A 57,671-nucleotide genomic window follows, 5' to 3' on the forward strand; every position below is an offset into this window, starting at 1 on the left:
AGACAATCTACTACACGATTTTTATCGATTATGGGGATTATTTTCCTTGGTGTAATGGTCTTTGTTGGTTTGAAAGCTACTGGACCAGATATGATTAAAACCGCGAATAATTATTACCAGAAAGAGCAGCTTCCAGATGCGCGAATAATTTCTACAATGGGACTGGAAAAGAAAGATTTAACAACACTACAGTCTTTAAAAGATGTCGAAACAGTTGTGCCGCGGTATACAATAGATGCCACGATTGGGCCGCAAAATAATGCAGTAAAATTGTTTGGCTATCGAAAAAATCAAGCAGGATCGGTTAACTATCAAGTAGTTGACGGTCGGTTACCTAAACAAACAAATGAAATTGCATTAGATACATTAGCGAAAACTAGATATGACTATAAAATGGGTGATAAAATCACTTTAAACGATGCAGCGATTAAAGAAAAAGGACTGACGCAAACTCATTTTACTGTTGTTGGATTTATCAATTCAGCAGAATATATTGATAATACATCCAGGGGAACCACAACGGTCGGGTCTGGAACGTTAAACTTTTTTGGCGTGGTTTCGGAAAAAGCTTTTGACAGTCAACGGTATCCAGAATTGCTAATCTCATTTCGTTCATTAAAACATCAAAATACGTATTCCTCTGATTATGAAAAGAAAAGAGAGCAGGCCTTAAATCAAGTAAAAGAGGCACTGAAAAATCGGCCAGAAGAACAGGTTGCGGCTCTGCGTGATTCGGCTCAGCCGGACATTAACCAAGGTCGGCAAGCGCTGGAAACGGGAAAACAAGCGCTTGCGCAGTTGGAGCAACAACCAGGAATTCCAGCTGAGATGCTTGAAAAGCAAAAAGACGAATTGGCTAAACAGGAACAACTGTTGGCTGAAAAAGAAACAGAGCTAGCCAATTTGAAAGCCCCAACGTATTATTATTTTACTAGGGAAGACAATCCAGGATTTTCTGAATATCAAGATAACGCTGATCGGATTTCTTCTTTAGCCACGCTATTCCCGTTGTTCTTTTTCCTAATTGCGGCATTAGTCAGCTTAACTACCATGACACGTATGGTGGAAGAAAAAAGAATGGAAATTGGTAGTTTGAAAGCTTTAGGTTATCGTAATCGTGAAATTGCTTCGATTTTTATTACCTATGCAACGGTTGCCAGCCTAACAGGTGCATTATTAGGATTGGCAGTTGGCTATTATCTATTCCCTAAAATAATTTTTGATGCCTACGGTCAAATGTACAATATTCCTGATTTAGTTACACCGTGGTACTTAAATTACAGTTTATGGGGCATCATTGTAGCCTTAGCTTGTACTGTGGGAGCGGCCTTAGTGACATTAAGAATCGATTTATTAAGTACCCCAGCTACCTTGCTAAGACCCAAAGCGCCGAAAGCAGGTCAACGGATTTTACTAGAACGAATCCGCCCTTTATGGCAACGCATGAGCTTTATTCAAAAAGTGACCGCTAGAAATCTGTTCCGCTATAAACGACGGATGCTGATGACCGTTATCGGAATAGCTGGTTGTATGGGGCTGTTAATTGTTGGTTTTGGTTTACGCGATTCAATTGTGGATGTCGCTACAATTCAATTTAATAAAATCTGGCATTACCAAGCAGTCGTGACTTTTAAAGAGCAAACAACAGCTGAAGAGACAAAAGAGTATCAAGAAACGTTGCGCAAACTGGATGGTTTGAATAAAACAATTCCGTTATATTCAGAAATCTTTAAAACGAAGGGCAAAGGCGCACCAACTCAAAATATTACTCTTTATGTGCCACAAGATCCTTCGAAAATGGCTGAGTTTCAATTATTTAATGATCGAGTCACTGGAGAAAAATATTCCCTCAACGATGACGGTGTAATGATTAATGAAAAATTAGCTAAATTATTTGGCTATAAAGTCGGAGATCAATTAAATTTAGAAAATAGTGATAATCAAACCTATCACGTGAAAATTGCCGCGATTGCAGAAAACTACACGGGTCATTTTGTCTATATGACGCCGAAACTCTACCAGACGATGACGAAACAGAAGCCGGAGTATAATACAGAATTCCTACTTTTTGACAAAAAGTTATCCTCAAAACAAGAAACCTCAATCGGGGAGGCGTTGACAAAACAGCCGAAAGTGTTGAACATTACGTTTTTAACTGCGATGAAAGGTTCGTTTGATGATATGCTAAAAAGCCTTGATATTGTCATTTGGGTACTAATTGCTGTTTCTGGTTCTTTAGCGTTAATTGTGTTATATAATTTAACCAACATTAATGTTTCTGAACGGATTCGAGAACTTTCCACGATTAAGGTTTTAGGGTTTTACGATCGTGAAGGCACCACCTATGTTTACCGTGAAAACATTATTTTAACGTTCATTGGTATTATTGTTGGCTGCTTCTTTGGGAAAATTTTGCATCAGTATATTTTAGCAACCGTTGAAGTTGATTTAATTATGTTTTCGCCAATTATTCATTGGCCAAGTTATCTGTATTCCGCAGTCATCACCATGTGTTTCACGTTGTTTGTGATGGTCATTATGCATCGGAAATTGAAGAAAATCAATATGATTGAAGCGTTAAAATCAAATGAATAGCACATTTTAAAAAACGAGGAGTCCGTAGAAGTTCGATAATTCTAGGGCTGCTCGTTTATTGTTGCTTCTTTTATTAAGAAAAAATAGGTCTTAAGATGTATCTTTTGAGATTTATTTGGAAATTGCTACTCTTTTTATTTAAAAATTGGTACACTATTACTAGGTTATAGCACAGAAAGGAGTGTGGGAAAAGTGTTAGAAGGTCTACCATTGGAAACGGTTTATTTTTATGCATTAGTGGGGAGCGCGGTCCTCGCTTTTTTACTAATTATTTTTGGGGATGTTTTTAATTTTGATGGACCGGTGGACCCAATGCTGATTATTCCATGGATTGCTTTTACCTCGCTGTTTGGGTACCTTGGGGAAGAATTAACAGCGGTGAATAGTTGGCTTATTTTAATTGTCAGTGGTATTCTTTCAACCATTATTGTTTTCTTCCTAAATTTTTATGTGTTGGTCCCTTTGAAAAATTCGGAGGCCACAATTTCTATTTCGGAAAAAGACATGGAGGGTCGTGTTGCTACTGTGATTACCCCAATTCCTGTCCGGGGAATGGGCGAGATTCAATTGAAGAGTGTCACAGGTTCGTTAAGTCGACCAGCAGCATTTTATGTGCCACAAGAAGTGGCTGCGCCAAGAGGTAGTGAGGTATTGATTATTGAATTGAAAGAACGGGTTTGTTATGTCATTCCTTACGAAGGCAGTCTAAAAATATAGAGTAGGAGAGAAGAAAATGGGGATTTTGTTACCGATTATTATTGCAGTTTTAGTATTATTAATGTTATTAATTGTGTTTGTTTCTAAATATCAGACAGCCAAACCTGATGAAGCGTTAATTATCAGCGGGAGCTATCTAGGGTCTAAAAATGTTCATGTAGACGAAGGTGGCAACAAAATTAAAATCGTCCGTGGCGGTGGTGCGTTTGTCTTACCAGTGTTCCAACGTTCAAATCGAATTAGTTTGCTTTCAAGCAAATTAGATGTTTCTACACCAGAAGTGTACACAGAACAAGGGGTTCCTGTGATGTGTGATGGGACATCAATCATTAAAATTGGTTCGTCAGTTGAAGAAATTGCGACAGCAGCGGAACAATTTTTAGGAAAAACAACGGAAGAATTAGAAAATGAAGCACGTGAAGTATTAGAAGGACATTTACGTTCGATTTTAGGCTCAATGACAGTGGAAGAAATTTACCAAAACCGTGATAAATTTAGCCAAAGTGTACAAGAAGTTGCTAGTGTTGACTTAGCTAAAATGGGCTTAGTTATTGTGTCGTTCACAATTAAAGAAGTTCGTGATAAAAATGGATACTTGGATTCATTAGGGAAACCAAGAATCGCTCAAGTTAAACGTGATGCAGATATTGCTGAAGCAGAAGCCTTGAAAGAAACTCGTATCAAAAAAGCGGAAGCTGAAAAAGAATCACAACAAGCGGAATTGCAACGTCAAACAGAAATTGCAGAAGCTTCAAAAGAAAAAGAATTGAAATTAGCGTTATACAAACAAGAACAAGACATTGCCAAAGCCAAAGCAGACCAAGCCTATAACTTGGAAAGCGCGCGTGCACAACAACACGTGGTGGAACAAGAAATGGAAGTCAAAGTCGTTGAACGTCAAAAACAAATTGAGTTAGAAGAAAAAGAAATTACGCGTCGTGAAAAACAATACGACTCAGAAGTGAAGAAAAAAGCCGATGCAGATCGTTATGCACGCGAACAAGAAGCTCTTGCTCAAAAAGCACGCGAAGTGGCAGAAGCCGAAGCAGAACGTTTCAAAGTTGAAGCATTAGCCGAAGCGGAAGCCAATAAAACGCGTTTAACAGGTCAAGCGCAAGCCGAAGCTATTTTAGCTCGTGGTGCAGCGGAAGCCGAAGCCAAACAAAAGATTGCTGATGCCTTCAAAGAATATGGTGAAGCAGCTGTGTTAAGTATGGTGATGGAAATGTTACCACAATTAATGAAAGAAGCAGCACAACCATTGGGCAACATCGACAAGATTTCAGTGGTAGATACAGGCGCAGGTGGCGAAAATTCTGGCGCCAACCGTATTACCAATTATGCAACAAACTTGTTGGCTGGTACACAAGAAACACTAAAAGAAACAACGGGCCTCGACGTGAAAGAGCTAATTGAAAACTTTTCTAAAAAAGGTACCTCAAATAGCGTGAACTATCATGCAACAGAAGGTTCAGAAAAAGAATAGAAATCAGCCTTTAAGGAGTAGCGAATCGCATTTCGTTACTCCTTAATGCTGCATTGAAACGTTAAACGAATAATCTGATAGAGAAATAGCGAGTGCTTGTTTTGTTTCAAAGATTCTGATAACATAGAGTTCTTGGAGGGATAGAGATGTCAAAAAAGAATAAAGATATTGAAGTACGTGTTGAAGAAGAAAAAGCCCAATACAATGGAGCGAACGTTTTAATGAACAAATTATTTATTGGTAAAAAAGAAATCGGTCGTGTCATTCCGCAAAATGATAAAAAATTCATCATTGAAATTGATGGCAAGCAAGAAGGTACAGCAAAAAATCTGGACGAAGCCTTTGAAACAATTATTCGTCAATGGAATTTAAGTGAATAAAAAATAAATAACAATTTTTTTTAAAAAAGGGTTGCTTTTTTCTGGAAAAGATTGTATTATAACTAAGTCAGGTCGTTACAGCGACAATGACTTTTTGGAGGAATAGCGAAGTGGCTAAACGCGACGGACTGTAAATCCGTTCCTTAGGGTTCAGTGGTTCGAATCCACTTTCCTCCATTTTCTTTTTTGGGGTATAGCCAAGCGGTAAGGCAACGGACTTTGACTCCGTCATGCGTTGGTTCGAATCCAGCTACCCCAGTTTTCAGAACATTTCTGGTAGAGAGATGTTCTTTTTTTGTATAATTATATAACAAAAATGAGGTAAGATTTTCCTCATGTACAGGCTAGAAAAGTTTTCATTTATATAAGAATATGCTAAAGTATTAAGAAAGAATAGTCTGGAGTTGATAAGAATGAACTTTAAAGAAAAAATTACAGAAATGGTTGAAAATGTTTACGATTTAGCACGCGATGGTAAGTATGATGTCAAAGTTGACTTAATTCCTCGTAAAAAAGGCAACATCAAAAGTGGTGTTAAAGTCACTTCTTCAAGAAATACAGCCCACAATATCAAATGGCGTTCAAAAAACTAACTCGTCTTTAACAGAAATACCGGAGCAGACAACATTATTGTCTACTCCGGTGTTTTTATTTTTCTAATTCGATGCCTAAGACAGTTAAATGCCCATTACCAACTAATTTGATAACTAATTGGGCTAAGTGGTTGGGTGTCATATCCGTCTCGCTAGTAATCCACCAATGAAGGGTACCGATGAAGATAGAGGTCATGTATTCAATAACAAAATCTATCGGTACATCAATATCATTTTCGGTAATACGCAACTGCGAAAAAATCGTCGCATATTTTTCTTCGATAATTTCAGCTAAGCGTTTTCGAAAGTGTTCGTTGAAATTATTGTCCATGATAGTTAAGAAGAAAGATTTGTTCTCTTGAATGTTGATGTAGAGTTGCGTCAGAAGTTCTTCAATGTGCTTCACGCGGACACGGTTGCCATTAACCAGTTGTTGCGAATCAAGAATAGCGGTAAAAGCACTAAGCGTAAAGGTGAAGATTGCATCATATAAATGCTGTTTGTCTTTAAAATGAGCATAAAAAGTCGCACGATTAATCATAGCTTCATCAGCAATATCCTGAATCGTCACCGCTTCGTAGCCTTTCGTTTCTACAAGTTTAAAAAAAGCTTCAATAATCATTTTTCTGGTTCGTTGTACTCTAAGGTCTGTTTTCTTTGCCATCATAAATTCCTTTCGAGATAGTCAACATTCGCGGAAACTTTGTTGTTTATCTCACAAAATAGGGTAAATTGCTTGTTGCAAATCATTTAGAACCTTTCTAAAATAGGTATATCTATTATAACAAACAGTTTGTATAATAATCAACAAACTGTTGGGAAATGAAGGGGTATTTTAATTGATGGTTATGAGAGCAGGGATTGATGTTGGGTCAACGACAGTAAAATTAGTATTTTTAAATAAACAAAATCAGCCTATTTTTACAAAATATGAACGCCATTTTTCAGATGTCAAAGCAGCAACGGAACGCATTTTAAAAGAAGGACTATCAAGGATCGGTGCAGACCAACCTTTGACAATGAGCATAACTGGCTCTGGTGGTATGGGGCTGGCTGAGGTATTAGGGATTCCCTTTGTTCAAGAGGTTATCGCGTGTACACGAACTGTTGAAACAATAATCCCAGAAACGGATGTTGCTATTGAACTTGGCGGAGAAGATGCAAAAATCACTTTTTTTGATGGTGCTTTAGAGCAACGAATGAATGGTAGTTGTGCAGGTGGGACAGGCGCCTTCATCGATCAAATGGCTGTTTTACTTAAAACGGATGCCAATGGAGTGAATGAATTGGCGAAGAATTATCAAACTATTTATCCGATTGCTTCCCGCTGTGGGGTTTTTGCCAAAACGGATGTTCAACCTTTAATCAATGAAGGAGCAGCGAAAGAAGATATCGCGGCGAGTATTTTTCAAGCGGTAGTTAATCAAACAATCGCCGGGTTAGCTGCTGGTCGCAAAATTAAAGGTAAAGTAGCATTTTTAGGGGGACCTTTATTTTTCATGTCAGAATTGAGAAAACGGTTTGTTGAAACCTTAGCAATTCAGCCAGAAGATGTTATTTTTCCAGAACAACCGCAACTGTTTGTAGCAATGGGAGCAGCACTTTATTCAGAAGATTCAGCCGAATGTACATTGGAAGAATTAATTCAGCGCTTAGTGAACAGCCAGGCTACTGATTTACAGCCGAGCGACACGTTACCACCGTTATTTAACAGCGCAGAAGATTTAGCAGATTTTCGAGAAAGACACGCGCAAGCCCAAGCAACGGAGAAACCTTTATCTCAACATACTGGCGTGGCCTTTTTAGGGATTGATGCAGGCTCAACAACGACAAAAGTCACATTGATTGATGAAGATGGTCATTTGTTGTTTTCTTTTTATGGTAATAACCAAGGGCAACCTTTAGAAACCACCATGACAGTACTGAAATCACTTTATCAACAACTGCCTGAAGAAGTTTTTATCGGAAAAGCGGCTGTTACAGGATATGGAGAACAGCTAATAAAAAATGCGTTAAAAGTCGATATTGGTGAAGTTGAAACGATGGCCCATTACAAAGCAGCCAACCATTTTCAGCCAGGTGTGGATTTTATTTTGGATATCGGAGGACAAGATATGAAAGCGATGACCATTAAAAATGGCGTGCTTTCCTCCATTCAATTAAATGAGGCTTGTTCTTCTGGGTGCGGTTCTTTTATTGAAACCTTTGCGCAATCCTTAAACTATAACGTGAAGGATTTTGCTTTGGCGGCTTTAGAATCGCAAGCGCCGGTTGATTTAGGTTCTCGGTGTACTGTTTTTATGAACTCAAAAGTGAAACAGGTTCAAAAAGAAGGGGCCTCTGTCGGCGATATTTCTGCTGGACTATCTTATTCAGTCATCAAAAATGCCATTTATAAAGTTATTAAGGTTCGCCGACCTGAAGAGTTGGGAGAAAAGATTGTCTGCCAGGGAGGAACATTTTACAATGAAGCGGTCTTGAGAGCTTTTGAAAAAATTAGCGGTCGTGAAGTGGTTCGTCCTTCTATTGCTGGTTTGATGGGGGCCTATGGGGCAGCGCTGATTGCTTTGGACGCTTATGAAATTGGGGAAGAAACCACGCTTCTTTCTTTAGAAGAGTTAGCGGCATTTACCTCTGAAAAGGAATTTACTCATTGCGGCTTGTGTGAAAACAATTGTCAATTAACGGTCACAGTGTTTTCAGATGGGCGCCAATTTATTACGGGAAATCGCTGTGAACGTGGTGCACGAATTAAAATTAAACGAGAAGAACGCAAAGTGAATTTGGTTGATTATAAGTACCGCAAGTTATTTAAGTACCGACCTTTGCGGGAAAATAAAGCGTTTCGTGGGCGCGTGGGTATCCCTAGAGTCCTAAACATGTATGAAAATTATCCTTTGTGGCATACATTTTTTACTGACTTAGGCTTTCGGGTCGAATTATCGCCACGTTCTAATAAACAAATCTATGAACAAGGCCTTGAAACGATTCCCAGTGATACAGTTTGTTACCCAGCGAAAATGGCGCATGGACATATTCAAGCATTAATTGATGCGCAAGTGCCAATCATCTTTTATCCTGGTGTCGTTTTTGAACAGCAAGAAACAGTGGAAGCTGATAATCATTTTAATTGTCCAATTGTGCAAAGCTACCCAGATGTTATTCGAAATAATGTGGATGCCATCAGAGAGGGCCAAGTGGATTATCGAAATCCCTATCTTAATTTAGCGAATGAAGCTGCAGTTGCCAAAGTTTTAGCTGAAAATTTTGCTGATTTAGGGATTTCCCTAGAAGAAATTCAAACAGCGCTGCATCATGGTTATCAAGAATTAGCAGCTTTTAAAAAAGAAATTCAAGAAAAAGGCGAAGAAACGTTAGCCATGTTAACCGAAAAAGGCCAGAGAGGAATTGTCTTATCGGGACGACCGTATCACTTGGATCCAGAAATTAATCACGGCATTGCCGAAGTCATTACACAGGAAGGATTCCATGTCTTGACAGAAGACAGTATCTCGCATCTTGGAGACGTGCAGAATTTACGTGTGGTGAATCAATGGGTCTATCATTCTCGCTTATATGCGGCGGCTAAAGTAGTGGCTAAGACGAAAAATTTAGAACTTGTCCAACTGAATTCCTTTGGTTGCGGCTTAGATGCTGTGACAACCGATCAAGTAGAAGAAATCATGGATCGGTCTGGCAAAATTTATACAGTCCTCAAAATCGATGAAGGCGCGAATTTGGGCGCAATTCGTATTCGGTTGCGCTCCTTGAAAGCGGCTGTCAATGAGCGGGAGAAGCAACAGTTTGTTCCGCATATGCAAATGGAAGAGCCAGAGAAAATAGTGTTTACAAAACAAATGAAAAAAACACATACTTTACTGTTACCAATGCTTAGCCCGATTCATCAATCTGGATTAGTCGATGTAGCATTACAAGCTTCTGGCTATCATGTCGTCTGTTTGCCTGCGCAAGACAAAGAAGCTGTGAATGTCGGGTTAAAATATGTCAATAATGATGCGTGTTACCCAGCAATTATTTCCATCGGACAACTAGTTGAAGCTTTGGAAAGTGGTCAATATGATTTGGATAATGTCAGTGTCTTAATGACGCAAACAGGGGGCGGTTGTCGCGCAACGAATTACATTCCATTATTACGAAAAGCCTTAAATGATGCTGGTTTTTCTCAAGTTCCTGTAGTTTCAGTTTCGATGGGCAATAAAGGAGTCGAATCCAATCCAGGATTTAAATTTACGTTGCCAATGATCAAACGCTTAGTAGTTGCCTTTTTATATGGTGACTTATTCGAACGAGTAGTTTATCGAACAAGACCTTATGAAACAGAAAAAGGAATGGTGGATCAACTGCACCAAGATTGGCTAAAAAGAGTGGAAGCCAATGTCCGGAATGGTTCGCTGACACAATTTAATCACTTCATGAAAAAAATTATTCGGACGTTTGATGAAATTCCTTTACAGGAGATAAAAAAACCAAAAGTCGGTGTGGTCGGGGAAATTTTAGTGAAATATTCGCCGACAGCGAATAATGATATTGTGCGTTTGCTAGAAGAAGAAGGTGCTGAAGCAGTTGTGCCAGATATTGTTGGCTTTATGAACTATTCTTTGTACAATCAAATTTGGAAATACGAAAATATGGGCATGTCAAAACAAAGCAAACGTTTAGCAGAATTTGCGATAAAAATCATTGAATTGGTAGAAAAACCAATGGATAAGGCATTGAGAAAATCTGTCCGTTTTGATGGTATTCATTCCATTTATGATATGGCAGCAGAAGCAAGTAAAATTTTATCAATTGGTAATCATACAGGTGAAGGTTGGTTTTTAACAGCTGAAATGATTGAGCTCTTAAAACATGAGGTGAATAACATCGTTTGTATGCAGCCGTTTGGGTGTTTACCAAACCATATTGTTGGAAAAGGGGTCGTGAAAGAGCTACGACGTCAATATCCGCAAGCAAACATTGCGGCGGTGGATTATGATCCAGGGGTATCTTTGGTTAATCAGTTGAACCGAATCCGTTTGATGATGGCCACAGCGAACAAGTTGTTGAAAGAAGAAAATGTAAAAAGATAATAACTAATAGCAATTCGTTTAAAAACATTTGGCTTGGTCACTTTTTACTGACTAAGCCAAATGTTTTTGTTATAAAAAGAAAGCATGCAACTAGACCAACTTTGATAAAAATTCCAATTCCTCTTTTATTTATCATTTTTTTGGTTGTTTACACGGTCTATACCAGTTATAATAGAAGAGGAGATGAACGAAGAGGAGGAAGCGTAAATGGTTCAAAATATACCAATTTATATTCAAATTCACGATAAAATCAAAGAAGATATTGAAAAAGGTGTCTGGAGTATCGGGGATCGTTTGCCCTCTGAGCGAGAATTAGCCTTGAAATTTGATGTTAGTCGAATGACCTTACGCCAAGCCATTCAGACTTTAGCAGACGAAGGGATTTTAGAACGAAAAATTGGTTCAGGAACGTATGTAGCACGTAAGAAAGTTCAAGAAACAATGACAGGTACCACTAGTTTTACAGAAATTACCTTGTCTCAAAATCGCGTCCCTTCTAGTCGGACGGTGTCTTATTTTGTAGCGAAACCTAGTTCTAGTGAGATGGAAAAATTACAACTAGGTCCAGAAGATTCAATTTTACGAATGGAAAGAATTCGTTTTGCGGATGACATTCCGATTTGTTTTGAGGTGGCGAGCATTCCTTATTCATTGGTCTCGCAATATGGCAAATCTGAAATCACGAACTCTTTTTATAAAACACTTGAAGCCAAATCTGGCCACAAAATTGGCCATTCTAACCAAACAATCTCTGCTGTTCAAGCATCGGAACAGATCGCAGAATATTTAGAGATTAAACGAGGCGATGCGATTCTGCGTGTGCGCCAAGTATCCTATTTTGAAAACGGACTACCTTTTGAATATGTTCGTACGCAGTATGCAGGAAGTCGATTTGAGTTTTATTTAGAGAAGTAGAGAAAAAGAATTAATAAAAGATAGGAAAACTTATCAATGTGATAAGTTTTCCTATCTTTTAATTTTTTTTGCTAAAGAAATAAATTGTTTTTTTAATAAAATGCATATTTACTTATTAATTTATCTGACATTAAAAAATAACGATTTAATGGAATTTATTTATTTTTTAAAATTTTATTTAAATATTTTTTGAATAATTTTTGTTTATCAGTTGTTTTTGTTTTTATTTTGATAAATATTGATTTTTATGGGTTTTTAATGTTGTTTTTAAGAGTTTTTATTTGTTTGTTTTATTGTTATATTTATTTTTATGCGAATACTTATATTTTAAAATAGTTGTTGACTATATTTTTTATATATAGTTATAATATTTGTACCGGGTAATAAAACTATAAAAAATGTGGAGGGATTACTTATGGCAGGATCAATTGCTGTAACACCAGAACAACTGAAATCACAAGCGAAAGTATATTCGCAAGCATCGTCTCAAATTCAAGATGCAATTCGTAAAGTGAATTCAATGAACCAACAAATTTCACAACAATGGAAAGGGCAAGCATTTCAAGCGTATCTGGAACAGTACAATCAATTGGAAGGTAATGTCAAACAGATGGAAGAATTATTGATTAGTATTAATCAACAATTAAACAAATATGCAGATACTGTCGCAGAACGTGACCGTCAAGATGCAGGATCATTTGGCTTTTAATTGATCAAAGATTGAAGCGCTAGCGCAATGAATTGCACTAGCGCTTTTTCTAAAGGAGAGAAGATAATGGAAGGGAAAATAAAAAAAGGTATCCCTTTTGCCTTAGCAATTGGAGCAACTTTCTTGTTATTACTTTTTTTCATTCATTTAGGGTTTAAAGATGAGAACGTGACTCGAAGTAGCAAAGATCAGACAACAAAGATGCAGTACGCATTAGTTAATGAAGATAAAGGCGCAAGTTTTGAAGGAAAACGTTATGCATTAGGTTCTGATTTTGTCACATTAATTAACAAAGATACAGCTAATCGATGGGAAACAACGACTCGGAATATCGCAACATCTGGGGTTGAAAATGGACAATTCGATGCCCAAATTATTATTCCGCAAGATTTTTCGGAGAAATTATTGTCACTACAAGCTGTTAGTCCAGAGCAGGCTTCTGTTGAATACCAAGTGCGAGACGGACAAAATGAATTGACCAATCAAGCAATTCAAGACAAAGTAAATACTATTTTGAAAGATTTTAACCAACGCGTAATTCAGATGTATTTTTCCAGTATTGTTGGAAATTTAGTTATCGCACAACAAAACGTTAACCAAATTACTGATACGCAGTTGCTATATCAAAATCAATTAGAAGAAACAATTCAGCAACCATTTAAAGAAATTCCCATGAATTATACGACAGTATTAAGTACGGCTAGTATTTTAGATGAGGACAATAAATTATTTACAACCGAGCAAGAAGCGTTTGTAAAATCAGTACAAACCTTACTAGAAAGCAATAATCAGAGCTTAGAATCAACTAGTAAGACAACGGAAGATACGAAAAAATCAGTGGGCGAGTATTCGAAAGAAGCAAATGAAAAAATAAAAAAATCGATTGCACAATTTAATGAACAGTTTGAGAGACAAAAACAAGAATTAACTAATCAATGGGAAAGTGACACGACAGTATACAAACAACAATTCGATCAACTAAATGGAACGGTAATCAATCAGTTTAGCTCCTTCTACACACCAAGTGAACAAGGAAGCTCAGGGATTTATGCTGACTTTTTATCAGAATCTAAATTATTTCAAGAAACACAAAGCAATCGCATTGGCGAACTACAAAAAGAAATCGCAGAACTACATATGCAAGTAGAACAATTAACTGCGTTAAAAAAGCAAATTGCGGCTACATATTATAATGATCTTGAAGCAACACCTGAGATAGCAACAGACACTCAAATTAAGCAAGCGATTATTCAGTTAATTACGAACGAAAAAGAAAATATACCTAACTTAGATAAAAATTATCAGGAAAGATTGGAAGAATCACTAAGTGAAATTTCTTTTGTAAGTTTAGAAAGACTCGTTAGTGAATTAGAAATGAATAATAGGATTTCAGTTGAACAAGGCAATCTTTTCCGTGATGAGTTACAAATTATTCAGCGATATGCAGAACAACATGAACTTGATTTCACCAATTCAAGCCGCTTTATGTATTTGGAACCTAAACAACTTCATGAAGATACTATAGCGATTCCACAAGAAAAAGTAACTTTTTCACTAGCGACAAATCAAGAGTCAGTTATTTCATTACGACAAACCAATACACAAAATGGCGAATTGTCATTTCTTTTAGATGATTCAAAAGTTCAAACAATTAAAACATCTTTGAATCAGCAGTTAGCAGGTGCAGGTTACAGCATTGATATTTCAGCAATTACCCCAACACAGCTAACAATTACCAAACCAGTCAAAATACAAGCTGAGATTCCTGAGAATGATGAAGTGGACGAAGAAAATACGCAAGAAGAGTTGGCAGAAGAATCCGAAGATGAATCTGAAAAAGTAACTGAGCCAGTAAATGATTTGCTCTCACTTCCAGAAAAACTTTCCTTAACGATTGACTTACCAATGGCTTGGCAACTGACACCAGAACAACAAAAAACAGCATTTAATCAGATTGATTATTCTTGGTGGGTAAATAATGAGCTTCAAAATGCACGTTCGTTTGCTGTGTATATTGCAATGGACCAACCATTAGTAACCGATATTTCTGAAATCATGAAGCAATTTCAACTTTTAGATACTGTATCACAACAAATTGTAACTTTATATGGTACGCCTAATCAAAGTCTATCTATTCAAGAGTATGCAGCAATGTTAACCGCTCCTGAAAATCAGGATAAAACAATTGAAGAGTTAGCAGGTGAGACATCCATTTACTGGATGTACGACAATATCACTGAAAACGAGCAAACCATGATGATTACAGATAAATTATTAGACGAATATAAAAAAACAGGAAATCAATTATATCGAGAAACAGATGAACAAATTAATCAATTAAAACAATTAATTGGTACTGAGACAGATCAAAATACAGACGGACGACCTACAACACTTTACGGAACATTAAATTTAATGACGGTCCCTGAAAAATTATTACGAGAAGCAGAGAAATTAAATACATGGTTTGATGAAGCAACAAAACAAGTCAATGCGACATATGCTACTTGGCAAGAAGCTGGAAAAGTGGGAGCTACTTCTGTAATTGATGAAAGAAATCCACATCCAGAAGAAAATCAAACCAGCACTTTAGATGTAGAAACAGAAAATTTAGTTAAAATGATGCAAACGTTAATGCAAACAACGAAAGAAACTAGTCTAACAACAGCTGATTCAGCAGCCAAAGTCAAAGATGTTGCCCCGATTATCAAAGAGTTGAAAGACTCAACAACCAAAGTTCAAGATCATGCGCAAAATATCTTAGCAAACTTAAATGATTCAATTGATGAGTCAAAGAAAACAACCAAAGAAAATGAAGAGTATGCCAAAACATTTGAAAAAGTATTGGCTAATACAAGAGACGGCGGTGCTGATAATCCACGGGTGTTTAATTTTCTTGCGAGCCCAATTCAAGGAGAAGGAATCTTTGGCGAAACACGACAAGTCTCTTTAATTCCCTATTACGCTACCCTGATTATTAGTATTCTAACATTCGTTATTGCACTAACTTTCCAAGGCTTTATGAAGAAAAGAATAGTTACTGTAGCGGATGCGTTGGTTGAACCAACCAGAGTTTGGCAAAATATACCAAATCTATTATTACTCTTGATTACGGTTATTTTGTTTGGGAGTGTCTTTTCACTTCTACTGGTGTTCAATGTATCTCAAATAAATCGATTCGCTTGGTTTAGCTATAGTTTCTTAGTATTTGCTAGCGGTGCACTTTTGGTTTGTGCTTGTTTGCGCCAATTTAAAAAACTTACTTTATATGTTTATGGAGCTATGCTGGGGTTATTTTTCATGTTGACACCTTTATTAGGCATTGCAACAAAGGTAGGCTCATTAAGCAATTGGCTCTATCGTTTATCGCCGCTTCAAAATATCCAAAATGGCTTTACTGCTTTAGTAAATGGCGTACAAATTAGTTGGGTTAGTTACCTTATTTTAATCGTTTTACTTGTTTTAGGTGTTGTCCTTAATTTGTTTGTACGACCGGAGGAATAGCCATGAGAAAATTAATAAAAATAGTGATTGTTTTAAGTGTTAATATGCTCTATTTGTCATTGTCATCAACAAAAACAAAAGCAGAAGAAGTAGGCACTTTAAAAATAAATAATCAAGTGATCTACCAAGACAATCAGCAGAAAAAAAACGTAGAAGTGAATTTCATTATTCCAGATTTGTTTTTGCCGATAAAAGCAGAGAGAGAAAAAGAAGTCAATCAAAGTAAAGCGAGGGTTGTCAACGAAGCAAAAAATGATGTATTTAGGACAGAACAGAATGCAAAAACATTAGCAGTTGATAAAAAGGTAAGGCCTTTTCTGTTCAAAGAGACGGCAACGGTCACTTCTCCTGAAAGCGTTGAATCTCTTGAGGTTCACCGAGAAATATCCATAAACTTTTGGTTGTACAGTGGTATTTTTTTAGGAAGTATAGTTATTTTATTCGTTGGTGTTTTTCTAGGAAACCGTTTTTCATATCATCGTGCACAAAGCGGAAATTAAGGAGTGAAAGAAACATGAACAAAAGAACATCGATTGGTATCGGCTTACATGTGTCGAATCAAATTATTGATTTGCAAATCCCTAATCAGGTATCAGTTGCACGTTTAAAAGAATTGTTACTCGAATCGTTTGAGCTGTTGCCAAACCGTTTGCCAGCATCATTTGAATTGGTTGTTTTGAATAAACCAATTCATTTAGCTGATAATCAATTAATTGCAGATTATCCATTAGGGAATGGCGACCAACTAGTAGTAAAAGAAATTATAAAGGAGACACATGGATGAGCGAGTTAAAGGATATTTCAGAGACAATCACGTTAGAAGCAACAAAAGAATATGTTCAAGTGACATTACAAGCAAATCAATATCAGTTAGAAAGACTAGAACAGTTTCAACAATTTTTAAAATCAAGTCGTGGATTTTTATCGGGAAAAATAATACAAGCAACGGAAGAAGCGTTAGTGATTCAATACCATAAGGATCAATATATGCAATCCATTTTACAAGCGATAAAAAAAATGGATCAATATGAGCGATTATTGTTAGCGCAAAGAGTTCATTATTTGGTTGATTTCTTAGGTACGCCGGTCCAACCCTTTATTCATCCAGAAAACATCTATATCTTGGGAGAAGAATTATTAATTGCTCATCGTGGTTTTATGCAGGTCATTGTGCCTTATTCAGCAGATGAAAGAGAATTTTTTAAACAATATCGAGCGCTGATTTTAGCAATCTTACATCCAAAGTATGAGTATGAACAATTGATTCAAGGGAATGGCACCCTGAAAGATACGCTATCTAAACAATTACAAGAGGCGAAAACAATCAATGAAATTGAGCAAATCATTGGTGAACAAATCATTCGTCAAAAAGCCAAGCGTGAAGCAGAAACCAAATTAGTGAGTAAAAAAAGTTATTTAACCTTTAAATGGGCCAGCTTAGTGTTATTGGCTTTAACGCTACTTTTTGCAACTACAACAGGGATTTATGTCTTAAAAAAATTACCAGCCCAAGAGCGAGTGAGTTTGGCAGAAGCGCAGTATATTTCTAATGACTATGCAAGTGTTACGAAAACATTAAAAGAAGATACACCAGAAGAATTACCGATAGGAGCTAAGTATGTTGCTGCTGTTAGTTCTGTCCAACTAGATAATTTATCAAATGAACAAAAAACAGCAATTTTAAATAATTTATCTCAAAAATCTAGTGAAAATACCTTACTTTATTGGATTTATATTGGCAAAGGAGACTTTGAAAAATCATTAGATATTGCCCAAAATTTAGGCGATAACCAATATATATTACATGCCTATACAAAATTATATGATGCAACCAAAGCCAATAACAAAATGAACGGCGAGAAAAAACAAGCATTGTTAACAAAATATGAAGAAGCAATTGATAAATACATGAAAATCTTGGGAGGAAAAACGGATGACAACGAAAATCAGTAAAAAATTGGTCTCTGTGAATGATCAAATTCATACATCTAGCATGATTTATTTTGACATTTTTTATTTTGGTCCCCAACTTCTTCACCGTCAAATTACGGCTAAAAACCCAAGTGTTTCAATCAATCAACAATTATTTTTTTACGAAAATGAAGAATTATTCTGTAATGGTGAAACCTTTGATTCTGCTGAAAATTTTTCTGTTTTTCCCCACGAAGAATTGATTACTGTCACCACCAATAAACCGCAGAAAGATTTTTTAATTGCCTCTGCCAAAAATGCTGCGATTTCATTAGAAACAGATGCCATCATCAATATTACACTAACATCAGAAACTGGGGAATATACAGCAACGATTTATCCCGGAGAAGATACGATTTACTACAATCATTATTTAGTTGAAAAAGGAAGCTATGCTTTTGGAGTCGGTGATCAATTAGTTGTCAATGGCTTAATCATTGAAGTTCGGGAAAAACAATTAAAGTTAACAAGTCTAGGAGCTACATATTCCCTGAATCCTTGGCAAATTGTAGAAGAGGAGGCTATTCCAGAATATCCTGTGGATTTCCCGTCATTTCGACGAAGTCCACGGATTCACTTGAAGGAGCCAAAAAAACAAATAGAAATTGCTGCCCCAAAAGCCAAGCAAACAGAAGGGAAAAATGAACTGTTACGGACGATTGTCCCACCTTTAGGAATGGTCGTTTTGAGTGGCGCAACAAGCTTTTTAAGTGGGGGCAATCCAATTATGATGCTTAGTATGGGCGGAGCGAGTTTATTGACGGCTGGTTTTTCAGTCTCTAGTTATTTCACCAATAAAAAAGAAACAAAGCAAAAGAATATCGAACGGACAAATAGTTACGAACAATATTTAATACAAGAGAAAGCTCGTTTAAGTATACTGCAACAAGAACAAAAAGAGGCCTTGGAATATATGAATCCTGCCATGAATGAATTAGCCTTAATGACAAAAGAGTATCATGCGCGGATATATGAACGCATGATGACTAATGAAGATTTTTTGACAGTTCGCTTAGGAGTTGGTGAAATTTCTTCAAGTTTTACGACAAATTATCAGTCAACGGAAGATGATTCACTAAGTCAAGAAGCTGAAGAACAATTAGTATGGCCATATAAGCAATTAGAAAAGGCGCCGATTGTTGTACCACTAATGGGACAAACCTTAGGATTGGCGGGAACACCTGCTGTTTTAAGGACAGCCATTCAAACGTTGTTATTTCAAGTGTCTGTTTTACATTCCTATCGTGACGTAGAGTTTATTACTTTAGTACCAGAGGAAGATTATCAGAAAGATTGGCATTCTTGGCGTTGGTTGCCACACGTCAAAATCCGCAGCCTGAATTTGCGTGGGATTGTTCACGATCCTCAAACAAGGGATATGGTTTTAAATTCTTTCTATCAAATGATTACGAAACGTCGACAACAAGTGCGCGAAGCCGGCAATGAAAAAGTTCACTTTCAACCACAGTACATTCTGTCGATTTTAGAGGAAAGTTGGTTGTCAGGGCATGGCTTAAATGAATTTTTAGCTGAAGATATGAGTCAATATGGTGTGACAGTTATTTGGGGAAAAGATGCTTTAAATATGTTACCAGAAACGACAACTACACTGATTGAGTATCAAAGTAGTGAAGCGGCGACTTTAATCAATCAAAATAATAAATATGTGAACCAAAACTTCGTTCCTAATCATTTACCGAGTGCATATCCGCTTGCTTATGCGATTCAGCGCTTGGCGAATTTGCAGCATGTGGAAGTGGAGAAGAATGCGGTGCCAGAAAGTCTGAGTTTACTTGAGCAATACGAAGTAACAAGGATTGAAGAATTAACTATCGATCAACGTTGGTTGAATGCGCAGCCAAATAAATCAATTCGTTCACTAATTGGCTGGCGTGGTAAATCAGATTATGTCTATTGGGACTTACACGAACGTTTGCATGGGCCTCATGCACTTGTTGGAGGGACCACAGGCTCCGGAAAATCAGAATTTTTAACAACTTATCTAATTGGCTTAGCGATTAATTTTTCTCCTGAAGATATCGGCATGTTGATTATTGATTGGAAAGGTGGCGGAATAGCCAATACATTAGATAAGCTACCGCATTTTATGGGCGCTATTACCAATTTAGACGGAGCCGGAACAGCTAGAGCCTTAGCCAGTATCAAAGCAGAATTGGATAAACGTCAACGAGAATTCGCCAAATATGGTGTGAATAATATCAACGGATATATGAGTTTATACAAACAACGACACGAACCGAAACCTGATATTATCTATCCTACTAAACCATTGCCTCATTTAATTTTGGTTTCTGATGAATTTGCGGAATTAAAAGCGAATGTTCCAGAATTTTTAGATGAGCTAACTTCGGTGGCGCGGATTGGCCGTTCATTGGGTGTTCATTTAATTTTGGCGACACAAAAACCAAGTGGTGTGGTAAATGATCAAATTGAAGCCAATAGTACCAGCAAAATTGCTTTGAAAATGGCTAGTGTCCAAGATTCTAATGAATTATTAAAAACACCAGATGCAGCTCAAATTACCAATCCTGGTCGGGGGTATTTAAAAGTTGGGGAAAATGAAGTTTATGAAATGTTCCAAAGTGGTTATGCGGGGGTTCCTTACGATCCTGACCAAGTGATGGAAGAAGTGGTGGATGAACGGCTATATCGGATCAATGATTTAGGCCAAACTGAATTGCTTTATGATCCAGGTGAAGAAGTGGTTCAAGGAAAAGATAAGAGCGACTTACCAACCCAATTGGAAGCTGTTATTACTACGATTGGTGAAATTTTTGAACAATCAACACTAACGATTCCAGATAAACCGTGGTTACCTAATCTTGAAGAAAAAATAGCAACACCAAATATTGGAAAATCGAATGATCGTAGCCTTAAAGTACCAATAGGCTTACTTGATATTCCTGCAAAGCAAGCTCAAGAAGTCTATGAATATGATTTGGAGAAGTCCAGCCATACAGCAATTTTTGCGAGTCCAGGATATGGGAAATCGACGATTTTACAAACGATAGCAATCAATCTTGCCCATAAGAATACCCCTGAGCAAGTACATTTTAATTTATTAGACTTTGGGAATAACGGGCTGCTTCCGTTGAAAGATTTGCCCCATGTGGCAGACATTGTGACGTTAGAAGAAGACGAAAAATTGCAAAAAATGTTGGATCGAGTTAGCCAATTACTAGCGCAAAGAAAGCAGCTATTTAAAGAAACTGGTGTAGCTAGTCTAATCCAGTATGAAGCGAAAACGCAGCAAAAATTACCAATTATTATTAATTTGCTAGATAGCTATGATGGTTTAAGTTTAGAAGATCAACGGAAAGACGGGATTGACGAGCTACTTTTACAACTCTTAAGAGATGGTGCTAGTCTTGGCGTTTACTTAATTTTTACTGCGAGCCGTTCTGGCAGTATTCGGATGAATATGATGAGTAATATCGCAACTAAAGTCGTTCTTTATTTAAATGACGAAAGTGAAATAGGTAGCTTGTTAGGTAGAGATGCTTTGATGGCTCAAGCAATCAGCGGACGTGGGCAAGTCATGTTGGATACGCCAACGGCGATTCAATTTTACTTGCCAGCAGAGGGTGAAAATAGTGCAGAATTATTAGAAAATTTAGAAACCAAAGTGGCTACGATGAATCATGACTGGGTGGGAATTCGTCCTGAAAGAATTCCAATGGTTCCTGAAAAATTATCACATGAACAATTCCAACAATTTGTACCAGAAAAAGAATTGAATCAGTTATATTTGGGATTAAACAAATTAAGTGCTGAACCAGAAACGTTACCCTTATTCCAAAGAAAAACGCTAGGTATTTTTCCAGAATCTACTAAACAATCCCAGCTAATCTTTCCATGGTTTATGCAGCAAATCAGTGAATTAACTGTCAATTATGAAGTTGTCTTGATTGATGTAGCGGGGAACTTAGAAGAATGGTCTGAAAAAGTATCCCTTTATATTCAACGAACACAAGTAGTACAACAGAACGTGGAATTGAAAGAAGCGTTAGAAGCAATGTTAATTGATGAAACGACACAACGAATTGTGATTATTAATGGCTTGGCAGACTTGGTCGATAAATTATCATTGGATATTGATAGTCTGGCTTATATAACAAATAGTCCTATCGGCAAACTACAGTTAATTTTATTAGATACTTCAGCAAAGCTTACATCTACTTACAGTAGTTTTATTTCGACAATCAAAGAAAATACAGAACAAGTTCTTTTCGGAGGTACATTGCAAAATCAATCATTTGTTGAAAATGTTCCTTATGATCAGCAAAATCTTCCTGTCCCTAAAAATGTGTTACATCGCTTAAAAGAAGAAGTATTAGATAAAATTGTTGTGCCAATGGAGGTGAACAAATGAGTGAAGATTTAACTACCCCTTTTTTACCATTGGGGAGTGTGTTGAAGTTAAAAGATACAACCAATGATACATTATATTATTTCATTGTTGCTCGAGCGATTGCCAAAAATGGTAACGGAGAAATTGTTTCTCGTTATAAAGTTGCACCACATCCTTTTGGGGATATACCAACACAAGAAGTCTTTTCAATTGAAGTAGAGCAAATTATAGAGGTTTTGTTTGAAGGTTTTTCTGATAAAACGGATGAAGAGTTTTTGGAAAATTTACTTTCACAAATGAACGGGAGTGCAGAATCGTTTCCAAAAGATTCTGAACCGGAGGTTGAAAAAAGTAGTGAACTAGAAAAAACGGAAATAGAAACAAATGGAGACCCATTTTATTATTTTAGAAAAGGAGGAGAGGACTAGATGGGAAAGATTGCCTCAAATCAAGGAGCCGCACAAGCGGCGGTTTCAGGGATTAGTAATGTATCGGTGAGTGGAGGCGCTAAATGTCAATTAGGAAAGAGTAATCTTTCTGGTATGAAAAAAGGTGCGCAAGTCAGTAATCAGCTTGTAGCCAACGTATCAAAGATGGTGGAATGTGTAAATAATCAAGCAAGTAAGTTTCCTAAATTAGCCGCAGTCATCGCAGCACGTGATAGCAGGACAAGATTTAAATAAGAGGATTATAAAATGAAAAATAATGAGCAGTTACGAGCGGAATACAATCAAAAAATTATTGAAAAAGAGCAAGAAATATCTTCAATTTCTAGTGTAAAGAGACAAGTTCAAAACTTATTTGACACATTAGAAGGAGATTTAACGCGAAATATACGTAAGTTAGAAAATCTGAATCATGAATTAGCTAAGAATGGTAATCAAGAAGCAAGATGGCTACAAGAAGATTATCTTCAGAAGCAGCAAAAGCAAACCTCTACTTTTCAACAAGTTCATCAGGAATTTTATCAACAATGTGTCAGAAAAAATGAACAATTAAACGAAGAACGTCTTGAATATCAAAAAGAAAGGAATGAATTGCCATGGGATTAATCTATTCAAGTAGTGACAGCGATGCCATCAAAAGTTCATTAGCAACGAATCTTTCTATTGCTCGGACAGCAGTCAGTAATCTAAACTCTGGTAGTCAGCAATTAATCGCAGCGATCGATGGCCAGACACTAGCAGGAGCAGCGTATACCGCAGGGAAAGGGTTATTTTCAGAGTTAGTGATTCCAACAATCAAACGTGTTTCGAGTGCAGTAGATAATGTTCAAAGAGATTTGAATACGTTCTCTTCAGCCGACAGTTTTATTGCCAGTGAAGGTTATTTGGAAGAAGACAACTTAAATGAACAATTAACATTATGTAAAAGTTCAAAGACAGCTTTGGAGAACGCTGAACGTACAGCCAACATGATTGCCAATGCATTGCCAGAGCCCTTACTATCAGAAATGATAAGAGGGATGCAGCGAGATTTCGCGAGGAGAGCGCAAGACTGTCAAAAGGATATTCAACGGATTGAAAAAAAGTTGAATAAGCTAAGAGAATTTAATGGCAAAACAAGTGGGCTGTTTCAAGAAAGTTTAGCTGAATTTAAACTGGCTATGCAAGGCATAATGGTGTTGAATGGAACAACAATTCATGCGGATGGTAGTTATACATTGCCGAGTGGTGTGGATAAAAGTTGGTTTAATCAAATAAAACCTAAAGCTAAGGAGCAAATAGCGACAAATAATAGTAATGCTTTTTTAGAATTATATACACAAGTGAAACAATTGATGAACCCATTAACCAGTGGTAAAACGGATAACATGAAACGAATGGAACAATTGTTGGCTATGTATCCCAAGGCATTAGTAGATAAGCTGATGAAAAATGATGAATTTTGGATGCTTGCCGATAAATTACCGTCAAAAGTCCAAATAAAATTGATTAATGGATTAGCAAAATACGAATCATTTGGACAAGCGGTAGCACATGGGAAATGGATTCCTAAAATAGATACCCTAGGTAAGGGATATCAATGGTTTAGTAAAATGACAAATCCAATAAAAACCTACGTAAGTGAAAGTCTGAAACATTCTAAATTTGTTCAAAGTGCCAAAAGTTGGGGTGTAGCTAAAGGGCTAGGAACAGCTGCTCAAGTGGCAACATATGCACAATTAGGTGTGACATTTGTGTCTAGCACTGTTAATGAATACGGTAAAACAGGTAGTATCGGCAAAGGTGTTATTGGTGGAGCGATAGATACAGTGAAAAGTGTAGGTCCGTTGGAGGGGATGACGATAGGAGGAGCTGTGGCAGGACCACCTGGAGCTATACTAGGTGGAATAGTCGGAGGTGCAAATAAAGTTGCACAATTTATATGGCCGAATGCGTATGATGATATTAAGGATGGGGCTTACAAGCTATATGATAAATCAACTAAAATTATAAATGGTGTATCTAAGAAAGTGGGGAAAGCAGCAGAACAGAGTTTTAACACAGTAAAACAGGTATACGATGACGTTCAGGAAGTAGGAAAAACAATTGGAAAGGCACTATCTTCGGTTGAAATACCTAAGATTAGTTTTAGTTGGTGATGAGTGTGAAAAAAATATTCAATGCTACCTTTGAACAAAGTTTAAACTTATTAGATGATCAACTAGTTATGTATATGATAAAGGATACTGAAAAGAGATCGTTATATAATGGAAAAAGAAAATTCTTATTAGTAGTCATAGCTATCATTTTGGTAGCCGTTCAATATGGATTTGTATTAGCGACTGACTATGGAATGAAACATCCGGATAAAGATAGTTTTGTTCCAGCAGCCGAAGTAAATTTGTTGCCAAAAGCTATTTTTTGGATATTTTTATCTGGATACTTGTGTATATGGTTATATACAAGACATAAGAATGACAGAAATATTAGCACAAAAATCTTTGTTACAATGGGTACCTGTAATAACTATTTATTATGGTTTCTATTAGAAGCGAATTTATTCTTCATTACTTTTTTTCTAAAGGCACTAAGTTTAATTGGAATGGGAATTTATTTATTATTAATATGTATAATTGGATATCTAATTATCAGAAGTAAGGTAAATTTTCTAAATAAGAATATGCTTGAAATGAAAGTAAATGAAAAAACTAAAATAGATAACTTTATAGAAACAATTATTCAATTAGTAATGAAATACGGTTGGGTAATAGTTATAGTGGTTATCGTATGGAAATTTTTCTTTCCTAGTGGCGATGGGATAAAATCAGATATATTTGGTTTTATAAGTGTTTTAGGCATGTGGTTTGCATGTAATATAGCATTTATAGCAGCAGAAGCCTACCTATTCTTCCCATATCTTTTACACGGCTATTACAAATATAAATACCCAGAAGAGTATCGAGAATGGGAAGGCAAAACACAATTGGAATGGTATGGAGAAAAATACTTTAATAAGCATATTAAAGGTACGGAGAAAGAAGTGGATGAAGAAAAATAAATTATTCAATGCAACTTTTGAACAAAGTTTAAATTTAGAAGATGATCCTTTTATTATTTTTATGAATAAAGATGTGAATAGATTACCTGATCCAGAAGGTGGAAGAAAAATATTTGCTAGGATAATAGGGATTTTCTTACTTTTCTTTTTAGTAGGACTTAATTTTTTGCTAGCTTTTGTCTCTACAGAAGCTAGTGAAGGGAAATTTTGGGAGAACTCATTTCCTAAACCAGAGATTAATTTTTTACCAATGTGGTTATTCTATTTTCTATTTTTTATATGGGTCGTTTTAGTAATAGTTTTTAGAGATCGAGGTGAATACTACTTTTCAAGAATACGAGGTCAGTTTAATCTAAATCTGTATATAATTTGGTTATTTATAGAAATGAATCTTTTGTTCGCAACAGTGTTTTTTAAAATGCTAACAATAATAGGAATGATTGGTATATCAGGGTTGCTAGGATTATTAGGATATATCATCTTTAGAAGTAAAAAGAAATCGGTAGAAAAAATGCTATATGAAACAGAAGCAAAGAAAGAAAAAATTGATGAAATAGTGGAAAAGATACTAAAGCTAATAATGAAATATGGCTGGATAGTTGTAATTATAGTTATGTTATGGAAACTCATTTTTTCTAGTGGTAATGAGGTACGAACAGATATTGTGGGTTCCATTGGAATAGTAAGTATGTGGATAGCGATAGATGTAGGGTTTATTGTGGTAGAAGCTTATCTATTCTTTCCTTACTTATTACACGGCTACTACAAATATAAATATCCAGAGGAATATCGAAAATGGGAAAGTAAAACGCAATTAGAGTGGTATGGAGAAAAGTATTTTAACAAACATATTAAAGGTACGAAGAAAGAGGAGTGCGGAAATGATTGAAAATAAAGAGCTATTGCCATTGGGAAGTATTGTATTGTTAGAAGAAGGGCTACAGAAATTAGTAGTAGTAGGTCGAGGTGTTGTATACACAGATCAAGCGACGAATAAAGATACGTTTGCAGATTATATGGCGGTACTATATCCAACGGGTTTAAATCCTGAAACAACTATTTTCTTTAATCACGAAAATATTGATAAAGTAATTTTTAAAGGATTTTCAGATGAAGAAGAAACGCGCTTTTTAGAGGTTTACCTTGAATGGAAAAGTGATTTAGATAAATCCAGAAATGAAGAAAATCAAGAAAGCGAGATTTTTGGTTTTTAGTTATTTACAGATAAAAAATAGCAATGATTTTCTAAAAGGAGAAGATTTTTTCTCCTTTTAGAAGTAGATACACAAAAACAAGTAGTTATACATTGCCAGAAGGAACGAGTAAAGAATGGTTTACAAAAATTCAAGGGATTGAAAGCTTAGAAGAAGCAAAGAAAAATCAACAAAATATGGCAAAAATGATTAATGACTTATTTAAGAAGAATCCAGCGGCGGCTATCGAAAAAGTCAAAAAAGATAAACGATTGTTTAACTATATTATTACTGACTTGGATTCAGATAAAGTACCAGAGAAACTGAAAATGGCAGCATTAGAAATATTTATTTTTCAAGAAAATGTGAATGATTGGCCTAAAGAAAAAGCGCTGAAAGTTTTAAGAAGCTCTGAGCTGGCTATTTTAGCAGAAAAGTTGCCGCTAGATAAACAAGCTCAGTTATATGGGGTATTAATTAAATTAAGTGAAAAGGGTTGGGAAGTTTTAGCATCAATGGGCCACTTGACGGGTGTTTTGTCAAAAAGCTCATTAGGTTCACGAATCATTGCAGGTTCCAAAGTAGGTTTAGCTGAGTTTAAAAAATTGAAAGCTGTTTCTGATTTTTTAAAAGCACATCCCGTACTGAAAGAAGGACTATTATATATAGGAGATGGTTTAACCTTCCTTTCCTATGCCTATGAAGAATACACCAATCCCAAAAGTCCGGCCTACGGAGATGAAAGTAAGGCTATTTATGGAGGAATAAACTTATTTTTATGGAATGCAGGACCACTAGAAGGAGCACAATATGGGGGACCTGTTGGAGCTTTGGCTGGGACACTCAATACAGTTTATTTCTATAGCAAATGTAAAATAATTAATAACTTACCTAAATTAGTACCTGGAGGGAGTGAAACTTTTGGTTGGAATTCTAATGCTGAAAAACGTAGCTGGTTAGATAAGCAATATGAAAGTTATGGTAATCCAACGGCTCGAACAACAGACAAAAATTACAGACATGGTGTGCAACCAGAAAGTGGTAGTAAAAGCTTTAATCCAGATATAAACTATAATAATGATTGAAATTATAAAAATTATTGGAGAAATAAAATGAATGAATTTTTTGTTAAAAGATATGAAAATGAAATAAATAATATTAGTTACGAAAAAGCAAAACAAGGGATTAATGTAAAACAAGTATTTAGCAACAGATTGATTGTTGTTAAATACTGTATTTTCATTATTGTTATATTGCTAGAGATAGCAATGTTTACAAGTTTTTTAAGTAAAGATTTATTTAATCCTGTGTTTGCGTTAATAGAAACTAGTATTGTGTTAATTACTATAATCTACTTTTTTAGATTAAATTTTAAAAGCTTCTCAAAAAGTTATTTAATTAGATATTATTCATGCTGTTCAATCGTTTTTAGTATTGCTTCTTTTATAGTATGTTGTAGCATTTGGTTGTTGTTATTAACTTATTCTGGAAAAATGACTAGTGAGTTTTATTTACAGATGTTAGTACAAACTGTATTTTCTATAGCAGGGTGTTATTTTATATTATTAATAATATATAACTATATGAAATATAGAATAAAACAAGAGCTGTCTTTGTTTGTAAAAGATATAAAGGTTCCTAAAGTGGGTAAAGTCATCGAAAAGACTACTTCGTATGGAATTATTGTAATAATAGGAGTTATGCAATTTTATAGAATGAATAAATTCTGGATAGAAAGTAATGAATCTAATGCAATCAATGCAATAATTGCATTAGGGCAATTAATCGTTGGGATTCTATGTTTTTTGATATTAATTATTTTACCTATCCGAATGTTTTATCCAAATTTTATTTCGTCAATGTTGTTAAAAAAATATTCAGAGGAATTTCGCCTTGATTATGGATTTTCAAAAAAGGAATGGTACGAAGGATAAAAGGAAAGAGGGAATGAAAACGAATGAAATCTTAAAATAGCGTACCTGTTGGGGCTGTTGCTGGAACGATGAATTATTGGGCACAAGGAGGCGGAATGGCTAACTTATTTGCAAAATTACCTTATTGATGTAGGACTTTTCAGACAAATGGAAAGTGAGGTTATTTATAATTATCAAATAAAATTTAGTGATGGTGATAGACACACTTTTGATTTAAGAGGGAATTATCCAACGATAGCATTCAAAGAAAAAATTGAAGAATTCTGGTTTAAATACAATAGCTAAATTAATCTTCCTTCCCCCTCCTAGAAAACACAAAACCGTGGTACAATAACTTACGTAATAGACACACCTACTCCGAATGTCAAAAAAGGGCAGAAAAGTAGACAAGAAATTGTTTAAGGAGTAAAGTAAACTTACTTAAAATTTTGGGGGAAATAAAATGTATGATGTAATTATCATTGGTGCCGGTCCTGCTGGGATGACGGCAGCACTTTATGCATCACGGTCTAATCTTTCTGTATTGATGATTGAACGCGGTGCGCCTGGTGGGCAAATGAACAACACTGCTGAGGTAGAGAATTACCCAGGCTTTGATTCTATTATGGGTCCAGAATTGGCCTATAAAATGTATGAAAATGTAGAAAAATTTGGTACGGAAAATGCGTATGGCATTGTGATGGGCATCGAAGACCACGGATCCTATAAAGAAGTGATTTGTGATGACAAATCTTATGAAGCTAAAGCGGTAATTATTGCAACAGGCTGTGAACACCGAAAATTGGGTGTAAAAGGCGAAGAAGAATTTGCTGGCCGTGGTGTTTCCTATTGTGCCGTTTGTGACGGTGCCTTCTTTAAAAATAAACGCTTAGTAGTTGTTGGTGGCGGCGATTCTGCAGTTGAAGAAGCAATCTATTTAACACAATTTGCTTCTGAAGTAGTGATTGTTCACCGTCGTGATGAATTGCGTGCGCAAAAAATCATTCAAGATCGTGCCTTTGCAAATGAAAAGATTTCCTTTGTTTGGGATACAGTTGTCGAAGAAATTGTTGGCAATGAAATGGTCGTGACAGGTGTGAAAGCCCGGAATGTCAAAACAGATGAAGTTTCTGAAATTGAAGCAAACGGCGTGTTCATTTACGTGGGGCTAGATCCATTAACAGAACCATTTAAGAAATCTGGTATTACGAATGAGGCTGGTTGGATTGAAACAGACCAAGAAATGAGAACAAAAATTCCTGGTGTTTATGCCATTGGTGATGTCCGTGAAAAAACATTGCGTCAAATCACGACAGCGGTCGGTGAAGGCGGTATTGCTGGACAACAAGTATTTAACTATATTGAAGAATTGAAATAAAAAAATGCTTTTGCCTTTAATAATAAGGGCAAAAGCATTTTTTTAATAGGTTCCTTTAATGACAAAATAAGAGCCGCGAATGGTTCCAGCTAATTTTGATTTTTGACGAGCAAATTTGAATTTTCCTTCAAATTCTGCAGGGATTGCCATACCATCTGAAAGTTTAAACCCAACGGCGCGTTTGCCTTCCTCAGCTAATGTGTACATCACGTTAACTGCTAAGCCGTTTTCATAAAATACATAGGCCATTTTTATGCCATCTAAAGTGAAAGAAGAAATTTCAAGTGGCTTGTAAGGGAAATGTAATTCTCGTTCTAATAAAATTTTTTCAATCCAGGCCAATGTTTCTGGAGCTTCAGAGGCAGGGACGGTCGTAAAGCGATGTTTGTATTTATTCCAAAAATAGCGAGCTTCATTCGCTCTTAGTCCAGCAAGGGCAGGTGCCACTGGTGAACTTTCTAAACCAATAGTGGCTACTTCTTTAAAATCAACTGTATAAACCATGAATTGATACTCCCATCTTTTCTTTTAAACTAAGTATAACGGTAGCAGGGGTAACGAACAATTATTATTACTTAAAAGAATGAAATTGGGACAGAACGATTGGCTTCGGAAAATGTTAAGATTTCCGAAAGCGTAGGTTCTGTCCCGAAGAGTATTTTAAGATTTGGTTATTTCGTGATAAGTTATACGCTTGTACTTATTTATTGGCATCTAAGGTAACTTTTTCATCTGCCGTAGTTGTTTTAACATCTACTGTATAAACAAGTTTGTTGTTATTTTTGGTTAACTTCCAAGTCAAAATACGTGGAGAAAGTCCTCCAACTTCTTTTTTTGCTTTGGCTAAGACGTCGTTAACAGCGCCTAATTCTTTGACTTCAGCAGCTGAAAAGGCTGTCTCGTTTTCGCCAAGTTGATTTGCTTCAGTATTTTTGGTGACTTTTCCTGTTTCAGGATTCACGTAAAGTGTTTCTGTATCGTTGGTAAAGATATAGCTGTAGTCACTTTCTGGTTTTGTATCAAATTGGACATTTACTAATGGTTTGCTGTTGCCGGCTTCTTTTTCGTAGATTTCAGCAGCTTGCTGCAAACTAACTTTGTACTTAGTATCTGTGACAGCATCTTTTCCTATGCCACAACTAGCTAAAATAAAAATAGCTCCTAAAAGTGAAAAAAATAGTAAAAATGGTTTTTTTAACATGGAATTACCTCGTTTCCTTTTATTAAGTATTCACAATCACTTAGTATACGGAGGTTTTATAAGAAATACAAATAAAAAACAATCCTTTAAGAGAAATTAAAGGATTGTTTTTTTGTTATTTATTCTGCACGTAAAGCAACTGCCGCATCTTTTTTCGCTGCCATTCGGGCAGGAATATGGCCACCAATCATGGTTAAGATTGTGCTAATTACAATCAAAATAATCCCGTGAATTGGATTTAAGGTGGCAACATTTTCTAAATCAGTCAGGTTATAGAGTACTGCGTTAATCGGAAATGTTGCGAGAAAAGCAATCACAACACCAAGAATGCCAGAGGCAACACCTAAAATAGCAGTTTCGGCATCGAACACCCGGGTAATATCTTTTTTACGAGCTCCTAACGCTTTCAGAATACCGATTTCTTTGGTCCGCTCAATGACAGAAGTATAGGTGATAATCCCAATCATAATCATACTTGTAACAAGGGAAATCCCAGCAAATGCAATCAGCACATAGGTGATGGCATCCATTAAACCACCTGTTAAGCGGGTCATTGTTCCAGCTAAATCAGAATAGATGATTTGGTCTTTTTTATCTTTTCCTTTGTTATAAGCATCTAAATAATCAAGAATTTTATCTTTTGATTTGAAGTCGTTTGGATAAATCATAATACTTGAAGGGATTTCGTTCGCTCCTAAGTAAGACAACAGGTTTTCTTTCGCGGAAGTATCTAATGTTTCGTTAGTCATAACGTTAGTATTGCTGGCTTCTTGCGCTTTAACAATGTCAGAGGTTTTGTTTTTGGCAATCATATTAGTTGAGAGTGCATCACTATAAGCAATTCCAGGTGCTAAAAGATTCATTGTTGAAGAATCTTTAATTCGCAAAATCCCTGAAATTGTTAATTCAGTATTTTCTGGGTTATCGTAAACAGCTTGCAAATCTTGGTTAGGAATGAAGTTGCCTGTCGGTAATTTGGTGTAAAATGCATTATTATTGGCTAATTTCATTTTTGTGCCAACAATGTCTGAAAAGGCAATCTTTTGATTATCTTTCACGTCAAAGCCAAGATTTTTTAAAGCATTAATATTGGTGGTATTGTTACTATCAACGATTAAAACGACATCGGTTTCTTTTTCTGGATAATTTCCTTCAAGCAACGAGTAATTGTCTTTTAAGAAATTGTTTTTTCCATTTTCTAGTTGTTTAGGAAAAGCAGAAACGCCGACGCCAGTTTGGGCAGCCATCATAGAAGCCATCGCGTTTGATTGGCCGTCGGGTGCATCGTTTGAAAATTTGACAGCTTGTGCTTTCCCGTTGATTTCTCTTAATAAGTTCATATTGACTAGACGAGTATAGCCGATATTATTACTTAATTCAGGATCAATGTGATTGACATAGTCAATAAATTTTTGATCAATTAAATTCGTGTGTTGCGCACGGTCCGCATCGCTAATTTTAGCAGTCACTTCTTTTTCTTTCGGGAAGGTGCCTTTTTTGTCCTGATTATTGAAACTTTCTGGATCTTGATCGGTCGCTATTTTAGAAATGGTAATCGGAAATTGCGCTAACGTTTCCGACTGAGTTTTATCAATTTGTTTCTGGAATCCTGTTGAAAGAGAAAGGACAATCGCGATACTGATAATTCCGATACTTGAAGCAAAGGCGGTTAAAAAAGTTCGCCCTTTTTTAGTGCGGATATTATTAAAAGACAAACGCAGCGCAGTCGTGAATTTCATTTTGGTGCGTTTCAATTCGAAAGGTTCTTTTTTTTCATGTTCAATATGAGGACGCGAGTCATGACGAATTTGGCCATCTGAAAATTCAATAATTCGATCAGCGTATTCATGAGCTAATTCAGGGTTGTGGGTCACCATAATAACTAATTTTTCTTTCGAAAGTTCTTGGATAAGTGCCATAATTTGCAGACTGGTTTCTGAATCCAATGCACCAGTTGGTTCGTCACAAAGTAAAATATCGGGATCATTAGCTAAAGCACGAGCAATGGCAACCCGTTGCATTTGACCGCCAGATAATTGGGAAGGTTTTTTATGGATATGGTCCTTCAAACCGACACGGATGAGTGCATCTTCGGCTTTTTGGCGTCTTTCTGCTTTTGAAATACCACTCAGTGTCATACCAAGCTCGACATTATCCAAAATCCCTTGATGACTAATTAAGTTGTAACTTTGAAAAATAAAACCAATTGAGTTATTCCGATAAGCATCCCAATCGGCTTCTTTAAAATTTTTTGTTGATTTGCCGTTAATGATTAAGTCACCAGAATCGTAATTGTCCAATCCGCCAATCACATTCAACATCGTCGTTTTACCAGAGCCGCTGGGACCCAGAATGGCTACAAATTCTTGTTTTCGAAAAGCGACAGAGACGCCATCTAAAGCTTTAGTGGTCGTTCCGCCGACAGTATAATATTTTTTTATCTCTTTGAGTTCTAGCATATTTTTCGCATCCTTCTTCCAATTTATCAACAACACAACCTTAAGTTAGTGTATAACGTAACATAATAGTTAACAAAAATCAATCATTACCATTTGATAATCAAGTGAATTTAGTATACACTAGGTGGGAAACGAGGGAGAACATATGGATAAAGAGAAGCATTCATCAAATTTAGATATTAGTGTCTTTACTGAAATTTTTTCATATATGAGCCAATTGCTTTTTAAAGACCTAGACTTGGAGGATCTAAAATTAACAAAGTTAGACATGTTAATTTTATTAATTGTGGCAACGAATGAAGGAATCAGTATGACAGAGTTAGCCAACCAAGTAGGAACGTCGAAAGTTCAAGTGAGTCGCTCTATTGCGGGGTTAGAAGAACGAGCGATTGTTCAACGTCGCCATAATCAAGAAAATCGCCGCGTGGTTAATGTTTATACGACAAAAGAAGGCGAGAAGCTCTTTAAGCAAAAAGAAAATCAAGTAAAACAGCAACTATCTGAAACACTTAGTGTTCTTTCGTTAGAGGATTATCAAGAAGTCAATCAACACTTTTTGGCGGTCATGAAAATTTTGTCCAATTATCAAGCGCTACGAAGAAAAACGTGTAAGGAAAACAACGCCAAAAAATAAAAAACATCGTTTGGCTATAAACCAAACGATGTTTTTTCTAGCCTTTGACAGAGCCAGAAGTCACGCCTTCTACATAGAAACGTTGCATTACTATAAATAAAATAGTAATTGGAATGGCAATTAGCACACATCCAGCTGTAAAAGCCATGAATAGTGAATTGGCTGTTGATTTGGTCATCATCGAAAAGAGACCAATCGCAACGGTGTAATTTTCAACTTTATCACCCATAATAACTTTTGCGAAAATAAAATCCATCCAAGGGCCCATGAAGGCGGTTAAAGAAGTATAGACAATAATTGGTTTCGACAATGGCAACGTAATTTTTGTGAAAATTTGCCACTTGTTGGCACCGTCAATCATAGCCGATTCGTCTAAAGCCATCGGAATGGTATCGAAGAACCCTTTGGCGATGTAAAAACCTAGCGCCGAGCCTGCAGAGTAAACCAGAATTAAAGCGAATAAACTTTCAGTTAAATTTAAGGCTTTTAAAATATAGTAAACGGCAATCATACTCATAAAACCAGGGAACATATTTAAAACGAGCGCCACTTTTAAAAATGGTTTTCTTAAGCGGAAACGCAACCGTGACAGCGCATAAGCCATTGCGATTGTAATAAAAGTTGATAACAGACAGCTTGCGATGGAGACGAACAAGGTGTTCAAAAACCAACGGACAAAGGGGAAGTTGCCAGTCTGATTTGTTAATAATACTTTATAGTTTTCTAAAGTGAATGTTTTGGGAATGATATAGGGAACAAATGCACCGCCTTCGCCACGAAAACTTGTTAAGATAATCCACACAATGGGGAACATCCAAAAAACTGCTAAAATGGTTAGAATGATGTAAACGCTGGTAAGTGCAGTGCGTTGTTTTTTCTGGTAACTTTTTGCTTTAGCCATAAGTTACGCCTCCTTAAATGAATTCGTCCGTGTATAGGCAATTAAACTGAAGACTGCGGAGAGAATGAAGATTAAAATACCAATCACAGAGGCTAAATTGTAATCCATTGTATCGACAGTCAATTTGTATAGCCAGGTAACTAAAAGGTCAGTTGAGCCTGCACCGTAGAAGTTAGAATTGGCTGGACCACCGCCTGTTAATAGATAAATGACATTGAAATTATTGATGTTGCCAATAAACTGTTGAATCAGCGCCGGGGTCATCACAAATAGAATTTGTGGAAACGTAATACTTTTAAAAATTTGCCATTTATTGGCGCCGTCAATTCTAGCAGCTTCAATTTGATCTTCAGGGAGATTTTGGATAATCCCTGTAGAGATTAACATCGTAGCAGGAATACCAATCCACATATTGACAACAATAATGGTTAATTTTGCCCAATTCGGATCTGTTAAGAAGGGGATAGAAGAATCGATTAAGCCCCAGTTTAACAACAGAGCATTGATAGGTCCGGAACCATTTAAGAGGTTTCGCATAATTAAAAGTGAAACAAACGGAGGTACGGCCATCGTGATGACAAAAATAGTCCGCCAAAACGCTTTATATTTTAAGCCTTTTGTATTGATAAGCAAGGCTAAAATGATTCCAAAAAAGAAACAAGTTGCGGTTGCGAAAACAGCCCAAATCAAGGTCCAGCCAAGTACTGGAAAGAACGTTGAAGCCATATCGCCTGTGATTACATTGCCTAGATTTGCCAATCCAACCCAAGTAAAAAGGTTTTTCGGTGGCAAATGGTTATGGTCGTAGTTGGTAAAGGCAATGGAAATCATATATAACAACGGCAAGATGGTAAAGAAAAGAACGCCTAGTAAGGGAATCGTCATTAAAGTTGCATGGAAACGTTCGTTTAACAAGCTACGTAAATCATCCATAGTTGTTGGAATTTTTTTGCCGGCTGTCTTTAATTCATATAGGTGACGGGCGCTTTTTAAATTGATTACATATAAAATGATTAGCGATAAACAGACTAAAATTGCTGCAATTCCGAATAATAATAAGAGCATTGAATTATCGCCTTCTTTTAGAACTTCAATCCCTAAAGAATCATCATATACTAATCCTTGCTGTTGGGTCCCTAGTGTTCCTAGCATCATTAATGCGTGGAAACCATTACGGATTAACCAATAGATAAAGCCAATTTCAGCTGTTAAAAAGATGATTCCCTTTAACCACTGCTTGTTGGCGAAGTTTGCAGCACCCATAACTAAAAAAGATAGTTTTGTAGCGAAGTCGCCTTTTTTAAAGACCTCTCGAAATGACGTCTGGGCTTTCTTTTTCTTGAACATCTTCGTTCACTCACTTTCTACTTAAATAAAAAAGATAGAGGAAATGGGACAGCAGATTGAAGCTCGTCCCATTTCTTTACTCTTTTTATTCTTTTGCTTCTTTTGATGTGTCTTGGACTAATTTATCTAATTTTGCTTGATAATCTGCAGGTTTGATATTGCCTTTGTACGTATCATTGATCACTGCATCCATCGCAGGCCAGAATGAAACGATTTCTGGGATTTTTGGCATTACCACAGAGTGGGTTGGTTGCGCCATTTCTAAGATAGCTTTTGCAACAGTATCTTGTGTAATTTCTTCGTTTGTTTGTAATTTTTTGTTTGAAGGGACAAAACCGATTTCTTTGAAGTAAGTCATTTGTGCTTTTTCACTTGTTAAATAGTTTGCTAATGTCATTGCGGCCAATGGTGCTTGTGTTTGTTGGTTGACAGCAAAACTACGAACGCCCAAGAAAGCTTTCATTTGTTTTTCTCCATTGCCAAAATCAATGGTTGGGTAGGCAGCGGCCCCCATTTTGTCGCCAAGAGCTTTTTCTACATCGTTTTTAGACCAAGGACCAGAAAGGAAGGCATCCGTTTTGCCAGAACCTAGATTAGACAATGCTTCTGTATTTGATTGGATCACACCAGGATTATTTTTTTGATCGGCAATCCATTGTAATACTTCTATACCTTGTTGGTTGTTAAAGTTGGTACCTTTCGGATCTTCGCCATTTTCACCATATAAGTAATCGCCGTTACTCATAAATAGAGGACCGAAGATATAATTTGCGCCATCTTCGCCAAAATTGGTACCGATTTTGCCTTTTTCAGTTAAAGACTTCCAAGTTTTGATTTCCTCTGGAGAATACGTATCTTTGTTATAATAAAGAACTTGTGACTCTACGGCATAAGGGTAGGCATAGACTTTGTCTTTCCAAGTGACTCCTGCGACTGCCGAGTCGATATTGTTTTCTTTGACTTCTTTTTCATATTTTGTGTTAGGGTAAATCAGACCAGCTTCTGCCATTTGACCAATTTGATCATGTGGCATCATGAAAACATCTGCGGCAGCTTTAGGATCTTTTGCAATGTCTTTTTTAGCATCTGCCGAATTTCCAGCAGTTAAGTTAACTTTAATATCGGGGTTTTCTTTTTCAAAATCGGCGACAACTTTTTTAAAGACGCCCATATATTCAGTATCAACCCATAATTTTACGTCACCAGCTGCTTTATTTGCTGAACCGCTTTCATTTTCAGCTTTCGTTTTTTCTGCGCCACCACAGGCAGTAAGTAAAACCGCGGAAGCACTTAAAAGGATACCGCCCATTAAAATCTTTTTCCAATTCGCTTTCATTTTTGAACCCTCCAAAAATTATTTTTTACAAGTCTTATTATGCAACCGATTGCGGAAATAATCAAGTGTTTTTCATCGAGAAAGTTAAAAAAGTTTTTTTGTTATAAATAACATACTGTTTATTTAAAGTGGTGTATACCACTAATTAAGCATTTTAAATAAAAAAATAAAAAAAGGTATACAAATGCAATCGTTTGCGCTAAAATGTGTTCGAGTATTAGAAAATACACGAAAAGCGACAATTAAAGGAGAGAATTAAATGAACACTGCTGCAATCTACCATCGTCCAGAAAGTGAATTTGCTTATCTTTATACAGAAGAAACCATGCATATTCGTTTGCGTACGGCAAAAGGCGACATTGCCTCTGTCCAATTAGTGCAAGGAGATCCTTATCTTTTAGGAAAAGAAAAGTGGTACCAACAGTCGTTAACCATGGAGAAGTTAGTATCTACGGAGTTATATGATTACTGGTTTATTGCATTAAGTGCAAAATTTAAACGCCTTTCATATGCTTTTACTTTAGTAGGGACGGATGGTTTGACGGCGTTTTATGGCGAACACGGCATTTATCCTTTAGAAGAAAAGTATTTAGAGATGGCGAATAATTATTTTCGTATGCCGTATTTTCATGAAGTCGATCGTTTTAAAGCACCTGAATGGGTCAAAGAAACGGTTTGGTATCAAATATTTCCAGAGCGTTTTGCAAATGGTGATCCCGCCAATGATCCTGAAGGGACGTTGCCGTGGGGATCTAAAAGACCAGATCGACAAGATTTTTTTGGTGGGGATTTGCAAGGGGTGCTAGATCATCTTGATTACATTGAAGATTTAGGTGTTAACGGCTTATATTTTTGCCCAATTTTTGAAGCGTTTTCTAATCACAAATATGATACGATTGATTATTTAAAAATTGACCCAGCTTTTGGTGATGGCGCTACCTTTAAGCGTTTAGTCGAAGAGTGTCATCGACGGGGCATTAAGATTATGTTGGACGCCGTTTTTAATCATATGGGGGACACTTCGCCTCAATGGCAAGATGTGTTAAAAAATAGCCAGGACTCAATTTATGCCGATTGGTTCCACGTAAATGAGTTTCCAGCTAGCTATGAAGAAAGTGCTGATTTTGAAGAAGCAAGCAACATTACCTATGATACTTTTGCATTCACTCCGCATATGCCTAAATTAAATACAGCAAATCCAGAGGTGCAAGCCTATCTTTTAGAAATTGCTCGTTATTGGATTGAGGAATATGATATTGACGCCTGGCGTTTAGATGTGGCAAACGAAGTGGATCATGCGTTCTGGAAAAAATTCCGGCAAACATGTGATGACGCAAAAAAAGATTTTTATATTTTAGGAGAAATTTGGCACTCGTCGCAAAGCTGGCTCCAAGGAGACGAATTTCATGCAGTGATGAATTATGCATACACAGATGCGATTATGGGCTACTTTGTTAAGCAAGAACTGTCCTTGGAAAAGATGCTTTCTGAAATGAACAACCAGTTAATGCTCTATCGACAACAAACGAATCAAATGCAGTTTAATGTTTTAGATTCCCACGATACACCACGCTTATTGCATGAAACGAAAGAGGATAAAGAGTTGATGCGCCAAGTATTAGCGTTTACGTATATTCAACCAGGCGTCCCTTGTCTTTACTATGGTGATGAAATTGGTATGACAGGTGATATGGATCCTGATTGTCGTCGTTGTATGGTTTGGGAGGAAAATCAGCAAGATTTGGATTTGAAGGAATTTGTAAAATCATTGATTGCCCTTCGCAAAAAGTATGCGGCTGTTTTTTCTGGTGGAACAATCGATTGGGCAGGAACTTCTTTTGAAACGGGGTTGATTAGACTCGCTTGTCGTTTGGAGGAACAAACGATCTATGGGATTTTTAATACTGGCCAAGAGACACAATTTGTTGATAGAACTGATCGAGAAGTTTTGCTAAGTTCTTCTATCGAAATTGCTTCAGAACAGATAATGGTTTTACCAAAAGGTTTTCTTTTATATCAAGCATAATAATTAAGCAAAGGAATGTGAAGAAGAATGGAAAAACATTGGTGGCAAGAAGTCGTGGTTTATCAGATTTATCCTCGCAGTTTTAAGGATAGCAATGGAGATGGCATTGGAGATTTACCAGGAATTATTGAAAAATTGGATTATTTGGAAACGTTAGGCATTGGGGCTATTTGGTTATCACCAGTTTATCAATCACCCAATGATGACAATGGTTATGACATTTCTGATTATGAAGCGATTATGACAGAGTTTGGGACGATGGCGGATATGGATCGTCTAATTGAGGAAGCGAAAAAGCGAAAGATTGAAATTATTATGGATTTAGTTGTTAACCATACGTCAGATGAACATCGTTGGTTTATTGAAGCGAAAAAAAGCAAGGAGAACCCCTACCGAGACTATTATGTATGGGCTGATCCTGCTTCAGATGGCGGTGTGCCTAACCGATTGAAATCTGCCTTTTCGGGTTCGGCGTGGACGTTTGATGAAGCGAGTGGGCAATACTATTTGCATTTGTTTAGTAAAAAACAACCAGATTTAAATTGGGAAAACCAACAAATGCGTCAGTCGGTTTACGAGATGATGAATTTTTGGATTGATAAAGGAATTGGCGGTTTCCGTTTAGATGTAATTGACTTAGTGGGTAAAATTCCAGGAGAAGAGATCACCGCGAATGGACCTCATTTACATCGTTATTTACAAGAAATGAACGCCGCGACATTTGGTGGCAAAGAGCTGTTAACTGTAGGTGAAACATGGGGGGCCACACCTGAAATTGCAAAAATGTACTCTAGTCCAGAGCGTCATGAATTATCCATGATTTTTCAGTTTGAACATATGAGCTTGGATCAACAACCAGGTAAAGAAAAATGGGACCTTCAGCCAATGGAAGTTGCCAAGTTGAAACAGGTTTTTGCAAAATGGCAAACAGAATTAGGAAATGATGGCTGGAATTCTTTATTTTGGAATAACCATGATTTACCGAGAATGATTTCACGTTGGGGAAATGACCAGGAACATTGGTTGGAAAGTAGTAAGTTATTCGCTATTTTACTGCACATGATGAAAGGCACACCTTATATTTATCAAGGGGAAGAAATTGGTATGACCAATACGCCGATTACAGATATTCGTGAAGCGCGGGACATCGAAACGATTAACATGTACCATGAGTATCTAGAAAAAGGATATTCTAAAGAAGAAATTTTGCTGAAAATTAATACTAAAGGTCGCGACAATGCACGCCGGCCTATGCAGTGGACCGCTGAAAAAAATGCTGGCTTTACGACTGGTACACCTTGGATTGATGTTAATCCCAATTATCAAACGATTAACGTCGCTGCTGCTTTGGCAGATAAAAATTCACTATTCTATACGTACCAAGAAATGATTCGTTTGAGAAAAGAACATCCTTTAATTGTTTGGGGCGACTTTGAATTGCTGGAAACAGTGGACGAAGTGATCAGTTTTTATCGTACCTATGGTGAGGAACGCTGGCTTGTTGTAACGAACTTTTCTGACAAAGTTCAGCCATTTTCTGCAGACGTTCATGTAGAACAAGTAATGATTGAAAATATGCCGACAGATGTCACTGCTTTAGCAGACTATTCGTTAGCGCCTTGGCAAGCATTTGTTGTGAAAGTGAGTCAATAAGATGGAACAATGGTGGAAAAATGCTGTCGGTTATCAAATTTATCCTCGGAGTTTTAAAGATAGCAACGGGGATGGCATTGGTGATTTGCAGGGAATTATTGAGAAATTACCGTATTTAAAAGAACTAGGGGTCGATTTTTTATGGTTAAATCCGATTTACACTTCGCCGAACGTTGACAATGGTTATGATATTGCGGATTATCAAGGGATTCAGCCAGAATTTGGTACGATGGAAGATTTTCAAGAACTTTTGGATCAAGCGCATCAATTAGGTTTGAAGATTATTCTTGATCTGGTAGTCAATCATACAAGTGATCAACATCCGTGGTTTGTTGAAGCAAAAAAAAGTTTAGATAATCCGTATCGTGAGTATTATTTATGGGCCGATGCGACACCAGATCGTATGCCGAATGAATGGCAAAGCTTTTTTGGTGGCTCGACTTGGACGTATGACGAGGGTACAAAGCAAGCATATTTTCATGTGTTTGCAAAAGAGCAACCTGATTTGAACTGGAAAAATCCTAAAGTTCGTGAAGAGATTTATGCGATGATTCGCTGGTGGTTAGATTTGGGAATTGATGGTTTCCGATTGGATGCGATTAGTCATATCCAAAAAGAACCTTGGGATTTTAAAATTACCACGAATCCGTGGGCTCCATTTATGAATGTAAAAGGCATTGAAGACTATATGCTAGATTTGAAAGCTATTTTTGCTGAGTATGACATCATGACAGTGGGGGAAGCTAGTGGCGTTTCAAGTAAAAAAGCGGTGGAATGGACCAATGATGCGGGCTATCTGAATATGATTTTTGAATTGGAGCACAATGTTCGAGAAGGAAAGCCAGGAGAAGAACGGTTAAATATTTTAGGCTATAAAAAAGTAATGGCTCGCTGGCAAAAGCATTTAGGGACAGAAGGCTGGAATGCATTATATGTAGAAAATCATGATAATCCCAGAATCAATTCAATTTTAGGCAATGAAACCTCTCATTCTGCTAAGGCGATTGGAACAATCGCCTTGCTCTTGCGAGGAACGCCGTTTATTTATCAAGGACAGGAAATCGGCATGGTTAATTATCCGTTTCAACAGATTGACGAGTTAGATGCTAAAGATTCCCATAACCATTATCGTTTGCTTATAGAAAATGGCTACGATGCGAAACAAGCATTAAAAGAAGTGGCGCATTGGACGCGGGACCATTCGCGTACGCCTATGCAGTGGACGAATCAAGAGGCAAGTTCATTCACCTCGGGGCATCCGTGGTTAGCAATTCATCCCAATTTCAAAGAAATAAATGTGGCTGACCAAGAAACGGATGCGCAATCCGTGTTGAATTATTATAAAAAGTTAATTGCGTTGCGGAAAGAAAATCCAGTCTTTACAGATGGACAGTTTGAACTATTAGCGCCCAATCATCCGTCTGTTTTTGCTTTTTTAAGAAAAACAACTGAGGCAACAGCGTTAGTGATTGTCAATTTAAGTGGAGAAAAGTGCCAATTTGACTTGCCGAATAAATTACTGGGCAGAAAGTGGCAACAATTGTTAGGGAATCAAGGTTTTACGGTGAAGAAACGGATGCAGTTAGCACCTTATCAGGCAGGGGTCTTCCAATAACTAATTTGTTCTATAATGAGTGTAAGAGGCTTACTTTTAAGTAGGACTCTTGCACTCATTTTTAGGAACTTCAACAAACGAGAGACTTCATAAATAATTGAATTTTTACAGAAATGCGTTATACTTACTTTGGGTAAGTTATTTAATTTTATGAAAGTAGGGGGAAATGATGCCGAAAACACGTGTAGAAGCATTTACAGATGCAGTCATTGCGATTATTTTAACGTTATTAATTTTAGAATTAAAAATTCCTGAAAAAGCAGATTGGTCTGCTCTGACTCAATCTGGACACAAAATCATTATTTATTTAATTAGTTTTGTTACTTTATTGATTTATTGGAACAATCATCATCATTTATTTCAAAGTGTCCGTAAAATTGATGGACGTGTCCTTTGGATGAATAATTTTTTAATTTTGACGTTGACGTTTTTCCCGTTTGTTACTGGTTGGGTAGGTGAACATCCATTTTCTTGGCCGCCACAAGCTTTGTATGGCTTAGTAGTATTAGGAGCTGATGTTGCTTATTATCTAGTGGTGCGGGCATTGATTCAGGCAAATGGGCCCAAATCCGAAGTACAACGTTTGTTTGGCCACTATCCAAAATTAACGCTTTCGATTGTGTTGAATATTATTGCGTTGATTGTGGGTAAACTGGTAGCGCCAATCGCTGTTCTGATTATTGATACGATTGTTTTAGTTATGTGGTTTATTCCTGAGCGAAAAGCAGAAATAAAGGAAATTTTAAAGTAGTCATTTTTTATTTATAACAAAAAAGTCATAAATCTTTTGACAAGAATGTCAAACTCCTCTATTATAAGAAGTGGATAAAAACTGAATAATTGTTAGGTGAGGCTCCTATTTGGACAAATGCTGCTGCCGCGAAAGGATCGAGAGACCCTTAGTTGGTTGAACAGGAATAATCGTGAAGGTTATTCATAATGTAGCTGATACATGTTATCTACGCCCTATAGTGCTAAAGCTCAACGATAGAGAATCTTATTTAAAGATGGTATTTTGGGACGTACTCTATTGTTGAGTAGGTCCTTTTTTGTGTGTTTGGCAAAAAAGCAATTATTCACTGGAAGTATAAATAAGAAAAAGAAAGGATGACTGTCATGGAAGACCCTGGAAGTGAACAGAGAAACAAAATACAGTCACCAACGAAAGGAGAAGATTTTAGCACTCTTTTCGGCAGGTGACCACAACCTTGGAGGAAAAGAAAATGATGAACAAAAAAACAATGGATATGAGAAAAGCAACCAAAGATCAAGAATTACGTAAATTGGCGTTGCTTTCTGAACGGGAATTAATGATGGAATTACGGACATCTGAAAAAGGACTCTCGAATGAAGATGCCGAAAAAAGATTAGAGGAATTTGGACCAAATGAAGTTTCTGCACAAAAGCCAACCCCAGCAATTATTTTATTTTTAAGTGCATTCAAAGATCCGTTTGTCTATGTCTTAGCCTTATTGATGGTCGTTTCAACTTTAACGAAAGATTTCGAAGCCGCTATCGTGATGGGCGTGATGATTTTAGCCAGTGTCTTGATTGCTTTTATACAAGAATATCGTTCTCAAAAAGCGAGTTTGGATTTAAAAGAATTAATTGAAAACACCGCTGCAGTGACACGGGAAGGAATTACGAAAGAAATTCCAATGGACGAAATTGTTCCAGGAGACATTGTAACTTTAGCTACAGGAGACATGATTCCTGCAGATGCCGTGTTGATTTGGACCAAAGATTTATTCGTTAATCAATCGTCGCTAACAGGCGAATCCATGCCTGTTGAAAAATTTGTGGATGCAGGTGTGGATCGTCAACAAACAGAGGTTTCTGCATTAGATATGCAAGACCTAGTGTTTATGGGCACAGATGTCTTGAGTGGACAAGGAAAAGCGATTATTTTAAAAACTGGGCAACATACATTTTTTGGTGATATTGCTAAAAATGCTACAACACAACGAGGAAAAACTAGTTTTGACTTAGGCTTAGCAAAAGTCAGTAAGTTTTTATTACGAATGGTAATGATTTTGTTTCCAATCGTTTTCTTGATTAATGGTTTAACTAAAGGTGCTTGGGGCGAAGCGTTTTTCTTCGCGATTGCCGTTGCAGTTGGTTTGACACCAGAAATGTTGCCAATGATTGTTACGAGTAACTTAGCCAAGGGTGCATTATCCTTATCGAAACATAAAGTCATTGTTAAAGAGTTAGCGGCTATCCAAAATTTGGGTGGTATGGATGTGCTCTGTACAGATAAAACTGGAACGATTACCGAAGATCGTGTAGTTTTGGTTCAACATTTGAATCCATTAGGTGATTTGAGTGACGAGGTTCTAAATTTAGCCTACTTAAATTCTTCTTATCAAACAGGTTGGAAAAATTTAATGGATATTGCCGTTATTAATTTTTATGAAGAGCATCAATGGAAAACGCCGTTTAAAAATGTCACTAAAATTGATGAAATTCCTTTTGATTTTTCCAGACGCCGCTTAACGGTTGTCGTGAATGCAGATGATCATCAATTGATGATTACGAAAGGCGCCGTGGAAGAAATGGAAGAAGTGTGCACGTATGCGCAAATTAATGGCGAAATTGTACCATTAAGCACTGCTGTACGAGAAGAACTACGCCGAGTGAATGTTCAAATGAACAAACAAGGGATGCGTGTGTTAGCGGTAGCTGTAAAAAAAGATGTCCATAAAGAAGCAGTTTATTCAGTTGAAGATGAAAAAGAGATGACATTGATTGGGTTTATGGGTTTTCTTGATCCAGCAAAAGAGTCAGCTGTCAGCGCTATCCGCTCCTTACATGAACATGGTGTCAACGTGAAAGTGCTAACGGGCGATAATGACATTGTCGCCAAAAAAGTCTGTAAAGATGTAGGCATTGAAGTTTCCCATGTGTTATTAGGTTCTCAAATTGAAGCAATGACAGATGAAGAGTTGCGGGCGCAAGTAGAAGAAACTAATTTATTTGCCAAATTAAATCCGATGCAAAAATCTAAAATCATTGAATTGCTACAAGCGAAAGGTCATACGGTTGGTTTTATGGGGGATGGCATTAACGATGCACCAGCATTGCGAAAAGCTGATGTGGGCATTTCAGTAGATACTGCAGCTGATATTACTAAAGATGCTAGCTCGATTATTTTACTGGAAAAAAGTTTAAATGTACTGGAATCTGGTGTGATTGAAGGACGAAAAGTATTTAGCAATATGATGAAATATATTAAAATTACCATCAGTTCTAATTTTGGGAATGTCTTTTCAATTTTAGTAGCCAGTGCCTTTTTACCATTTCTACCAATGCTTTCCTTACAACTCTTGATTCAAAATTTGATTTATGATGTGGCTCAGTTGACAATTCCTTGGGATAATGTCGATGAAGAAGAGTTATTAAGCCCTGTTCGGTGGGAAACGAACGGACTAGCGAAATTTACGGTATGTATTGGCCCGGTAAGTAGTATTTTCGATATTCTAACGTATCTTGTCATGTGGTTTGTGTTTAGTGCCAATAGTTTGGCAACTCAACATTTATTCCAAACAGGTTGGTTTATGGTGGGACTTGTTAGTCAAACGTTAGTTGTTCATATGGTCCGGACGCGGAAAATACCATTTATTCAAAGTCGTGCGTCAATGCCTGTGATGCTAAGTAGTTTAGGCGCAATCTTACTCGGTTTCTTGATTGTAGCAACGCCCATAAGAGAGGTTTTTGACTTTGTGAAACTTCCGGCTAACTACTGGCCATGGTTCTTTGGAATCATCATTGCGTACATGTTAACTGTTGAAGTAGCTAAACGTTTATATATTAAAATTACCAAGGAATGGATTTAGTAAAATCTACTGAAAGAGAAAAGAATTTGCTAAGCTGTATTACTCGTTTTGCGAAAATTTGGTGATTTTAAGCAATGAATGTTCGTGATAAAACCTAAGGTAAAGTATTTGGCAAAAAAACGAGCCAAAAAAAATAAAAATTAACGAAAAAAACTTTGTTCTCTAAAAAATAAAAAACCGCATGCTGAGTAGGTTACTCGGCTGACGGTTTTTATTTTTTGGTTTTTTCAAGATAATTTTCATGAAAATGCAAAGTTCGGAAATCAGATTACTAGCCAGTTCGGGGATAAGGGGGCTCAAATTAATAGAACTGTTATATAATATTTTTAAAATAGAATATAACAGTTGGGAGAAAAATAGTACAGAAGAAGTGTGGAACAGAAACCGTTTTCTTGTTTGTGAAAATTATCACTAAACCGCAAAAACATGCGGTTTTGCTCTTTTGTGAAAAAATGAAGAAATTAGAGTTTTTTTCTTGCGCTTTTTCGAATTTAGTGATAATTTGTTAAGTGTAGTCGATAAAAAGTAATACAGTTTCGCACTCTGTTTTACTTTTATCGAAATTAAAGAAACGTAATAGAGAGGATTGTGTGACAAAATGGCAAAGGCTAAGAAACAAAAACCTATTGACTTTAAAGAGCTAATGGCTAAAGTCGACGCTGATTTCCCAACTTTCCAAATCTTGGATCAAGATGGAAAAATTGTGAATGAAGATTTAGTACCTGATTTATCGGATGAGGAATTAGTTGAATTAATGACACGCATGGTTTGGTCTCGTGTGCTAGACCAACGTTCTACTGCATTAAACCGTCAAGGACGCTTAGGATTCTTCGCGCCAACAGCTGGACAAGAAGCAAGCCAATTGGCAAGTCAATTTGCAATGGAAAAAGAAGACTACTTATTACCAGGTTACCGTGATGTACCTCAATTAGTACAACATGGTTTACCATTAAGAGAAGCTTTCTTATGGTCTCGTGGTCACGTAGCAGGGAACTACTACGCGGAAGATTTAAATGCATTACCACCACAAATTATCATCGGTGCTCAATACATCCAAGCAGCTGGTGTTGCTTTAGGATTGAAAAAACGTGGAAAAGAAAATGTTGTCTTCACTTATACTGGTGACGGCGGTTCTTCACAAGGGGACTTCTATGAAGCAATTAACTTTGCTGGTGCTTACCAAGCAAACGGTGTCTTCATTATCCAAAACAATGGTTTTGCGATTTCTACACCTCGTGAAAAACAAACAGCGGCTAAAACTTTAGCTCAAAAAGCTGTTGCAGCAGGAATTCCTGGTATTCAAGTTGATGGTATGGATCCATTAGCAGTTTACGCAATTGCAAAAGAAGCACGCGATTGGTCAGCTGCAGGAAACGGTCCAGTTTTAATTGAAACATTAACTTATCGTTATGGTCCACATACTTTATCTGGAGACGATCCAACACGTTACCGTTCAAAAGAAATGGATGACGAATGGGTACAAAAAGATCCATTGACTCGTTTCCGTAAATATCTAACAGATAAAGGCTTATGGTCTGAAGCAAAAGAAGAAGAAATTATTGAAAAAACAAAAGAAGAAATCAAAGTAGCGATTGCAGAAGCGGATAAAGCGCCAAAACAAAAAGTTTCTGATTTCTTGAAAAATATGTTTGAAGTTCAACCTCAAACAATTAAAGAACAAATTGCATTTTATGAAGCGAAGGAGTCGAAATAAAAATGGCACAAAAAACTATGATCCAAGCAATTACAGATGCCTTAGCTCTTGAATTAGAGAAAGACGAAAATGTCTTAATCTTCGGTGAAGACGTTGGTAACAACGGTGGGGTTTTCCGTGCAACTGAAGGTTTACAAGAAAAATTTGGTGAAGACCGCGTCTTCGATACACCTTTAGCTGAATCTGGTATCGGTGGATTGGCTTTCGGTCTTGCCTTGCAAGGTTACCGTCCAGTTCCTGAAATCCAATTCTTTGGTTTCGTTTTTGAAGTATTTGACGAAATCGTTGGTCAAATGGCTCGTACGCGTTACCGTATGGGTGGAACTCGTAATATGCCAATTACTGTTCGTGCCCCATTTGGTGGTGGTGTTCATACACCAGAACTTCACTCAGATAACTTAGAAGGATTAATCGCACAATCACCAGGTGTTCGTGTTGTTATTCCATCAAACCCTTACGATGCAAAAGGGCTATTAATTTCATCTATTCGTAGCAACGATCCAGTTGTCTACTTAGAGCACATGAAATTATACCGTTCATTCCGTGAGGAAGTGCCAGACGAAGCTTATGAAGTGCCTTTAGATAAAGCGGCTGTAACTCGTGAAGGAACAGACGTATCAATCATCACTTACGGCGCTATGGTTCGTGAAGCGATTAAAGCAGCTGATAGCTTAGCGAAAGACAATATTTCAGCAGAAATCATTGACTTACGTACAGTGGCTCCTTTAGATGTGGAAACAATTATTAACTCTGTTGAAAAAACTGGCCGTGTGGTTGTCGTTCAAGAAGCACAAAAACAAGCTGGCGTTGGCGCTATGGTTGTTTCTGAAATTTCTGAACGTGCCGTATTATCATTAGAAGCACCAATCGGACGTGTATCTGCTCCAGATACAATCTTCCCATTCGGACAAGCAGAAAATATCTGGTTACCAAATGCGAAAGATATCGAAGCAAAAGCTAGAGAAATCGTCGAATTTTAATAGTTATTCGAAGTAGATAAACGAAGAATTAAACAGGTGGAATACGGCTATAGGCATGAAATGTTCAGCTACTATAGTCGTTTCCCCGCGTTTTGCTCCTAAGAAAATAGACAGATCCAACGAAGAAGGGAAGACTTAAAAAATGGCTTATCAGTTTAAATTACCGGATATCGGTGAAGGGATTGCCGAAGGCGAAATCGTTAAATGGTTTGTAAAACCTGGCGATACAATCAACGAAGACGATACGTTATTAGAAGTACAAAATGACAAATCAGTGGAAGAAATTCCATCACCAGTAACAGGTACTGTAAAAAATATCGTTGTACCAGAAGGAACAGTTGCAAACGTTGGTGACGTGTTAATCGAAATCGACGCACCTGGTCACGAAGATAACGATGCAGCACCAGCAGCTCCTGCACAAGAACAAACACCAGCACAACCTGCTGCTGTACCAACAACAGAAGCAGCTGGCGGATTTTTCCAATTCAAATTACCAGACATCGGTGAAGGAATTGCCGAAGGCGAAATCGTTAAATGGTTCGTTAAAGCGGGCGACACAATTAATGAAGATGATTCATTATTAGAAGTACAAAATGACAAATCAGTAGAAGAAATTCCATCACCAGTAACAGGTACTGTAAAAAATATCGTTGTACCAGAAGGAACAGTTGCCAATGTTGGTGACGTGTTAGTTGAAATTGACGCACCTGGTCATAATTCAGCAGCACCGGCAGCCGCAGCACCAGCTACTGACGCTCCTAAAGCGGAAGCATCAGCTCCAGCCGCTTCAACAGGCGTAGTTGCAGCCGCTGATCCAAACAAACGCGTTTTAGCAATGCCATCTGTTCGTCAGTATGCGCGTGAAAAAGACGTTGATATTACACAAGTAACTGCAACTGGTAAAGGTGGCCGTGTCATTAAAGCGGATATTGATGCCTTTGTCTCTGGTGGCTCTCAAGCAGCACCAGCTACTGAAGCTGCCGCAACAGAAGCAGCACCTAAAGCGGAAGCAGCAGCACCTAAAGCAGCGCCAAAAGCCTTTACTTCTGATTTAGGCGAAATGGAAACACGTGAAAAAATGACACCAACACGTAAAGCAATTGCTAAAGCAATGGTTAACAGCAAACACACTGCTCCTCACGTAACATTACATGATGAAGTAGAAGTTTCTAAATTATGGGATCACCGTAAGAAATTTAAAGATGTTGCTGCTGCAAATGGTACAAAATTAACATTCTTACCATACGTTGTAAAAGCATTGACTTCAACTGTTCAAAAATTCCCAATCTTGAATGCATCAATTGATGACGCAGCACAAGAAATTGTTTACAAAAATTACTTTAACATTGGTATCGCTACTGATACAGATCATGGCTTATATGTACCAAATGTTAAAAATGCTAATACGAAGAGCATGTTTGCTATCGCTGATGAAATCAACGAAAAAGCAGCATTGGCTATCGAAGGTAAATTAACTGCACAAGATATGCGTGATGGTACAATCACAATTAGTAACATTGGTTCAGTCGGTGGCGGCTGGTTTACACCAGTAATCAACTACCCTGAAGTTGCTATTTTAGGCGTTGGTACAATTGCACAAGAACCAGTTGTTAATGCAGACGGCGAAATCGTTGTGGGACGCATGATGAAATTATCATTAAGCTTTGACCACCGTATCGTTGACGGCGCAACTGCTCAAAAAGCAATGAACAACATTAAACGCTTATTAGCTGATCCAGAATTACTATTAATGGAAGGATGATTAACAAATGGTAGTAGGAGATTTCGCCATTGAACTAGATACAGTCGTAATCGGAGCTGGTCCTGGAGGATACGTTGCCGCAATTCGTGCCGCAGAAATGGGTCAAAAAGTTGCGATTATCGAACGTGAATACATCGGAGGCGTTTGTTTAAACGTTGGATGTATTCCTTCAAAAGCTTTAATTGCTGCTGGACATCATTACCAAGAAGCACAAGATTCTTCAACTTTTGGTGTAACAGCTAAAGGAGTCGAATTAGACTTTGCAAAAACACAAGACTGGAAAGATAACACAGTTGTAAAATCATTAACAGGCGGCGTTGGCATGTTATTGAAAAAACACAAAGTAGAAATTATTGAAGGCGAAGCATTCTTCGTTGACGAAAATACATTGCGTGTTATTCACCCAGACTCAGCACAAACTTACTCATTCAATAATGCTATTGTAGCAACAGGTTCTCGTCCAATTGAAATCCCAGGATTCAAATTTGGCGGACGCGTGTTAGATTCTACAGGCGGTTTAAACTTAAAAGAAGTTCCTAAAAAATTCGTTATTATCGGTGGCGGTGTCATCGGTGCTGAATTAGGTGGCGCTTATGCTAACTTAGGTTCAGAAGTAACAATTTTAGAAGGTAGCCCATCAATTTTACCAACTTATGAAAAAGATATGGTTAAAGTTGTCACAGACGACTTCAAGAAGAAAAACGTAACAATCGTGACTTCTGCAATGGCTAAAGAAGCTGTTGACAATGGCGATAGCGTCACTGTTAAATATGAAGTTAACGGAAAAGAAGAAAGTGTTGAAGCAGATTACGTAATGGTCACTGTTGGACGTCGTCCAAACACAGACGACTTAGGCTTAGAACAAGCGGGCGTTGAAATTGGCGAACGTGGTTTAATCCCAGTTGACAACCAAGGACGTACTAACGTGAAAAACATCTTCGCAATCGGCGACATCGTACCAGGTGCTGCGTTAGCGCATAAAGCAAGCTACGAAGCAAAAATTGCTGCTGAAGCAATTTCTGGTAAGAAAGTTGCAGTTGATTACAAAGCAATGCCAGCTGTTGCCTTTACTGATCCAGAATTGGCAAGCGTTGGTATGACTGTTGCAGAAGCAAAAGAAGCGGGAATCGAAGCAAAAGGCTACAAATTCCCATTTGCTGGTAACGGCCGTGCAATCTCTTTAGATAAAACTGAAGGATTCATGCGTTTAGTTACAACTGTAGAAGACAATGTCATCATCGGTGCACAAATTGCCGGTGTCGGTGCAAGTGACATGATTTCTGAATTAGCTTTAGCTATTGAATCTGGCATGAATGCAGAAGACATTGCTTTAACAATCCACCCACACCCATCATTGGGCGAAATCACTATGGATACAGCTGAATTGGCTTTAGGTTTACCAATTCATATTTAATAGTATCACTTTGTCGCACGACAGATATAATGCGCCTTTTGCACTTGTTGCATTAGCCACAGCAAGAGCAAAAGGTGTAAAAAAACAACGACTTCTAGGAGTCGTTGTTTTTTTATGCTCTGTTCTTTCTTTTACGGTATTTAAGGGGTGTTTCACCCGTTTCTTGTTTAAAGATCCGGACAAAATAGCTATCTTCAACAAACCCTAAATCTTCACTGATTTGGGCAATTGTTTTATCTGTCTCCAAAAGAAGCTGTTTAGCCCATGTGATTTTTAATTGTCGATAAAATTGACTAAAGGGAATACCAAACTCCTCTTTTAATAAACGACTTAAATACGTCGGTGTCAAATGAACAAGGTCTGCCAGTTCTTGTAAATTTAAACGCAGCGATTTGTTTTCCCAAAGGGCATCTAAAACCGGTTGTAATTGCTTATTTTTAGTTTGATAGGCACTTGAAGGAGTTAATTGAGCAGTTAATAAAGTTTGTTGAATATCTTTTTGGATCATATTCAATGGCTCCAGCTCTTCTTTTCGCGAACTAATCTGTAAGGATTGTTTGTACGTATTGATTAAATAATCTTTTTTGATGGCTTCAGAAATAATATATTGGCTTAGATCAGCGATTAATGTCGCGCTCTTTTCTAAGTCTGCTAGTTCTAAAACAGGGTATTGTTGATACAGCTCTTGGTGTGTTACTAAAAATTCTTGAATGAAGGCATCATTCATGGTTAAAACCTGTTCTAACTCTTCTTGGTGATCTTCGAGCAAAACTTCACCAGCCATAATGGCTCCTACATACTGGTCATCAACAATAATGGGGATGGCCATATCAACGATGTTAAAGTGACAACGGTAGATAAAAGGCTGACCAGTGCGAACAGCTTCCAAGCCACCACGAGCATCACATTTTTCACAAAGTTTCGAGAGCTCAGGGGAGTGACGTACCAGTTGGCAAAAGGGTTGAACTTGACTATGTTTCGTCACAGGTCGACCTTTATAATCGACTAAAATAATGGCTAAACGAGTGCTTAAGGCCAATGATTCTTGCAATTTTTCCCACTTTTCTAAATCTAAAATATTTTTTAATTCTACAGTCATAAGGCAATCCTTCAATCTAAAGTTTAAAAATCATAATATTTTATTATTTCACAAAATAATTCTATCATTTTTTGCAAGAAAACGATACCAAAAGTTCAATGCTTTTTTGATGAAAGCGTTTTATACTATGTATGTAAACAAAATATAGGAGGCTATCAACATGAGAAAAGCATTGATTTTACCAACGAAATATGTTCAAGGGGAAGATGAATTACTAAACTTAGGTTACTTCGTTTCAACTTTTGGAAAAAAAGCGTTACTAATTGCAAATCCTGCTGACGTTGATCGTGTACGTCCACAATTGGAAGAAACAGCGAAAAAGTTTGACATTACATTCGTAGAGGGTGGCTTTAGTGGAGAAGTAACGCGTGAAGAAACAAAGCGCTTGCAAAACGTTGGACAAAAAGAACAAGCAGACTGTATCATTGGTTTAGGTGGCGGTAAAGCAATCGATGCTTCAAAAGTCGTAGCAGAAGGTGAAAACTTAATTATTGTACCAACGATTGCGGCTCAAGATGCACCAACTTCGCATTCAGCTGTACTATATCATGAAGATGGCTCATTTGATGATTATGCTTACTTTAAACAAAGTCCAAGCGTCGTTATGGTTGATACAAAAGTGGTTGCCAAAGCGCCAACTAGATTTTTAGTTGCTGGAATGGGGGATGCCTTATCCACATATTTTGAAGCACGCGCAACACACAATTCATATTCTCGGGTTAATGCTAGTTTGCCAATGGGTTCAAGAGAAGGCTTAACGCCTGCTGCTAGCGGCACATATGCAGCTTTGGCCATGGCGAAACTTTGCTGGGAAAACCTCCAGGAAGATGGGTTAAAAGCGAAATTAGCTTGTGATGCAAATGTGGTTACTGAATCATTGAATAAGATTATCGAAACAAATATCTTACTTTCAGGCTTAGGTTTTGAAAGTGGCGGTTTAGCTGCAGCGCATGCGATTCATAACGGTATGACAGTCTTACCTGGTGCGCACAGTTATTTACATGGTGAAAAAGTAGCCTTTGCAACGATTGCACAACTTGTATTAGAAGATGCAGCAAAAGACGAATTAGAAGCTGTTTTAGACTTTAGCGCTTCTGTAGGTTTACCATTAACGCTTTCAGACATTGGTGTCGATGAAATCACTTATGAAGAAGCATTGGAAGTAGCCAAAATTGCTTGCATTCCAGAAGAATCAATTCATTCAATGCCATTCCCAATTGTCGTTGAAGAAGTAGCGAATGCAATCATTGTTGCAGATAAAGTCGGACAAGAATATAAAACAAGACATAAATTAGATTAAGGAAGTGTCCACATGAAAGCAGATATTTTACTCGTTTCACATAGCAAAATGATTACAGATGGTATTAAAGAGATGATTGAACAGATGAATGCCAGTGAAGAAATTACGATTCATTCACTTGGTGGCACATCAGATGGTTCATTAGGTTCAGATCCAATGAAAATCATTGACACGATTAACGAAGCGGACTCTGACCGAGAATTTTTAATTTTTGCCGATTTAGGCAGTGCCGTTTTAAGTTCAGAATTAGCTTTTGATATGCTAGAAGAAGACCAACAGAAACATTATCATTTAGTCGATGCACCATTGGTTGAAGGTGCCTTTGCGGCAGCAATTACTGCAGGTGTCTCAGATGATTTGACGCAAATTTTAGCAGAAGCTCAAAATGCTGGTAAGAAAGGGTGGAACTAAATGAAAAAAATTATTAATGAACCTGGTAAAATTGTCGAAGAAATGCTCCAAGGAATTGTGAAAAGCTATGGAAACCTTGTTCATCAAGTCGAAGATTCTCGCGTGATTGCTCGCAACGACTCAAACAAACAAGTTGGGTTAGTATCTGGTGGTGGAAGTGGTCATGAGCCTGCACATGCTGGGTTTGTTGGTGATGGAATGTTAAATGCCGCAGTTTTAGGTGATGTCTTTACTTCACCAACACCAGATCAAATTTTAACAGGAATCCAAGCGGCAGACCAAGGGGCCGGTGTTCTGTTAATCGTAAAAAATTATACAGGCGATATTTTGAACTTTGAAATGGCCAAAGATATGGCTGATATGGAAGACATTCATGTAGAAATGGTCGTTGTCGATGACGATATTGCAGTCGAAGATAGCACCTATACCGCTGGAAAACGCGGCGTTGCCGGGACTGTTCTTGTCCATAAAATTTTAGGACATCATGCCCGCCAAGGTGCTTCTTTAGAAGAGCTCGTTTCTTTAGGAGAAAAGATTGTAGCAGCCACGAAAACAATTGGAGTGGCTTTAAAAGCAGCTACTGTGCCTGAAGTTGGCAAACCAGGTTTTACTTTACCAGAAGATGAAATTGAATTTGGCGTAGGGATTCACGGAGAACCAGGCTATCGTCGTGAAAAAATCCAACCATCGAAAGAGTTAGCGAAAGAATTAGTTGAAAAAACATTAAGTAGCTATGAACAACAACCACAAACAGTGGGGGTACTTGTCAATGGCATGGGCGGCACGCCATTAATGGAACAATTTGTATTTATGAACGACGTGCTAACATTATTAGAAGATAAAGGTGTTCAAGTGACCTTCCATAAAGTGGGTAACTATATGACGTCTATTGACATGCAAGGATTATCTTTAACGATGATTGACTTGGCGACAAAAGACTGGCAAACAGCGCTAGAAAGCAATGTAACAACAATTTCTTGGTAAGGGTGATAAAAGATGGAATTAACAGTAAAAGACATTCAAACATGGTTAGACAATTATTCAAAAGTTATTGAAGAAAAAAAAGACTATTTAAGTGAATTAGACACGCCGATTGGTGATGGGGATCATGGTAACAACATGGCTCGTGGTATGGCTGAATACAAAATTGCGTTTGACAAAAAAGTACCAACAACAATCACGGAGACATTTAAAGTCCTATCCATGGCTTTGATTTCAAAAGTTGGCGGAGCTTCTGGTCCTTTATATGGTACTGCATTTATGAATATGACTAAAGCGACAAAAGATTTGGAAACCATCAGTTCGCCAGAGCAATTAAAAGAAATTGTTCAGCAAGGTCTAGCTGGGATTCAGATGCGTGGCAAAGCTGAACCAGGAGATAAAACGATGGTTGATGTCTGGGCACCTGTTGCTGAAGTAATTGGAACGGAACAATTTAATGAAGAAAAAATTGAACAATTTGCTGAAGCAACAAAAGATTGGGTGGCGAAAAAAGGACGTGCCTCTTATTTAGGGGAACGAGCAATTGGTCATATTGATCCAGGAGCAGCATCTAGTGCATTATTATTTGAAGAACTAGTCAAAGTAATCAATCAATAACAGTGAGAAAAAAGTTTAGCAAGTGCCTCTCTTGAAGCGCTTGCTAAACTTTTTTATAAATAATGGTTTCTTTTGTTCATCTATG

The 57,671-nt window shown here is 37.1% G+C and carries 45 protein-coding genes, 2 tRNA genes and 1 riboswitch (1 of these 48 cut by a window edge); of the genes, 39 read left to right on the forward strand and 8 right to left on the reverse strand.

Features of this window, described 5'->3' with window-relative positions; translation table 11 throughout:
- The 7 genes from IGL17_RS05810 to IGL17_RS05840 form a co-directional block, all read left to right on the forward strand.
- Window positions 1–2,595, forward strand: partial view of an FtsX-like permease family protein gene (locus tag IGL17_RS05810; RefSeq protein WP_438839740.1) — the 3' portion only. The gene continues 42 nt to the left of window position 1, outside the view; the window shows 2,595 of its 2,637 coding nt (coding positions 43–2,637); its start codon lies off the left edge, out of view; it ends in the stop codon at window positions 2,593–2,595.
- Window positions 2,596–2,778: 183 nt separating this feature from the next.
- Window positions 2,779–3,312 (forward strand): hypothetical protein, encoded by a 534-nt coding sequence (locus IGL17_RS05815; RefSeq protein WP_002357809.1) that lies wholly within the window; start codon window positions 2,779–2,781, stop codon window positions 3,310–3,312.
- Window positions 3,313–3,328: 16 nt separating this feature from the next.
- Window positions 3,329–4,798 carry a flotillin family protein gene (locus tag IGL17_RS05820; RefSeq protein ID WP_002357808.1) on the forward strand — a complete coding sequence of 490 codons (1,470 nt, stop codon included), beginning with the start codon at window positions 3,329–3,331 and terminating at the stop codon, window positions 4,796–4,798.
- 146 nt (window positions 4,799–4,944) lie between these two features.
- Window positions 4,945–5,178 carry a DUF2969 domain-containing protein gene (locus tag IGL17_RS05825; RefSeq protein WP_002357806.1) on the forward strand — a complete coding sequence of 78 codons (234 nt, stop codon included), beginning with the start codon at window positions 4,945–4,947 and terminating at the stop codon, window positions 5,176–5,178.
- Window positions 5,179–5,274: 96 nt separating this feature from the next.
- Window positions 5,275–5,355, forward strand: a tRNA-Tyr gene (locus IGL17_RS05830).
- 10 nt (window positions 5,356–5,365) lie between these two features.
- Window positions 5,366–5,437 (forward strand) — tRNA-Gln (locus IGL17_RS05835).
- A gap of 154 nt (window positions 5,438–5,591) precedes the next feature.
- Window positions 5,592–5,771, forward strand: a complete 180-nt coding sequence (locus IGL17_RS05840; protein ID WP_002357804.1) for a hypothetical protein — start codon at window positions 5,592–5,594, stop codon at window positions 5,769–5,771.
- Between the two features lie 55 nt (window positions 5,772–5,826).
- Here the strand turns inward: IGL17_RS05840 and IGL17_RS05845 are convergent, their stop codons facing one another.
- Window positions 5,827–6,438, reverse strand: a complete 612-nt coding sequence (locus IGL17_RS05845; RefSeq protein WP_002357803.1) for a TetR/AcrR family transcriptional regulator — start codon at window positions 6,436–6,438, stop codon at window positions 5,827–5,829.
- Window positions 6,439–6,613: 175 nt separating this feature from the next.
- On the opposite strand from IGL17_RS05845, the gene IGL17_RS05850 reads away from it, so the two are divergent.
- The 18 genes from IGL17_RS05850 (at window position 6,614) to trxB (ending at window position 30,299) form a co-directional block, all read left to right on the forward strand.
- Window positions 6,614–10,861 (forward strand): 2-hydroxyacyl-CoA dehydratase, encoded by a 4,248-nt coding sequence (locus tag IGL17_RS05850; protein ID WP_016617911.1) that lies wholly within the window; start codon window positions 6,614–6,616, stop codon window positions 10,859–10,861.
- A 207-nt stretch (window positions 10,862–11,068) separates the two neighbouring features.
- Window positions 11,069–11,776, forward strand: coding sequence for a GntR family transcriptional regulator (locus tag IGL17_RS05855; protein ID WP_002357800.1), 708 nt, complete (start codon window positions 11,069–11,071; stop codon window positions 11,774–11,776).
- A 415-nt stretch (window positions 11,777–12,191) separates the two neighbouring features.
- A complete protein-coding gene (locus IGL17_RS05860) occupies window positions 12,192–12,485 on the forward strand; it encodes a WXG100 family type VII secretion target (protein ID WP_002357798.1) in 294 nt (97 codons plus the stop codon).
- 27 nt (window positions 12,486–12,512) lie between these two features.
- Window positions 12,513–15,989 carry a type VII secretion protein EsaA gene (esaA, locus tag IGL17_RS05865; RefSeq protein ID WP_016617912.1) on the forward strand — a complete coding sequence of 1,159 codons (3,477 nt, stop codon included), beginning with the start codon at window positions 12,513–12,515 and terminating at the stop codon, window positions 15,987–15,989.
- Between the two features lie 2 nt (window positions 15,990–15,991).
- A complete protein-coding gene (locus IGL17_RS05870) occupies window positions 15,992–16,489 on the forward strand; it encodes a hypothetical protein (protein ID WP_010828747.1) in 498 nt (165 codons plus the stop codon).
- Window positions 16,490–16,503: 14 nt separating this feature from the next.
- Complete coding sequence (locus IGL17_RS05875) at window positions 16,504–16,773, forward strand: EsaB/YukD family protein (RefSeq protein WP_010712367.1); 270 nt, start codon at window positions 16,504–16,506, stop codon at window positions 16,771–16,773.
- Complete coding sequence (gene essB / locus IGL17_RS05880; protein ID WP_002385952.1) at window positions 16,770–17,942, forward strand: type VII secretion protein EssB; 1,173 nt, start codon at window positions 16,770–16,772, stop codon at window positions 17,940–17,942. Before IGL17_RS05875 ends, essB begins: the two co-directional genes overlap by 4 nt.
- Window positions 17,923–22,353: a type VII secretion protein EssC gene (gene essC / locus IGL17_RS05885; RefSeq protein WP_016617913.1), complete on the forward strand. Its 4,431-nt coding sequence runs from the start codon at window positions 17,923–17,925 to the stop codon at window positions 22,351–22,353. Before essB ends, essC begins: the two co-directional genes overlap by 20 nt.
- Window positions 22,350–22,760, forward strand: a complete 411-nt coding sequence (locus tag IGL17_RS05890; protein ID WP_010712370.1) for a DUF4176 domain-containing protein — start codon at window positions 22,350–22,352, stop codon at window positions 22,758–22,760. The genes essC and IGL17_RS05890 overlap by 4 nt, the downstream gene beginning before the upstream one ends.
- Window positions 22,761–23,015 carry a hypothetical protein gene (locus tag IGL17_RS05895; protein ID WP_002394400.1) on the forward strand — a complete coding sequence of 85 codons (255 nt, stop codon included), beginning with the start codon at window positions 22,761–22,763 and terminating at the stop codon, window positions 23,013–23,015.
- Between the two features lie 12 nt (window positions 23,016–23,027).
- Window positions 23,028–23,384 carry a hypothetical protein gene (locus tag IGL17_RS05900; protein WP_002394401.1) on the forward strand — a complete coding sequence of 119 codons (357 nt, stop codon included), beginning with the start codon at window positions 23,028–23,030 and terminating at the stop codon, window positions 23,382–23,384.
- Complete coding sequence (locus IGL17_RS05905; protein ID WP_016617914.1) at window positions 23,375–24,916, forward strand: hypothetical protein; 1,542 nt, start codon at window positions 23,375–23,377, stop codon at window positions 24,914–24,916. Before IGL17_RS05900 ends, IGL17_RS05905 begins: the two co-directional genes overlap by 10 nt.
- A complete protein-coding gene (locus tag IGL17_RS05910; RefSeq protein WP_016617255.1) occupies window positions 24,916–25,815 on the forward strand; it encodes a hypothetical protein in 900 nt (299 codons plus the stop codon). The genes IGL17_RS05905 and IGL17_RS05910 overlap by 1 nt, the downstream gene beginning before the upstream one ends.
- Window positions 25,802–26,704, forward strand: coding sequence for a hypothetical protein (locus IGL17_RS05915; protein ID WP_016617915.1), 903 nt, complete (start codon window positions 25,802–25,804; stop codon window positions 26,702–26,704). Before IGL17_RS05910 ends, IGL17_RS05915 begins: the two co-directional genes overlap by 14 nt.
- A complete protein-coding gene (locus IGL17_RS05920) occupies window positions 26,697–27,029 on the forward strand; it encodes a DUF4176 domain-containing protein (protein WP_016617916.1) in 333 nt (110 codons plus the stop codon). Before IGL17_RS05915 ends, IGL17_RS05920 begins: the two co-directional genes overlap by 8 nt.
- 92 nt (window positions 27,030–27,121) lie before the next feature.
- The gene (locus IGL17_RS05925; protein ID WP_016617917.1) at window positions 27,122–28,093 is read left to right on the forward strand and encodes a hypothetical protein; all 972 of its coding nucleotides are present in this window, start codon (window positions 27,122–27,124) and stop codon (window positions 28,091–28,093) included.
- A 27-nt stretch (window positions 28,094–28,120) separates the two neighbouring features.
- The gene (locus IGL17_RS05930) at window positions 28,121–28,942 is read left to right on the forward strand and encodes a hypothetical protein (RefSeq protein WP_016617918.1); all 822 of its coding nucleotides are present in this window, start codon (window positions 28,121–28,123) and stop codon (window positions 28,940–28,942) included.
- A 442-nt stretch (window positions 28,943–29,384) separates the two neighbouring features.
- Window positions 29,385–30,299, forward strand: coding sequence for a thioredoxin-disulfide reductase (gene trxB / locus IGL17_RS05935; RefSeq protein WP_033625420.1), 915 nt, complete (start codon window positions 29,385–29,387; stop codon window positions 30,297–30,299).
- Window positions 30,300–30,341: 42 nt separating this feature from the next.
- On the opposite strand, the gene IGL17_RS05940 is transcribed toward trxB, so the two are convergent.
- The 3 genes from IGL17_RS05940 to IGL17_RS05950 all read right to left on the reverse strand — a co-directional run bounded on the left by IGL17_RS05940 (window position 30,342) and on the right by IGL17_RS05950 (window position 33,959).
- The gene (locus IGL17_RS05940) at window positions 30,342–30,803 is read right to left on the reverse strand and encodes a hypothetical protein (RefSeq protein WP_002355960.1); all 462 of its coding nucleotides are present in this window, start codon (window positions 30,801–30,803) and stop codon (window positions 30,342–30,344) included.
- 196 nt (window positions 30,804–30,999) lie between these two features.
- Window positions 31,000–31,500, reverse strand: a complete 501-nt coding sequence (gene camE / locus IGL17_RS05945; protein WP_002395110.1) for a plasmid sex pheromone cAM373 precursor — start codon at window positions 31,498–31,500, stop codon at window positions 31,000–31,002.
- A gap of 119 nt (window positions 31,501–31,619) precedes the next feature.
- Entirely contained in the window at window positions 31,620–33,959 is a 2,340-nt protein-coding gene (locus IGL17_RS05950) for an ABC transporter ATP-binding protein/permease (RefSeq protein WP_025193347.1), read from the reverse strand.
- A 124-nt stretch (window positions 33,960–34,083) separates the two neighbouring features.
- Between IGL17_RS05950 and IGL17_RS05955 the strand changes: the two genes are divergently transcribed.
- Window positions 34,084–34,593 carry a MarR family winged helix-turn-helix transcriptional regulator gene (locus IGL17_RS05955; protein ID WP_002365578.1) on the forward strand — a complete coding sequence of 170 codons (510 nt, stop codon included), beginning with the start codon at window positions 34,084–34,086 and terminating at the stop codon, window positions 34,591–34,593.
- Between the two features lie 37 nt (window positions 34,594–34,630).
- Here the strand turns inward: IGL17_RS05955 and IGL17_RS05960 are convergent, their stop codons facing one another.
- The 3 genes from IGL17_RS05960 to IGL17_RS05970 form a co-directional block, all read right to left on the reverse strand.
- Entirely contained in the window at window positions 34,631–35,494 is an 864-nt protein-coding gene (locus IGL17_RS05960; protein WP_002369496.1) for a sugar ABC transporter permease, read from the reverse strand.
- 3 nt (window positions 35,495–35,497) lie between these two features.
- Window positions 35,498–36,841: a carbohydrate ABC transporter permease gene (locus tag IGL17_RS05965; protein ID WP_002357775.1), complete on the reverse strand. Its 1,344-nt coding sequence runs from the start codon at window positions 36,839–36,841 to the stop codon at window positions 35,498–35,500.
- Between the two features lie 85 nt (window positions 36,842–36,926).
- Window positions 36,927–38,177, reverse strand: a complete 1,251-nt coding sequence (locus IGL17_RS05970; RefSeq protein WP_002382263.1) for an extracellular solute-binding protein — start codon at window positions 38,175–38,177, stop codon at window positions 36,927–36,929.
- 259 nt (window positions 38,178–38,436) lie between these two features.
- Between IGL17_RS05970 and IGL17_RS05975 the strand changes: the two genes are divergently transcribed.
- From IGL17_RS05975 to lpdA, 9 genes are all read left to right on the forward strand, one after another.
- A complete protein-coding gene (locus IGL17_RS05975; RefSeq protein WP_016617922.1) occupies window positions 38,437–40,203 on the forward strand; it encodes a glycoside hydrolase family 13 protein in 1,767 nt (588 codons plus the stop codon).
- 27 nt (window positions 40,204–40,230) lie between these two features.
- Window positions 40,231–41,856 carry a glycoside hydrolase family 13 protein gene (locus tag IGL17_RS05980; protein WP_002397241.1) on the forward strand — a complete coding sequence of 542 codons (1,626 nt, stop codon included), beginning with the start codon at window positions 40,231–40,233 and terminating at the stop codon, window positions 41,854–41,856.
- Window position 41,857: 1 nt separating this feature from the next.
- Window positions 41,858–43,471 (forward strand): glycoside hydrolase family 13 protein, encoded by a 1,614-nt coding sequence (locus IGL17_RS05985; RefSeq protein WP_016617923.1) that lies wholly within the window; start codon window positions 41,858–41,860, stop codon window positions 43,469–43,471.
- Window positions 43,472–43,640: 169 nt separating this feature from the next.
- On the forward strand, window positions 43,641–44,222 hold the full coding sequence (locus IGL17_RS05990) for a TMEM175 family protein (RefSeq protein WP_002407466.1): 582 nt from the start codon (window positions 43,641–43,643) through the stop codon (window positions 44,220–44,222).
- A gap of 81 nt (window positions 44,223–44,303) precedes the next feature.
- A riboswitch (M-box (ykoK) riboswitch) is annotated at window positions 44,304–44,471 on the forward strand.
- A gap of 196 nt (window positions 44,472–44,667) precedes the next feature.
- Window positions 44,668–47,307 (forward strand): magnesium-translocating P-type ATPase, encoded by a 2,640-nt coding sequence (gene mgtA / locus IGL17_RS05995; RefSeq protein ID WP_016617924.1) that lies wholly within the window; start codon window positions 44,668–44,670, stop codon window positions 47,305–47,307.
- 598 nt (window positions 47,308–47,905) lie between these two features.
- A complete protein-coding gene (pdhA, locus tag IGL17_RS06000) occupies window positions 47,906–49,021 on the forward strand; it encodes a pyruvate dehydrogenase (acetyl-transferring) E1 component subunit alpha (protein ID WP_002357768.1) in 1,116 nt (371 codons plus the stop codon).
- Window positions 49,022–49,023: 2 nt separating this feature from the next.
- On the forward strand, window positions 49,024–50,001 hold the full coding sequence (locus IGL17_RS06005; protein ID WP_002357767.1) for an alpha-ketoacid dehydrogenase subunit beta: 978 nt from the start codon (window positions 49,024–49,026) through the stop codon (window positions 49,999–50,001).
- Between the two features lie 142 nt (window positions 50,002–50,143).
- Entirely contained in the window at window positions 50,144–51,763 is a 1,620-nt protein-coding gene (locus tag IGL17_RS06010) for a dihydrolipoyllysine-residue acetyltransferase (RefSeq protein ID WP_002357766.1), read from the forward strand.
- Window positions 51,764–51,770: 7 nt separating this feature from the next.
- Entirely contained in the window at window positions 51,771–53,177 is a 1,407-nt protein-coding gene (gene lpdA, locus IGL17_RS06015) for a dihydrolipoyl dehydrogenase (RefSeq protein ID WP_002357765.1), read from the forward strand.
- 112 nt (window positions 53,178–53,289) lie between these two features.
- Here lpdA and IGL17_RS06020 read toward each other — a convergent pair whose 3' ends face one another.
- Complete coding sequence (locus IGL17_RS06020) at window positions 53,290–54,276, reverse strand: PocR ligand-binding domain-containing protein (protein WP_002382271.1); 987 nt, start codon at window positions 54,274–54,276, stop codon at window positions 53,290–53,292.
- 160 nt (window positions 54,277–54,436) lie between these two features.
- Between IGL17_RS06020 and IGL17_RS06025 the strand changes: the two genes are divergently transcribed.
- The 4 genes from IGL17_RS06025 to dhaL are packed head-to-tail and all read left to right on the forward strand — an operon-like array spanning window position 54,437 to window position 57,586.
- Window positions 54,437–55,576, forward strand: a complete 1,140-nt coding sequence (locus IGL17_RS06025; RefSeq protein WP_002363858.1) for a glycerol dehydrogenase — start codon at window positions 54,437–54,439, stop codon at window positions 55,574–55,576.
- A 12-nt stretch (window positions 55,577–55,588) separates the two neighbouring features.
- Entirely contained in the window at window positions 55,589–55,987 is a 399-nt protein-coding gene (gene dhaM / locus IGL17_RS06030; RefSeq protein ID WP_002357762.1) for a dihydroxyacetone kinase phosphoryl donor subunit DhaM, read from the forward strand.
- The gene (dhaK, locus tag IGL17_RS06035) at window positions 55,988–56,971 is read left to right on the forward strand and encodes a dihydroxyacetone kinase subunit DhaK (RefSeq protein WP_002357760.1); all 984 of its coding nucleotides are present in this window, start codon (window positions 55,988–55,990) and stop codon (window positions 56,969–56,971) included.
- Window positions 56,972–56,983: 12 nt separating this feature from the next.
- Window positions 56,984–57,586: a dihydroxyacetone kinase subunit DhaL gene (dhaL, locus tag IGL17_RS06040; protein ID WP_002360441.1), complete on the forward strand. Its 603-nt coding sequence runs from the start codon at window positions 56,984–56,986 to the stop codon at window positions 57,584–57,586.
- Window positions 57,587–57,671: the final 85 nt, after the last annotated feature.

Source organism: Enterococcus sp. AZ088 (assembly GCF_051714845.1).
Lineage (GTDB): Bacteria > Bacillota > Bacilli > Lactobacillales > Enterococcaceae > Enterococcus > Enterococcus faecalis.

Coding starts and splice junctions, on each gene's coding strand:
- IGL17_RS05820 (WP_002357808.1), top strand. CDS start 3,329: ATGGGGATTTTGTTACCGATTATTATTGCAGTTTTAGTATTATTAATG.
- IGL17_RS05825 (WP_002357806.1), top strand. CDS start 4,945: ATGTCAAAAAAGAATAAAGATATTGAAGTACGTGTTGAAGAAGAAAAA.
- IGL17_RS05840 (WP_002357804.1), top strand. CDS start 5,592: ATGAACTTTAAAGAAAAAATTACAGAAATGGTTGAAAATGTTTACGAT.
- IGL17_RS05845 (WP_002357803.1), bottom strand. CDS start 6,438: ATGATGGCAAAGAAAACAGACCTTAGAGTACAACGAACCAGAAAAATG.
- IGL17_RS05850 (WP_016617911.1), top strand. CDS start 6,614: ATGGTTATGAGAGCAGGGATTGATGTTGGGTCAACGACAGTAAAATTA.
- IGL17_RS05855 (WP_002357800.1), top strand. CDS start 11,069: ATGGTTCAAAATATACCAATTTATATTCAAATTCACGATAAAATCAAA.
- IGL17_RS05860 (WP_002357798.1), top strand. CDS start 12,192: ATGGCAGGATCAATTGCTGTAACACCAGAACAACTGAAATCACAAGCG.
- esaA (WP_016617912.1), top strand. CDS start 12,513: ATGAATTGCACTAGCGCTTTTTCTAAAGGAGAGAAGATAATGGAAGGG.
- IGL17_RS05870 (WP_010828747.1), top strand. CDS start 15,992: ATGAGAAAATTAATAAAAATAGTGATTGTTTTAAGTGTTAATATGCTC.
- IGL17_RS05875 (WP_010712367.1), top strand. CDS start 16,504: ATGAACAAAAGAACATCGATTGGTATCGGCTTACATGTGTCGAATCAA.
- essB (WP_002385952.1), top strand. CDS start 16,770: ATGAGCGAGTTAAAGGATATTTCAGAGACAATCACGTTAGAAGCAACA.
- essC (WP_016617913.1), top strand. CDS start 17,923: ATGACAACGAAAATCAGTAAAAAATTGGTCTCTGTGAATGATCAAATT.
- IGL17_RS05890 (WP_010712370.1), top strand. CDS start 22,350: ATGAGTGAAGATTTAACTACCCCTTTTTTACCATTGGGGAGTGTGTTG.
- IGL17_RS05895 (WP_002394400.1), top strand. CDS start 22,761: ATGGGAAAGATTGCCTCAAATCAAGGAGCCGCACAAGCGGCGGTTTCA.
- IGL17_RS05900 (WP_002394401.1), top strand. CDS start 23,028: ATGAAAAATAATGAGCAGTTACGAGCGGAATACAATCAAAAAATTATT.
- IGL17_RS05905 (WP_016617914.1), top strand. CDS start 23,375: ATGGGATTAATCTATTCAAGTAGTGACAGCGATGCCATCAAAAGTTCA.
- IGL17_RS05910 (WP_016617255.1), top strand. CDS start 24,916: ATGAGTGTGAAAAAAATATTCAATGCTACCTTTGAACAAAGTTTAAAC.
- IGL17_RS05915 (WP_016617915.1), top strand. CDS start 25,802: ATGAAGAAAAATAAATTATTCAATGCAACTTTTGAACAAAGTTTAAAT.
- IGL17_RS05920 (WP_016617916.1), top strand. CDS start 26,697: ATGATTGAAAATAAAGAGCTATTGCCATTGGGAAGTATTGTATTGTTA.
- IGL17_RS05930 (WP_016617918.1), top strand. CDS start 28,121: ATGAATGAATTTTTTGTTAAAAGATATGAAAATGAAATAAATAATATT.
- trxB (WP_033625420.1), top strand. CDS start 29,385: ATGTATGATGTAATTATCATTGGTGCCGGTCCTGCTGGGATGACGGCA.
- IGL17_RS05940 (WP_002355960.1), bottom strand. CDS start 30,803: ATGGTTTATACAGTTGATTTTAAAGAAGTAGCCACTATTGGTTTAGAA.
- camE (WP_002395110.1), bottom strand. CDS start 31,500: ATGTTAAAAAAACCATTTTTACTATTTTTTTCACTTTTAGGAGCTATT.
- IGL17_RS05950 (WP_025193347.1), bottom strand. CDS start 33,959: ATGCTAGAACTCAAAGAGATAAAAAAATATTATACTGTCGGCGGAACG.
- IGL17_RS05960 (WP_002369496.1), bottom strand. CDS start 35,494: ATGGCTAAAGCAAAAAGTTACCAGAAAAAACAACGCACTGCACTTACC.
- IGL17_RS05965 (WP_002357775.1), bottom strand. CDS start 36,841: ATGTTCAAGAAAAAGAAAGCCCAGACGTCATTTCGAGAGGTCTTTAAA.
- IGL17_RS05970 (WP_002382263.1), bottom strand. CDS start 38,177: ATGAAAGCGAATTGGAAAAAGATTTTAATGGGCGGTATCCTTTTAAGT.
- IGL17_RS05975 (WP_016617922.1), top strand. CDS start 38,437: ATGAACACTGCTGCAATCTACCATCGTCCAGAAAGTGAATTTGCTTAT.
- IGL17_RS05980 (WP_002397241.1), top strand. CDS start 40,231: ATGGAAAAACATTGGTGGCAAGAAGTCGTGGTTTATCAGATTTATCCT.
- IGL17_RS05985 (WP_016617923.1), top strand. CDS start 41,858: ATGGAACAATGGTGGAAAAATGCTGTCGGTTATCAAATTTATCCTCGG.
- IGL17_RS05990 (WP_002407466.1), top strand. CDS start 43,641: ATGCCGAAAACACGTGTAGAAGCATTTACAGATGCAGTCATTGCGATT.
- pdhA (WP_002357768.1), top strand. CDS start 47,906: ATGGCAAAGGCTAAGAAACAAAAACCTATTGACTTTAAAGAGCTAATG.
- IGL17_RS06005 (WP_002357767.1), top strand. CDS start 49,024: ATGGCACAAAAAACTATGATCCAAGCAATTACAGATGCCTTAGCTCTT.
- IGL17_RS06010 (WP_002357766.1), top strand. CDS start 50,144: ATGGCTTATCAGTTTAAATTACCGGATATCGGTGAAGGGATTGCCGAA.
- lpdA (WP_002357765.1), top strand. CDS start 51,771: ATGGTAGTAGGAGATTTCGCCATTGAACTAGATACAGTCGTAATCGGA.
- IGL17_RS06020 (WP_002382271.1), bottom strand. CDS start 54,276: ATGACTGTAGAATTAAAAAATATTTTAGATTTAGAAAAGTGGGAAAAA.
- IGL17_RS06025 (WP_002363858.1), top strand. CDS start 54,437: ATGAGAAAAGCATTGATTTTACCAACGAAATATGTTCAAGGGGAAGAT.
- dhaM (WP_002357762.1), top strand. CDS start 55,589: ATGAAAGCAGATATTTTACTCGTTTCACATAGCAAAATGATTACAGAT.
- dhaK (WP_002357760.1), top strand. CDS start 55,988: ATGAAAAAAATTATTAATGAACCTGGTAAAATTGTCGAAGAAATGCTC.
- dhaL (WP_002360441.1), top strand. CDS start 56,984: ATGGAATTAACAGTAAAAGACATTCAAACATGGTTAGACAATTATTCA.